A 57,671-nucleotide genomic window follows, 5' to 3' on the forward strand; every position below is an offset into this window, starting at 1 on the left:
ATTTGGCCCTTTGTGAAGCCATCATCGTAATGGCACACAAGCTGGGTATCAAAGTGATTGCTGAAGGCATAGAAACCGCCGAACAATACGCTTTGTTGGTCAAAGCCGGCTGTGATTACGGACAGGGTTATTTGTTCTCCAGGCCCGTGTCCGCCGAAGCTTTCAACGTGCTGCTGGAATCGCCAGCATCCTGGCGTATCGTAAGCTAAACTGAATCTCTGCCGGCGGGTGTTCAGGTTGCGGGAGGTTTATCCGCACTGGCCCGTTTTGCCCAATGCCGGGCTGCAATCACTAGAAAGGGAAGGGCCATGACGACTTTGCAACAAACACCTTTATACGACTTGCATAAACAGCTCGGCGCCAAAATGACCGCTTTTGCCGGCTACGCGATGCCATTGCAATACGACAAAGGCATCATCCATGAGCATTTGCATTGCCGCGCTCAGGCCGGCTTGTTTGATATTTCCCACATGGGCCAGGGCCGTATTCTGGGCGAGCAAGCGGCGGCCGCATTGGAAAGACTCACGCCCGGCGGCATCGTCGATTTGCCGGTCGGCGCGCAAAAATACACGGTGTTGACCAATGCCGAGGGCGGGGTGATCGACGACATCATCGTGACCCGCAGCGAAGCTGGCTTGAGCCTGATCGTCAATGCAGCCTGCAAGGACAAGGATTTTGCCCATTTGCGCCGGCATTTGCCGCCTGACTGCGAATTCGAAACTTGTAATGACTTGGCTTTGCTGGCTTTGCAGGGACCGTTGGCGGTGAAGGTCATGGCCAAATTTTCCGCCGAGGCGATCGATTTGCGTTTCATGCAAGCCTGCGCAAGCGATATAGCCGGCGTTGCTTGTCTGATCAGCCGGAGCGGTTATACCGGCGAGGATGGTTTTGAAATCTCATTGCCGCAAGCCGAAGCCGAGCGCATCGCCCGTTTGCTGCTGGCGGAAGAGGGTGTCGAACCGATGGGGCTGGGCGCGCGCGATACCTTGCGCCTGGAGGCCGGGCTTTGTCTGTATGGCCATGAACTCAGCGAAACCATCACTCCTATCGAGGCCGGCTTGCGCTGGCTGTTCAAGAAAGGCCATAGCGACTTTCCCGGCGCGGCAACACTGGCGGCGCAATTGATACAGGGGGCCGAGCGGGTGCGGGTGGGCCTGGCGGTGGAGGGTAAAATCCCGGTGCGCGAAGGCGCCGTGATTTGCGCCGCCGACGGCTCCGAGCTGGGCCGGGTCAGTAGCGGTGGTTTTTCTCCCAGTCTGGGCCGACCGGTGGCGATGGCTTTTGTCGCCCGCGATTCGGCACGGCCCGGCACCCGGTTATATGCCAATGTGCGCGATCAGCGTATTGCCGTCCAGGTTTGCGCGCTGCCTTTCGTCCCTCACCATTATCGGAGGTAAACCTCATGTCAGCACAGCGTCCCCGTCTGGAACAACTGGAAATGCGCGGCAGTTTCATTCCGCGCCATATCGGACCCGATGCCCGGCAAACCCAGGAGATGCTGGCCGAACTGGGCTTGGGTCAATTGGAGGATCTGGTCGAGCAAGTGATTCCAGCCAATATCCTGAATCACGAACCCTTGAAATTGACCGAAACCATCAGCGAGCGGGCGGTGATCAAATACCTGCGCGCCATGCGCGAGCGCAACCAGGTGCTGACCTCGATGATAGGCATGGGTTATTACGACACCATCATGCCGTCGGTCATCAAGCGCAACGTGCTGGAAAATCCGGGCTGGTACACGGCTTATACCCCGTATCAGGCCGAAGTCAGCCAGGGTCGCCTGGAAGCCTTGTTGAATTTTCAACAGATGGTCATCGATTTGACCGGCATGGAATTGGCCAATGCCTCGCTGTTGGACGAAGCCACCGCCGTCGCCGAGGCGATGACGATGTCGCGGCGGCTGGCCCAAAGTGCGTCCAACGTGGTGCTGATCGATCAGGATTGTCACCCGCAAACCCTCGCCGTGGTGCAAACCCGCGCCGCCTCGTTGGGATATGAGGTCGTGGTCGCCGACCCCTATGCCGATTTGCAGCAACAGGATTTTTTTGCGCTGATCGTGCAATATCCGGGTTCGAAGGGCGAAGTGCGGGATTTGACGGCTTGCGTCGCCGCGGCGCACGCCAAGCAGGCTTTGGTGACGGTGGCGGCCGATTTGTTGAGTCTGGTTCTGCTGAAACCGCCGGCGGCGTTTGACGTCGATATCGTGGTTGGCAGTGCACAGCGTTTTGGCGTGCCGATGGGCTACGGCGGCCCGCATGCGGCGTTTTTTGCCACCCGCGACGCATTCAAGCGTTCGGTGCCGGGCCGCATCATCGGCGTTTCCAAGGACAGCCATGGCCAAATCGCGCTACGCATGGCCCTGCAAACCCGCGAGCAGCACATCCGCCGCGACAAGGCTACCAGCAATATTTGCACCTCGCAGGTGTTGCTCGCGGTCATCGCCGGCTTTTACGCGGTCTATCACGGCCCGGAAGGTTTGCGCCTGATCGCCGGTCGGGTGCATCGCTACGCCCAGATCGCCGCGGCCGGTATCGCGCATTATGGCCACGAGGTGGTCAGTCGCTGTTATTTCGATACGCTGCAGGTGCGCATCCCCAATCGCGCCAGACGGATAGCCGCCAGGGCGGAAGAGAGGGGGATGAATTTACGCATCATCGATGCTGATACGCTCGGCATTTCGCTGGACGAAACCACGACCCGTAACGACATCCGGAATTTGTGGCAGGCGTTTTCGTCGCCGGGCTATGAGATGCCGGACATCGCCGTGTTGGATAAGCACCTGACGGAATGCATTCCAGATGCCTTAATGAGGGATGACGCGATCCTGCAAAACCCGGTGTTCACCCGCTACCACTCCGAGACCGAAATGATGCGCTACATGCGCAAGCTGGCGCGGCGCGACATTGCATTGGACAGGGCGATGATCCCGCTCGGCTCCTGCACGATGAAATTGAACGCAGCGACAGAGATGCAGGCCATCTCGGTTTACGAATTCAATGCCATGCATCCTTTCGCGCCGCTGCATCAAGCCCAGGGGTATCAGCAGCTGTTCGCCGAACTGGAAGACATGCTGTGCGACCTGACGGGATTCGACGCCTTTTCCCTGCAGCCCAATGCCGGTTCGCAGGGCGAATACACGGGCCTGCTGGTGATACGGAAATACCATGCAGTCAACGGCCAGGGCCAACGCGATGTTTGCCTGATTCCGGCCTCCGCGCATGGCACCAATCCGGCCAGTGCGGTGCTGGTGGGCCTGAAAGTCGTCGTCGTGGCTTGCGACGAAAACGGCAATGTCAGCGTCGACGACTTGCGCGCCAAGGTTGACGAACATCGAGACACCCTGGCGGCCTTGATGATTACCTATCCGTCCACCCACGGCGTGTACGAGCAGGCCTTTGTCGAGATCTGCGACATCGTGCATCGCGCCGGCGGTCAGGTGTATCTGGATGGGGCTAATTTCAACGCTCTGGTCGGATTGAGCCGGCCGGGACGCATCGGCGCGGATGTGGCGCATTTGAATTTGCACAAAACCTTCGCGATACCGCATGGCGGCGGCGGGCCGGGTGTCGGGCCGATAGGCGTTTGTTCCCATCTGGCGCCGTTCTTGCCGGAGCATCCTGTCGTCGAGGGTGTCAATCCGGCCAAGGGCATGCATGGCACGGTCGGCACCGTGGCGGCGGCGCCGTGGGGCTCGGCCAGCATCCTGACGATTTCCTGGGCCTATATCGCGATGATGGGCGCGGCCGGCTTGAAGCGGGCCACGCTGACCGCGATTTTGAACGCCAATTACATCGCCAGGAAGCTGGCACCGCATTATCCGATTCTTTACACGGATCAAAACGGCTGGATCGCGCACGAATGCATCATCGATTGCCGCGCTTTCAGGAAAAGCGCCAATGTCACGGTGGAAGACATCGCCAAGCGCTTGATCGACTACGGTTTTCATGCGCCGACCGTGTCGTTTCCGGTCGCCGACACCTTGATGATAGAGCCCACCGAAAGCGAGAGTAAAACCGAAATAGACCGCTTCTGCGCGGCGATGATCTCGATTCGGGAGGAAATCCGCGAGATCGAGGACGGCGTGGCCGACCGGGATAACAACGTGCTGCACCATGCCCCGCATACGCATCGTTTGTTGCTGGAGGAATGGATGCTGCCGTATTCCAGGCAAAAGGCCTTTTTCCCCGACAGGCATCAGCACGACGACAAATACTGGCCGCCGGTCGGGCGCATCGACAATGCCTACGGCGATCGTCATGTCATGTGCAGTTGTCCACTGGATTGGGCAGAGACCCAAGGATGAGGGTAGCGCAAGCGATTTATCTCGCTCCCAAGCTCCGTCTTGGAGTGTCTGACAGCGGAGCTTGACGGTATGCGTTCCCAAGCTGGAGCTTGGGAACGAGACAAAGGTTGGCCTATTCTGTCCAACCGGCTTGGTTCATGCCTGCAAGGCTTTGAGCAAGGCTTGCAACTTGTCATTGGCATCGCCGAACAGCATCCGGGTATTTTCCAGCACGAACAGCGGGTTGCCGACGCCGGCGTAACCCGAGGCCATGCTGCGTTTCATCACGATGGTGGTGCCACCTTTCCAGCATTCCAGAACCGGCATGCCGGCGATAGGACTGTTGGGATCGTTCAATGCCGACGGATTGACGATGTCGTTGGCGCCGATGACGATGGTGACATCGACCTCGGGGAAATCCTCGTTGATCTCGTCCATCTCGAGTACGATGTCGTAAGGCACTTTCGCTTCCGCCAGCAACACGTTCATGTGGCCCGGCATGCGTCCTGCGACGGGATGAATCGCGAAGCGTACTTTTTTGCCCTGGGCGGTCAGCACCTTGGTGATTTCGTTGACGGTATGCTGGGCTTGCGCGACCGCCATGCCGTAACCGGGGATGATGACGATGTTTTTGGATTCGCGCAGCAGCTGAGCGGTTTCCTCGGCTTCTATCGGCTGCACTTCGCCTTCGATTTCCGCCGCTTCACCGCCGCCTGCGCTGCCGAAGCCGCCCGCGATCACGCTCAGGAAATGACGGTTCATGGCCCGGCACATGATGTAACTCAGAATTGCACCGCTGGAGCCAACCAGGGCGCCGGTAACGATCAGAAGATCGTTGCTGAGCATGAAGCCGGTAGCGGCCGCGGCCCATCCGGAATAGCTGTTCAGCATCGAAACCACGACCGGCATGTCCGCGCCGCCGATGGCCATGACCATGTGGATGCCGAATACCACCGCGATGGCGGTCATGATCAGCAAGGGTTGCAGAGCCGCGTCGGATTCGGCGACGGCCAGGAACTGGTAACCCAGGAATACAGTGGCTATGAACATCGCCAGGTTCAACCAATGGCGGGCGGGCAGCAATACAGGCTTGCCGGTGACCTTGCCGCACAATTTGCCGAACGCGATCACCGAACCGGAAAAGGTCACGGCGCCGATGAAGATGCCGATGTAAATTTCCAGCTCGTGTATGGTTTTTTCGATGCCGCTCAATGTCGAGCCATGATCCATGAAGCTGGCGTAGCCGACCAGGACCGCAGCCATACCGACCAGGCTGTGCATCAACGCGACCAGTTCCGGCATTTGCGTCATTTCCACGCGGATGGCGGCGATCGTGCCGATCAGGCCGCCGATCAGCAACGCGCCGGCCAGTATCGGATAAGCCGTGACATGGCCGCCGAGTATGGTGGCGACGATCGCGATGCCCATACCCAGCATGCCGTAGTAATTGCCGCGGCGGGCCGTTTCTTGCTGGCTGAGTCCGCTCAGGCTCAAAATGAACAGAATGGATGCCGCGATGTACGACATGGTAACCAAACCTTGTGACATGAGACTTTCTCCTTATTTTCTGAACATTTCGAGCATGCGCCGGGTGACCAGAAAGCCGCCGACGATGTTGATGGAGGCGATCAGGATCGCTACGCCGGACAACACGGTAATCACCAGGTTATCGGGGGTCGAGACCTGCAGCAGCGCGCCGATGACGATGATGCCGCTGATGGCGTTGGTGACGCTCATCAACGGTGTGTGCAGCGAGGCAGTGACGTTCCAGATGACTTGGTAACCGACGAAGCAGGCCAGTACGAACACCGTGAAATGTTCCAGAAACGAATGCGGCGCTACCGCGCCAACCCCGAACAAGGCCGCGCCGGCCACCAATATGGGCAAGACTTGCGAGAGCACGGATTTGGGTTTTTCCGGTTTTGCCGCCACAGCCGGGGCTTCGGTCAGCGGTTTGTGGCTGCCGGTCAGTTTGGGCGGGGGAGGCGGCCAGGTGATGGCGCCTTCCTTGATCACGGTCGCGCCGCGAATCACCTCGTCGTCCATGTTGACGTTCAGGATGCCGTCCTTGCTTGGGGTTAAATCCGTCAACAAATGGCGCAGGTTGGTGGCGTAAAGCTGGCTGGATTGCGCGGCCATCCGGCTGGGCAGATTGGTGTAGCCGATGATGGTGACTTCGTGTTTGACCACGATCTTGTCCTTTTCGGTCAGCGCGCAGTTGCCGCCTTGCTCGGCCGCCAGGTCGACGATGACGCTGCCGGGCTTCATCGATTTCACCATGCCGGCGGTGATCAGTTCCGGCGCGGGTTTGCCGGGGATCAAGGCCGTCGTGATGATGATGTCGACTTCCATCGCCTGGCGGGCGAACAAGGCCATTTCGGCTTCGATGAATTCCTTGGACATCACTTTGGCATAACCGCCTTCGCCGGAGCCATCTTCCTTGAAGTCCAGCATCAGGAACTCGGCGTCCATGCTTTCGATCTGTTCTTTCACTTCAGGACGCGTGTCGAAGGCGCGGACGATGGCGCCCATGCTTTTCGCGGCGCCGATCGCGGCCAAGCCGGCTACGCCGGCGCCGATCACCAGCACCTTGGCCGGTGGCACTTTGCCGGCCGCGGTGATTTGTCCGGTAAAGAAGCGGCCGAAATGCTGCGCTGCTTCCACCACGGCGCGGTAACCGGCGATGTTGGCCATCGAACTCAAGGCGTCCATTTTTTGCGCCCGTGACATGCGCGGCACGCTGTCCATCGCCAGGACGGTGACTTTCTTGTCCGCCAGTTTTTGCATCAATTCCGCGTTTTGCGCCGGCCAGATGAAGCTGATCAGGGTTTGCCCTTCGCGCAGCAGCTCGATTTCGTCGAGCGCCAGTTCGGGGTGCCGCTCCGGGGCCCTGATTTTCATGATGATGTCGCACTGCTCCCAGATGGCTTTGGCATTGGGAAGCACCGTGACCCCGAATTCCCGATAGAAGTCGTCGCTGAAATTTGCCGCCAGTCCCGCGCCCGATTCCACGCAAACCTCGAAGCCGAGTTTGATGATTTTTTCGGCTGCCTCTGGCGTGGTGGCGACGCGTTTTTCACCCTCATGAATCTCTTTGGGAACGCCAATTCTCATAATAGCTCCTTGTATTTTAAGGAATTGATGGAATACTGCCGCGCCATGCGCGACGCAAATACGCAATCGAGGATAGGGGATAGTCCGGCTTTAAGCAATGGTTTTGTCGGAGCAAAGGGTTTTTTGGATTAGAATCAAGCCATGGTTTTTGGTGCAATGACATGAAAACAAGAAGACTGAAATGAAAATCTTGATAGTCGATGATAGTCGGCTGATTCGGCAAATCGTGACGGAGTGTTTGAAACATTTCGGTCACGATTTGGCCTATGCCGAAAACGGTTCCGAGTGCCTGAAATACGTTGCCGAACACAATGTCGATTTGATTCTGATGGACGTCGAGATGCCCAATCTGAATGGCGTCGAGGCGACCAAGGCGATTCGCGAATTGAAGCAAGCCGATTGGTTTCCGATTATTTTCTTGACCACCCGGGATGACGACGTCACGTTTACCAACGGCATCATGGCGGGCGGCGATGCCTACTTGCTAAAACCCATCAATCCACTCCGGCTGCAGCATACGATAGTCGCAATGGAGCGAATTTACTTGATGCGGCAAAGGCTCAAACAAGCCCAGCAAGAAATGGAAAAACTGAACCAGGAATTGGAGCATTTATCGCTATACGACCAGTTGACCGGGCTCGCCAATCGGCGCCACTTCGATAATACCCTGGAGGCGCAGTTCGCCTGGGCCAGGCGGCACAAGTCTCCGCTATCGCTGATCATCTGCGATGTGGATTTTTTCAAAATTTACAATGACAGCTACGGTCATCAGCAAGGCGATGACTGTCTCGCGCAAGTGGGCAGGATCTTGCAAGCGCAAACCAAGCGGCCAACGGATTTGGCTTGTCGATACGGCGGCGAGGAATTTACCGTGATCCTGCCCGAAACCCATGCGCAAGGCGCGCGAACATTCGCCGAAAATCTGCGGCTGGCCGTGTTGGATCAAGCCATTCCGCATGCGGGTTCGAAGGTGTCGGATCGTGTCAGCTTGAGTCTGGGCGCGGCGACGTATATTGGGCAATATCAGCGCGCCATGGAACTGACCAAGGCCGCCGATGGGGCATTGTATAAGGCCAAGGAAAATGGCCGGAATCGGGTGGAATCAGCTTAGTGACCTATCGAGCCAAAGATTTTATTGAAACTGAACGCAATCTGCTTTTTGCGATCGTCGCCGACGGCACCGAGTTCAACAAGGTGCTGTGTTATCTGCGTTACGCTCGTGTCGACGGCCAGTGGCGAAAATTGGCGACCGACAGCGCCAATGGATTGCTGCAGGCCCAGCATCCCGAATTTTTACATTATTCCGAGGTTTTGGGCGCCCATCTGCATGCGGTAGCCGAAGAAAAAATCGTGCGCCACTTTCAGCCAAAAACCGTTTTGCGCCGGTTGCTGGCGGAAGAGTCGACCGATCCCGTGATTCGCGATTTGCAAGGGCTCTGTGCAATGCTGCGAGCCAATCGCCTCGATCTCGAACATTTTGGCGTGACGGGGTCGATTTTGGTGGGCATGCAGAATCATGCTTCCGACATCGATCTGGTTTGTTACGAGCGTGACGCCTTTCATCGAGCCAGACACATCGTGCAAGCCTTGATTGCCCAGGATCATTGTCAAACGCTCAATGAAGACGACTGGTTGAGCGCCTATCAGCGCCGTGCTTGCGATTTTGCGTTGGATGAGTACATTTGGCACGAGCAGCGCAAGTACAACAAGGCGATTTTCAATCAGCGCAAGTTTGATTTATCGCTGTTGGCGGCCACTCCGGCTCAGAGTCCGCGCCGTTACCGAAAATTGGGCTTTGTGCAGGTAGAGGCCGACGTACTCGATGATGCGCTGGGCTTTGATTATCCCGCCGAATTTACCCTGAAACATCCACAGATCGATAGCGTCGTTTGCTTTACCGCGACCTACACCGGTCAAGCCAGGGCCGGTGAACGCATAGCGGTGGCCGGGCAGTTGGAAGTCGACGATTCGGGCAGACAGCGCATCGTGGTGGGTTCCAATCGAGAGGCAATAGGCGAATACATCAGGGTACTGCGGTGAAGCCAACGCCGCGATTTCGCGCCGTGATCCTCGATATGGACGGCTTGGTGCTGGATAGCGAAGCCGGTTATTTCACGGCCTGGCAACTGGCGGCCGAGGCCATGGGTTATCGCTTGAGCCGGGATTTTTGCGAATCTTTGTCCGGTACTCACGGTTCCGTGATTAGCCAGCGATTGATCGAATATTTGGGTGCGGATTTCGATATCGACGATTTTTACCGCTTGAGTGGTCAATTCTGGCGAGAACGGGTCGAACTGCATGGCATTCCGGTCAAGAATGGTTTCGATGAATTGCTGCGATGTCTGCGTGCTTACGGCCTGCCGTATGCCTTGGCCACCAACAGCCGGCGCGTCGATGCGGAGTATTGCCTGGCACGGGCCGGATTGAGCGAAGTTTTTTCCGTCATCGTTTCACGCGATGAAGTCGCCAATCCCAAGCCGGCGGCGGATGTGTTCGTCAAGACCGCCGAAGCGTTGCAGGTTAAACAACAGCATTGTCTCGTGCTGGAGGATTCGCCGATCGGCGTCGCCGCGGCCAATGCCGCTTGTTGTCCCTGTATTTTCGTGCCATCGTGTTTGCCGGCGGATATGCACGCATCCCGACTCGCCGATTTCGTGATGCGGGATTTGGCCGAAGTGGCCGATTTTATCTCGGCGGCGTTTTGTCATCCGTTATAATGCCGATTGATATTTGTTACGGAACCTGAGGTCGTGAAGCCGCATTACGAAAAAGTCACTGTCATAGCGCCGGCGCGTTTGCATATGGGGTTTATCGATTTGAGCGGCGAGCTCGGTCGGCATTTTGGCAGCATCGGCGTGGCGTTGAACGACATCAATACCGAATTGACCGTGAGCTGCGGTGCTCGATTCCGCGTCCAGGGTCCTGGGGCGGAGCGGGCGGCCAAGTCCGCCAGACGCTTGTGTCAGACTCTGCGGATCCCCGAAGAATTTGAAATTTCGCTTGCCGCCGCGATTCCGGAACATATCGGTCTCGGTTCCGGCACGCAAATGTCGCTGGCGCTCGGCGTGGCCTTGAGCGCGTTTTATGGCCTGGGCTTGAGCGTAAGGGATATTGCCAAGCTCACGGATCGCGGGGCGCGCTCCGGAATCGGCATTGGCGTGTTCGAAAACGGTGGCCTGGTGGTCGATGGCGGGCGCGGGCCGGATACTGAAACCCCGCCCTTGCTGTCTCGCATGCCGGTGCCGGAGTCCTGGCGATTCATCCTGGCATTCGATAAGCGCGGCCAGGGCCTGCATGGCGAGCAGGAGGTCAACGCCTTCAGGCAATTGCCGCCTTTTCCGCGTTCGGAAGCAGAACGCCTTTGCTACTTGTTGTTGATGCAGGCCTTGCCCGCGTTGGCCGAGCAAAAGTTGACATTGTTCGGTGAGGTGATCACCGAATTGCAAGCGTCCGTCGGCCGGCATTTCGCGCCGGTGCAGGGCGGAATTTTCACCAGCCCCGAAGTGGCGGCGGCGATGACATGGCTGCAGCAGCAGGGGGCGGTGGCCATAGGCCAAACCTCATGGGGGCCGACCGGTTTCTGCGCGGTGGCCAGCCCGGAGCGGGCCGACGAATTGCTCGCACAATTACGGCAAAGGTTTACTTCCGAGCATTTGCTGTTCAGCGTGGTCGGCGCGCGCAATCATGGCGCCGACATCATCGCGCTTTAAACTTCTTCTTCGATGGCATGTTCGACGTGGTCGTCGAACCCCTGGTTGTCACGCCAGCTGACAACCAAACGATCTCCTGCGCGGACGTTCTTCAAACGAAAGCTGAAAAACGGGTCCTTGGACATGCTGCCGCCTAGCTCGGCGCTGATGACGGCCTTGCCGTTCAGTTCCAGGGTCAGTTCTTGAATGAAATGCGCGGGTATCAACTCGCCGGTCAACGGGTCGCGGTTGCGGCCATTTTCCATCGGGTGCTTGATCAATACCTTGATTTCGGTAACTTGCGCCAGACGCTGGCTTCTGATTTTGATGCTGCTTGCCATTAGCCCGTCCCGCAGCCGCCTTGCACGACTTTGACCCATTGCCGCCTACGCAACAAACGGCCGTCCTGCTGGGCAATCACGACCACATGACAGCTTTCGGCCATTTTGATGCGCGCGGTCAGATAAAGCGCAACTGATTGATCGAATGCAAACTCGGCCGCCAGTGGCGTGGGGTTTTTCTCCACCCAAATATAAATCCTGTCGATTCGTTCGAGCGTGCTGCTGAGGGTAAGCGGCACCACGGCGCCGTTTTCGGCGACTTCCGGCAACTGGAGGACGAGTTCGTCGCTATCGACGATTTCCTGGTTTCCGAATACTCGCGCAAAAAGCCTGTCGAATTCAGCCGTGGCGAAGTGTTCCCGCGGCCAAGCGGCGACAGCCCGGTTTGGCGGCAGGGACATCGCGAATGTTCCGATTGCCAGCTGAATCAGCCTTTGCATGAATGTTCGGCGTTGCACGAAATTTAATAACCTTTATTTTATTGATGTATATCAAAAAGCCGTTTTTGCCTTTTGCTATTGTAGCCGCCGTTGCATATGCAACGCCATTTTAAAAACATCAACAGGAAGGTACAAAATGAGTGAAGTCCAACAAAAAGATAACTTTTTGCTTTACGTTATTCTGGCTGGCGCGGTCGCAGCGGGTGCCGTATTTATGGTGAAAAATGCAGAGCATGACAAGTATGCGGCGGCGGCTCAAGCAATCTCCGAAGATAGCAGTAATTCGGCTTACCGCAACGACGTGCTTCACAGCGGCGGCGCAAAAAAATAGTCTTTCCTTATGAGCACTGGCGAACGTCGGTTTGTTGGCTAGTGCAAAACATTGATGGCTTTTGATCCACTAAAGCCGGCATCAATATGTCTGCTTCCCTTGCCACCTCAAGCAAGGGAAGCCGCCCCATTATAACGGCAGCCAGCTATGATAATAGTACCGTCGCCTTCAGCAAGGCAATTGCTTTATTCATGCCGATTTCCAGATTTCTCTCTATTTCCGCCATCGTGATTTCGCCAGCCACGATGCCAGCGCCCCAATTGGCGACTACCGAAATATTGGCATAAGCCATTTCGAGTTCTCTTGCCAGGGAAGCTTCCGGCATGCCGGTCATGCCGACTAAGTCGCAACCGTCCTGCGCCAGGCGTTTGATCTCGGCCACGGTTTCTAGGCGGGGGCCTTGCGTGCAACCATAGGTGCCGTTAGCCGTGATAGCGATGCCGGCATCATTCGCGGCCTGGATGATGCGTTGACGCAAGTCGGGCGAATAGGGCTCTGTGAAATCGATATGGGTTACGTGTTCCAGATCGTCGGCAAAAAACGTATGTTCTCGGCCATAACTGTAATCGATCAGTTGATCGGGAATGGCAATATGCGCTGGCGCCATGGCCGAGCTGATGCCGCCGACGGCCGCAACCGCGATAATCTCGGTCACGCCTAATTGTTTAAGTCCCCAAATATTAGCCCGATAATTGATTTTGTGCGGCGGGATTCGATGGGGATTGCCGTGTCTGGCCAGAAAAACCAATTGCCTGCCATTTATTTTGCCAAACACATAGTCCGCCGACGGTGCGCCGAAAGGCGTGTCCAGGGTTTTCTGGCCGATGATGGTCAAATCGCTGATTTGAGTCAGGCCGGTGCCGCCGATGATTGCCAATGTCATTAAGACTCCTTGCAAGCATAAATGCCTGCCGCGTTTCTGAGGTAACCTTTGTAATCCATGCCGTAACCGAACAAATAATGGTTGGCTACCCGCAAGCCGACGAAATCGGCCTGGATGGGTTTGTCACAGCCTGTTTTCTTGTCCAGGAGTACAGCGGTATGCACGGCCGTGGCGCCTTGTTCCTGGCACCAGTCGACGATGGCTTTCAGGGTATGGCCTTCATCCAGAATATCGTCGACAACCAACACATGACGTCCCGCTAGCGGCGTGGTCGGTGTAAACAGCCAATGCAGTTCGCTGCCCGAGGTGGCATTGCGGTAACGGCTGGCGTGCAGGCTGTCGAGGGTCAACGGAAAATCCAGCCTCGGCAACAGTTTTCCGGTAGCGATGATGCCGCCGTTGATCACGCACAATACCAGCGGATTTTTATCCGCCAATCGGGCTGAAATGGCGGCTGCCATGTTGTCCAGTGCCATTTCCACTTCCTGCTGATCATGCAGCAAGACGGCTTGTTGTTTGACGCGATCGATTTCGTTAAGCATGGGCTTCCACTAACTGCAGGATTTGTTGGGAGACTTGCTGCCATTTTTCATTTTGCAACAAGGCATTGCCATCGAATTGCGGCCGGCCTCGCATGGCCTGCAATCGCCGTTCCCTGTCGCTGCTTTGCTTGATGGGGAGTTTGTCCAATACGTGCTCGGCGGCTTCCGGGTTGTTGCAGACCAATAACATGTCGCAGCCGGCCTGTTGCGCCAGTTGCGCGCGCTCGAGAAAACCACCGACGCCGGCCGCGCCTTCCATGCTGAGGTCGTCGCTGAAAATGGCGCCGTCGAATTGCAATTCCTCGCGCAAGATTTGTTGCAGCCAGATTGTGGAAAAACCGGCCGGCAATTCATCGACCGCCGGATACACCACATGAGCTGGCATGATGGCTTCCAGTCCTTGTTCGATCAGGCGGGCAAACGGCAGCAAGTCTCTTGCACGGATTTCTTCCAGTGGCCTGGGATCGACCGGCAGGGTCAGATGCGAATCCAAAGCGACGGCACCGTGTCCCGGAAAATGTTTGCCGGTTGCGGCCATGCCGGCGGCCCGCATGCCACGCTGGAAGGCGCCCGCGAGCTCTGCGGCCTGTTCGCTGTCGCTGGAAAAGGAACGGTTGCCGATGATTTCGCTGACGCCGCAATCGACATCGAGTACCGGGGCAAAACTGAAGTCCAATCCCACCGCCAACACTTCCGCCGCCATCAACCAACCGGCGGCCTCGGCCAATTCAGGATGTTGCGCATACGCGGCGGCAGGCGGCAGTCGGGTAAAGCCGTTTTGCAAGCGTTGCACCCGGCCGCCTTCCTGGTCGACTGCGACCAAAATGTCGCCCTGGCGCGCGGCGCGAATCGCCTTGACCAGGGCCTGGACTTGTTTGGGATTGTCGTAATTTCTGGCAAACAAAATCAACGCGCCGGTATTGGGATGGTTGATTTTTTCCTTGTCCAGCGAGGTTAATTCGTGGCCTTCCAGGTCTATCATGACCGGGCCTATGGGTTGTGCTCTCATGATGCAATCGTTAAAAATGAAATATACTGCTAGCGGTTTATTGCCACCATTATATGAGGAAACACCATGCGAAAATTGATTTTATTGGCCCTGATGCTGCTGTTACCGACTTGGGGATTTGCCAAGTCCGAGGAACATGGAAGCGATGGAAGTTCAGGACCCGTGATCGAGTATGTCGAAATGGGGCCTAAATTCACCGTCAATCTGGCCGAGCCGAAAAAATATTTGCTGGTGAACGTTCAGTTGCTGGTGGAAGGCGCGGAGAACGTGGACGTCGTCAAGAAACACATACCGATGTTGCGCCATGAAACGATCATGAGCCTGAGCGGCATGAACAGCGCCGATGTGCAGACCATGGAACAGCGGGAGGCCTTACGGATAAAAACCAAGGAATTACTCAACCAGTCGCTGGAAAAGGTCCATGGTGCCGCGGGATTCAAGGACGTTTTCTTCTCCGAGTTCCTGGTCAATTAACCGATGTTCAGTACCGCGCGCAAGCGGGCTATTTCCCGCTGCGCGTCCTGTTCCTGATAGGGCGCGGGGGCGAATTTCCCCCAGATCGGCGCCGGCCAGGCCTTGTCGGTTCGGTAGCGCGCGACATGGTGGACATGCAGTTGCGGTACCAAGTTGCCGATGGCGGCAATGTTGAGTTTGTCCGGCTGATAGAGCTCGAACAGCTTTTCCGCCAGCAAACAGGACTCGCTCAGCAATTGCTGGCGGTCGGCTTCGGCCAGTTGATGGATTTCCATGATGTCGCTCCGACGGGGGACCAGAATGAACCAGGGATATTGACTGTCGTTCATCAGTAGAAGCCTCGACAAGGCAAAATCTCCGACGACCCGGCAATCCTGCTGCAAACGGGGATGTAATTCAAATTCGCTCATGGCTTGAAATAGGTTGGATGAAGTTCCGGGATTGTAGCGAATCCGGGCAAGCACGAAATGGATTTCGGCAAGCAGTTGAATCGCAAGGTGGAATGGCGATAATAACCAACGACAACAATAACAATAAAGGTGGCAAAATGTCGGCTCAGGGTATCACTCTTTCTTATTCATCCAGCAACCTGAAGCTGTCGGTATCGTTTCGCTTCTTACTGGCTCTGTACGCGATCGTGCCGCTGTGCGTGCTGGCACTCTGGCTGGATCGATTCGGCTTTGACCATGCCTTGCGCGACATGCTGCCCAGCAGCCCCAGTCATTTTTTATTGTTCAATGTCTTGTTCGGTACGCCGCATATCATCGCCAGCAACCTGTTGCTGTTCGGGCATGCCGATTACGTTGGCGCCTATAAGAACAAACTGATAGGCATGACGCTGTTCATCATCGCTTTTTTTGGGGTTGGCAGTTTGTTCATCCCCTACCGTGTGTTGTATGTCATCAGCGCCTGCTGGACGGTTTATCACGTATTGAAGCAGCAACACGGCATCGCCAAGGCGGTCTGCCGGTTACCGAACTGGGCGTTTTATAGCCAGTTGTGGTTGAGCGTCGGTGCCGGGATTTTTATTTACCTGGGTGTTTTCCTGAAAAACAGCCTGACACCGGCGCAGGCCGGGCAGATACTACAAGTCGCCGCTATCCTGACCCTGCTATTGCTGATCAATACCTGCCTGTGTCAGAAGCGTGTTCCCGGTGGTTTGGGCGTGCCTTTTCTGTGGGCCAATACCTTGCTGGTGGCTTGCAGTTGGTATGTCTATAGCCAGCATTATTATTTTCTGGCGATCCTGATGCCCAGACTGGTGCATGACATCACCGCCTATAGCTTTTATGTGACGCACGACGTCAATCGCCATGGCGAAAAGCCCACGCATAAACTCTACCAGCTGGCATCAAACTGGCATGTGCCTGTGGCGCTGGTGTTGCCGATGTTGTCGTTTTTGTTGACGTTTCTATTGCAGACTTATGGCGACGAACTGGTCAACCTGATTACTCGCACCTTGTTTGCGACCGAGATATACAAGGCCGTGACCTTAGGTTTAGTCGGATATCTGGCGTTGATGCATTATTACACCGAGGCCTTCGTTTGGTCGGCCGGCTCACCACTACGGCGCTTCATCCGCTTCAGCGGATTTTAATCCGTGGCCGGGAAGTGGTGGTCGTGCAGCAGGCTGTCGAAATCGTTGACCGGTAGCGGCCGGCAAAACAGATAGCCCTGAAAGGCCGGACAACCAAACTCGAGCAGATGTTTGACTTGTGTTTCGCTTTCTATGCCTTCGGCGATGACTTGCAGCCCCAGGTTGCGGCTCATGCCGATGATGGTTTGAATCAGCGCGGTGGAGTTTTCGTCCACGCCCAAATCGTTGATGAACGATCGATCGATTTTCAATTGATCCAGCGGCAATTGCTTCAAATAGGACAGCGACGAATAACCGGTGCCAAAGTCATCGATCGAAAAGGCCAGCCCAAACGATTTGAGTTTGCGCATCTTTTCGGCGGTATCGGACGAATTTTGAGCGAACACGCTTTCGCTCAATTCCAGTTTCAGACGGCGCGGTTCGATGCCGATCCGCGCCAATATGTCGGAAATTTGCTCGACGAAATGCGAATGACGAAATTGGCTGACGCTGATATTCACCGACAGTTGGAAGCTCCGGCCGAGGAGGCCTTTATTTTCCCAATCCTTAATCTGCCGGGCGGCGGTTTCCAGCGCCCAGAGCCCAATCGGAATCATCAACCCGGTTTCCTCGGCTAAAGGGATGAATTGTTCCGGCAGGATCAACCCCTTTACCGGATGTTGCCAGCGTAATAACGCTTCGGCGCCGAGGATGCGGCGTTCGCTATCGACCTGGGTCTGATAGTAAAGCTGTAATTGACGCTGCTGCAAGGCTTGCTGCAAATCGGCTTCCAATGCCGTGCGCGCTTCAAGCACGGTGCGCATTTGCGGATCGAAAAAACGCCAGGCATCGCGGCCGGCGCTCTTGGCTTCGTACATCGCGGTGTCCGCTTGCTTGAACAATGTTTCGACGCTGATATCGCTGTTGTAAAACAGGCTGATGCCGATGCTGGCGCTGGTGCGATGTTCGTATTGCTTTAGCAGATAGGGCTCGCGCAGCGCATTCAGTACTTTCTCGCCTATCATTTGCGCGTGAGTGACCGCCAGATCGGGTGTGCTTCCCAGCTCTTCCAGCAACAGCACGAATTCGTCGCCGCCCAGGCGGGCCACGGTGTCGATTTCGCGCACGCAGGACGAGAGACGCTTGGCGACTTCGATCAACAACAAATCGCCGACATCATGTCCCTGCGTATCGTTCAAGCCCTTGAACTGGTCCAGGTCCATGAATAGAATCGCGCCATATTGATGGGTCCGGCTGCTATTGAGCCTGGCCTGATGGGTTCTATCCATCAACAAGCGCCGGTTGGGCAAATGCGTCAACGGATCGTAAAAGGCTAATTGCAGGATTTGTTCCTCGGCCATTTTGCGCTGGGTGATGTCGTTGAACACGGCCACGAAATGGCTGATTTGCTGATCGGTATCCAGCACGGCGGTAATGGTCAGCCATTCGGGATAAATTTCACCGCTTTTGCGGCGGTTCCAGATTTCGCCTTGCCAGTAGTGTTCCGTAACCAAAGCCTGCCACAGGCGGCGATAGAATTCGGCATCGTGATGACCCGATTTCAGTAGGGCGGGTGTCTGGCCTATCGCCTCTTCCGCAGTATAGCCGGTGATTTCGGTAAACGCGCGATTGACCCGCAGGATCACCGAGTTGGCGTCCGTGACCACGATGCCTTCTTGCGAATTGAAAGCGATCGCGGCGATGCGCAATTCCTCGTTGGCCTTGTGTAGCGCGCGTTGCTGGTTGAACAAGCGTAGAAATACCTGAACCTTGGCTTTCAGCACATGATCGTCGATCGGCTTGGCCAGATAATCGGTCGCGCCGGCCACATAGCCACGGATATTGTCCTCCACGCCTTTAAAGGCCGCGGTCAGGAAAATGACCGGCGTTTGCGCGGTTTTCGGATTGGCGCGCAATTGTTCGCAGACCTCGAAGCCGTCCATGTCCGGCATCAAGGCGTCCAATAGAATCAAGGCATAATTTTCGTTCAGGGTCATGGATAGCGCGTCGAAGCCGTTGTCGACCTCGTGCAATTCGGCCTCGACGCCTTTCAGGATGGTGCGGATGCTCAGGCGATTGTTGGCGTTGTCGTCGACAATCAGAATTTTGGGAAGGCTATTCATGGGTGGTCTTGCACGGCGAGAAGGAGGGAAATGATTTCATCCAGGCTAGCGACATAGTCGACGTCGGTGGCTTCGATCACGGCGTCGGGCATGATACGAAACTCGGCCTGCAGTGGATCGAGTACGATGGTCACGCCGCCCGTGGCCCTGACGCGAGCCATGCCATCGGCCCCATCGCTATTGGCGCCGCTCAAAATCACCGCGATCAAATGTTTTTCATAGACTTCGGCGGCGCTTTGCAAAAATACATCGACGCTGGGACGCACTGATTTTACCGGCGGATCGACCGACAGCGCAAAATGGCCGTTGCGTTCCACCAACAGATGATAATCGGGTGGGGCGATATAGACGTTACCTGCCGCAATCGCTTGTTTGTCGAAGGCCAGCTTGACCGGCAAGCGCGAGACACTTTGAAACAGCGGCAGCAGGCCGCTGCCGGCGGTCGGCGGTAGATGCGTCACCAGTACCACGGGTAAGGGGTAAGCAGTTGGCAAGGCCGCCAGTAATTGCTGTGCCAGCGGGATGCCGCCGGCGGAAAAACCGATGACGGCCAACTTAGCCACGGCTACCCCAGATCGGTTTCTGATACAGGTGCAGGTTTTCCTGAAATATGCTCAGATCCTGCCGTTGTTCCGGCAGGCTTTCCGCCAGCCCTAGTAGCAAGTAGCCGCCACGCTGCAGACTGCGGGCAAATACCTCGACGACTCTGTCTTGCAACGCGGCGCCGAAATAAATCAGGACGTTGCGGCAGACGATGAATTGGGTTTCCAGAAAGGCATCGTCGCTGACCAGGTTGTGCGGCATGAATTCTATAGCTGATTTCAACGAATCCCGGATCGCGATTTCGCCGCCTTGTCGTGCAAAATAATCGTCGAAACAGCCCGTGCCGCCGGCTTGTTGATAGTTTTGCCGCCATTGGTCCAGGTCGCGGGCGGACCAGCGGCCGTTGCTGGCCTCGTTCAAGAAATCGTTATTGATGTCGGTCGCGATCAGGCGGGTTTTTTTCAATAGGCCGGTTTCATGCAGCAATATCGCCAAGGTGTAAGTTTCCTGGCCACGGCCGCAACCGACTTGCCAGATGTTCAACAACGGAAAGCTGGCCAGGCGCGGCAATAATTCTTCGCGGACATAGCGCCAAATCTCCGGGTCGCGGAAAAATTCCGAGGTGGGGACCGAAATCGCGTTGATCACGGTCTGGGCCACTCGTTCGTCATGGATAACGTCATGCAGTATGCGCGTCAGGCTGTCCACCGCGAAGTAACTGACCAGCTGATCCAGGCGCCGCTTCAGCGAGGCGCGCGCGTAACCGCTGAAATCGTAACCCCAGCGTTCCTTGAGCGCCAACAGCAGCAATTCGATTTCGATGTCCTTGATCCTATGATCGGGCATATGAACTAGAGCCATCGACTGAGTACCTCCAGCAGTTTATTGATGTCGACTGGCTTGGGAATGTAATCGTTGGCGCCGGCCTGCATGCACAATTCAACATCGCCCGGCATCGCCTTGGCCGTGACCGCAATCAGCGGCAAATCGCCGTAGCCCAGGGCGCGGATATGGCCCATCAGGGCATAGCCATCCATTTCCGGCATCATGATGTCGCACAGCACGGCGTCGAAGGACTGTTGCTGCAAGAGTTCCAAGGCTTTGGCGCCACTGGGGACGACATCGACCTTGAAACCTTTTTGTCGTAATACCTTGGCGAGTGCGAACAAGTTGCGCACATCGTCATCCACCAATAACAGACGGCGGCTGTCTCCCGAAATCGGCGGAATGGGAGAGGGCGCCGCATGGGGTTGGACTAGGAGCGAAGGCGGGCTCAGTAAGCGCAGCACTTCCTGACGCAGCCTTTCGTTATTGTTGCCTTTAGTGACGACGGCATCGGCGTGCTTGCGCAGTTGAAACAATTCTTCGCTACTGAGTTCGCGCGCCGAATAAACCACGATAGGCGGATGAGCAATGCCGCCCAGTTGTTGCAGCCAATCGAAACCACTGATATCGGGTAATTGTAAATCGAGAATGATGGCGTCGGCTTGGTTATGAGTCAGCCATTCCAGGGCTTCCTTGCCGGTTTGTATGGCTTCTATTTCGACGCCGTCATGTCTGAACAAGGTTTGCAATGCAAGAATGTCGGCGGCATTGTCTTCCACCATCAATACGGTACGCCGCGGGGTATTCGCGGCGGCTTGTTCCAGCATGGTGCGAATGGCGGCCGCTATGCTGTCTTTCGTGACGGGTTTTTTCAAGAAACCCAAGGCGCCCAGTGTTTTGGCTTCCCCAGTATCTTGAGCGCCGGACATGATGAATACCGGAATATCGGCCGTGCTGGGTTCCGCCTTGAGCCGGCGCAGCACTTCCATGCCATGCATGCCGGGAAGTCCCAGATCAAGCAACAAGCCAGCGGGCCGGGTGTGTTGGATGAATTCCAGCGCTTTCTCGCCCGATTCCACCGTCGCCACGGGAAAGCCCAGCGTGTCGATCAAGCGCTGTAAAATCGAAACCAAGCGGCTGTCGTCCTCGACCACCAAAACCGGAGCGCCGGTTCTGCGAGGCATGCCGATGATCGGTTTGGGTTTTTCCGTGGCTTTGACGGGCTTGACGCCCTGTTCGGTGGTGTGCATAAGCGGAATTTTGACGCTAAAGGTGCTGCCGCGCCCCGGTGCGCTGACGACGCCGATGCTGCCGCCCATGAGTTCGGTCAAGCGTTTGCTGATTGCCAATCCCAATCCCGAGCCGCCGTATTTTCGGCTGGTGCCGCCATCGACTTGTTGAAACACGCCAAAGATGCTTTCCAGCTTGTCGTCCGGGATACCAATGCCGGTATCGGTGATGTCGAATCGCAGATGATCGGCTTCGCCGCGCGCGGCAATTTTTACCTGACCGCTGTCGGTGAATTTGATCGCATTGGACAACAGATTGGTGAGTACCTGCGTGATGCGTTGTCTATCGCCATGAATGGCTTCCGGCGCGGTGGTATCGACTTCGATGTCAAAGCCGATGTTTTTCCTTTCCGCCAACGGCATGAAGGTGCGGCGCAAATAGGCCATGACTTCATCGAGCGGAAAATCCTCGCTGAAGAGCTCAAAACGGCCGGCTTCGATCTTGGACAGGTCGAGAATGTCGTTGATCAATGTCAACAGATGGGTGCCGCTTTCGCTGATGACGGCGGCCGATTCGACCTGGTCGTCCGTCAGATTGCCTTCATCGTTTTCAGACAGGTTCTTCGCCAGAATCAGGATGCTGTTCAAAGGCGTGCGCAGTTCATGCGACATGTTGGCCAGAAAATCGGATTTATATTGATTGGCCAGACCCAGTTCCCGCGCCTTGGCTTCGGCTTCCTGACGCGCCTGTTCCAGTTCACGCCGCTGCGCTTCCAGCAATTGATTCTTGTGCTGCATTTCTTCTTGCTGTGCGCGTAACTCCTCCTGATTGGCGCGAAATTCCTCGTTTTGGGCTTTCAGTTCCTCGGTCATCGCCTTCATTTCTTCGTTGTTTTGGCGCAGCGCTTCCTGTTGCTGTTTTACTTCGGTGACGTCGCGGGCCGCCGCGAAGACGCCGGCCACCTTGCCATTGGCATCGTAATAGACGCTGGCGTTGTACAACACGTCGGTAACCTTGCCGGACATATGGCGAATCGCCAAGGGGTAATCGGTGACCAGGCCTTGCGAAAACACCTGTTGATACCCGATACGTGCTTGCTCCGGTTCGGTAAAGTAATTGCAAAAATCACTGCCGATTAAATGTTCGCGCGTGACGCCGGTAACTTTTTCGGTGGCGCTGTTCACATCCATGATGCGGCCTTCCGCGCTGATCGTCACCAATGGATCGAGACAGGCTTCCAGCAGGCTGCGGGCATAGCGCGACGCTTCCTCGATGCGTTGGCGCTGGGCCTTCATTTCTTCATTGTTTTTTCGTAAGGCTTCTTGTTGTTGCTTGACTTCGGTGACGTCGCGAGCCGCCGCGAATACGCCGGCGACCTTGCCATCGGCATCGTAATAGACGCTGGCGTTGTAGAGTACATCGGTGATCTTGCCGGATGCGTGCCGCAGCGCCAGTGGGTAATCGAGGACAGAACCTTCGGAAAAGGCCTGCTGATAGCCTTTGCGGGCTTGATCCGGTTCGGTGAAATAATTGCAAAAGTCGCTGCCGATCAATTGTTCGCGGCTGACCCCGGTGACTTTTTCGGTGGCGCTGTTGACATCCATGATGCGGCCTTCGGTGCTGATCGTCACCAGGGGATCGAGCGCTGCTTCGATCAGGCTGCGGGCGTAACGGGAGGCTTTCTCGATACGTTGTCGTTGTTCGGCCATGACCTCGGCTTGTTGCCGGGTTTCATTCAACAGCGCCAAATTGTGTTCGGCGGCCTGCAGATTGGCCAGATGCAGGCCCAAGCCATTGGCGGCGGCGGTCAAAAATTCGTGCTGGTAGGGCGTCAAGCTGTGCAGGGTTGCTAATTCCAGCACCCCCAGCACCTCCTCTTTATGCGGGATGGGATACAGCACCAGTTCGTGGGGACTGAATTCGCCGAGGCCTGCGCTGATCACCGCAAGCCCTTCCGGGACCGGCGACAGAATCACCGGTTGGCGATCGCGCGCGCATTGCCCGACCAGTCCCGTGCCCAGCGCAAAATGATCTTCCACCTGGCTGCGGCGGGCCAGTCCATGGATGCCGACCCGGCTATAGACTTTCTCGGCGTTGCGAAAATACAAGGCCGCGACCGGGATTTCCAGGCTGTCGCACAAATATTTCAGGATCGCCTCCGGGACGTCCTTCATCGAAAACTGGCTGGATACCAGATTGGTCAATCCGGCCAGATGTTCGTTCAGCCAATGGCTGCGCTCGATTTGCAGCGACATCTGCCGAAAACCCTCGGCGGCCTGAGCCATGCTGCCGATTTCGTCACGCCTGTCCAGGCCGGGTACTTGCGCTTCCTCGCCATGAGCCAATTTGGACAGGGCGCCTTGAATCGCGACGATGGGACGGGCGACGGCGCGCGCGCCCCACGCGCTGAACAAGGCCGCCAAAATAGCCAGCAGGCCACCCACGAACATCAATACCCGGCTTTGTATCGTCAATCCGTGCAAGGCTTCCGCCTGATCGGTTTTGACCATGACCCCCCACAGGGCTTTTTCACCCAACGCGTTGGGAAAGGGGGATACGGCTTTATAAAGTACGTACGATGGTACGCCGCGATAGTCCGGGGTCAATATCGTGCCTTCTTCGCCCAGCACGACATGGCGAACGGCCTGGCTATCGATTTGTTTGCGCAAGGCCGTGCTCTCGGTTTCGAAGCGGGAGTCCGTCAACATCCAGCGGTCGCGATTGATGATGTAGGTTTCGCCGCTTTCGCCGAGGCCACTCCTGTCAGACATCAGCTCGTTCAGCGCGCTTGAAGAGATTTTCGTCGCGATGATGCCGATGAAGTGTTGATTGTCGGTATCGAATACCGGCATCGCCAAAAAAGCCATCGGCAAACCGTCACTGGCCGGATAACGGGTAAAATCGGCAAAGCCGGCCACGCCCGGCACGGGTTTATTCAATAAAGGTGTTATCGCATGGGCCAGTCCGCTGTCTTTCCAGGGGCCTGTGACAAGATTGGTGGCGAAATCCTTTTCTTTCAGCATCGAGTACACCACGTTGCCTTCGGGGTCTATCAGCGCTATGTCGTCCATGTTCTGAAAACGGTGACGATTACGATAGCGCTCGTGGTGTTTTTGATGGAGCCTATCGTAGGCGTCGGGTTTGTCGTTAATTGCAAAACGGTCCCGTTCCTGGCGGGGTAATTCATTACCGGTCACATACCGTTGCTGTAACACAAATTGGGCGTTATCACCCCACTGCCGGAAAGCTTCCGCGAATTCGACCAAAGATTCGCGCGTGCTAGGTGCGCTAGCCATGATGGACAACTGGGCTTCGGTGGAATCCAGATAACGTTGCAGCGCGGTCAATCGAGCCGCTTGCGCCGTGAGCATTTTTTCTTGTGTCGCTGCTTCCAAGGCTTTTTTGGAAACGAATGACGATACGACAAGAACGACGAGGAGCGCCAGAATCGCGGTGGACGCAGTGGTAAGGGACAGCCGGGCTTGAAGTTTCATGATGGACTGAGCACAAGGGGGGATGCGGTCTATGGTAATCAAACTCGCCAGAGCTGGCTAGACATTGTCGGTAATGCTCATTCGACGTCTTGTTGGACCGATTGGCCTTCGAACGTGGTTGCCCGGCTTTCCTTAAATTTTCAAAAGGCTTATAGTGGATTTTTCTTCACGCTGACCCGGGAGGCTGTCATGGCTAACAGTGAAATCGATCAAGTTGCCGTCATCGAGGTTTTGAATAAAATTTTGGAGGCCGAACTGGCGGGCGTCGTGCGTTATACGCATTATGCGTTGATGGTGTTCGGTTATCACCGGATTCCGATAGTGGGGTGGATGCGCGCCCAAGCCAACGAATCCTTGCTGCACGCCAACGAAGCCGGCGAAATGATCACGCAATTGGGTGGCCATCCTTCGCTGGGCATCGGGCCTTTGCTGGAAACCCATCGTCACGACATCGGCGATATCTTGCGTGAATCGCTGGAGCATGAAACTCAGGCCCTGGCCGAATATTATCGTTTGCTGGAACTGGTGAACGGCCGTAATGTGTTGCTGGAGGAATATGCCCGCCGCATGTGCGCATTGGAGGAAACCCATGTCGGCGATGTGCGGAAGATGTTGCTAAAACCAGGGTCGTGAGCCGAAGATTAGGCATTCAGTAAATTTTCTTACCATATCGCGGGAGAACACTATGCACGTCAGTTTGGAACAAGCAGAAAAGGCTATTGCGGCCGCGGTTGCGGAATCGGAAAGGTTGGGTACGCAAATGTGTATCGCGGTGGTCGATTCCGGCGCCGATTTGAAGGCGTTTACCCGAATGAATGGGGCCTGGGTAGGCAGTATCGATATTGCGATCAAAAAAGCCAAGACCGCTTGTTTTTTCGGCATGAACACCGGCCAGATCGGCCAGCTTTCGCAGCCGGGCGGGCCACTTTACGGCATCGAGCATTCCAACCAGGGGCTGATTACCTTTCCGGGCGGCGTGCCGATAGTCGATCAGGACGGCGTACTGATTGGTGCGGTCGGCGTCAGCGGCAGTTCGGTGGAAAACGACCATCAGGTGGCCAAGGCCGCCGCCGAATCCATCGGCCTGTCCGATTTGCCTTCCCATCCCTGGCGCACCTGAACGCCAGCGTCCTGACGCGGAGAGGGGGCGACAGCCTCACCGAGTCGGGCCATGGCTTCCCTGTTGACAAGCTGTCGAGTTCAATGCTTGCCAGTTACTTTGGTTTTCAAATGATCGGTCAACCGTTTCATGGCTGAAGAAGCATCATCGGGGGATAGGTGCACGTTGATCAGGCTGGGCATGGTTTGGTTGTTCAAGGCACATGTCAATGCGCCCTCGAAGGCTTGTTCCGTGTTGGCGTCGTACCCCATCAACGGCCCGAACACTTCACCCAGGCGCTCGAAGCGCCAGGGCGCGATGTCGTTGAAGGGGCCTTCGAGCAAGCAGCGTTCGGTGCTGTAGCCGCTATTGTTGAACACCACTACGATGGGATTCAAGCCCAGGCGGGCTTGGGTCGAAAGCTCCGTGCCGGTCATTTGAAAGGCGCCGTCGCCAACGAGGATCAAGGCGCGACGGTCCGGCCGGGCAACCTGGGCGCCCAGCGCGGCCGGGACGGCGAAACCCATCGTGGTATAAAATCCGGAAGCCAGAAATTCGGTGGGCTGGTGCACGCGCAAATCGATCGCCGCGAACAGGCAGTCGCCGACGTCGCAAACCACGATCATGTCCGGACTCAGCGCCTGATTCAACCGCGCGCTCAACCGCTCCGTCGTGATCGGCCGGCCCGTTTCTGGAAAGTCGACGACTTCAGGCTGGCATGAGGTCAATAAACCCATTTCGTCTGCGCGAGGTTTGACCTCGCGGGTCAAGGCGGCCACAAAATCGGCGAGTGCCACGCGGGGATAGCGGTGGGCACTGATCACCACTTCATTTCCCGCCGCGCGCACCATGGCATGAGGGTCAAGCTTCGCGGTATAGATTCCTGTATCGATTTCATTCAGGGTCATGCCCAGCATCAGCAGCAAATCGGATTGCTCGACCGTGTAGCGCACATTTTCGGAACTCATGGCGCCCTCATAAATGCCGAGATAGGCCGGGTGCCTTTCCGCCATGACCGATTTGCCGGTCAAGGTCGCGGCTATCGGCAAGCCGGAGCGTTCTATCAATTCGGTCAAGGCGCCTTGCAGTCCGCGTCGATGCAATTCCACGCCCGCAATCACGATGGGCGAAACGGCTTTTTCCAGCATTTCCAGCGTTTCGGCAACCGATTCCGACAAAGCCGTATCATCGCTGGTAAAAGGCTCGATCGCTGACGTCGGCATCGGGTAGCCTTCCCGCGTGACGATGTCCCTGGGGATTTCTATATAAACGGGTTTGCAATAACGGCGTGCCGCGGCGATGGCATGATCTATCTGCCGAAAGGCAATCACGGGGTCGTTTAGCACGACCGAGGCGCAACAAATGCGTTCGAAAATTTCGCGTTGGGCGGTAAACGGGCCGAAGCGATGATGAATCAAGGGATCGTTACGCTGCTCACTCACGCCCGGCGCGCCGCTGATGACGATGACTGGCGACGATTCCGCATAGGCTCCGGCAATCGCATTGACGGTATTCAATGCGCCCACCCCATAGGTCACGGCCACCGCGCCGAGGCCGCGACAGCGCGCGTAACCGTCCGCCGCGAAGGCTGCGGTGTCTTCCCGCGTGGTACCGATATGCCGGATGGGGCTTTTGATCAGCAAATCATAAAAACCCAGCACATAATCGCCTGGAATGCCGAATATATGTCCTACGCCCGCCTCATGAAGGCGCTTCAGCAGATACTGCCCGATAGTCTCGTATTTAGCGGTACTCATGGCATGCTTCCCTCCAAACGAAAACCAGATGTCAAGCAAATCAGCGCGATCGCCACGGAAAGACTGGGGCGGCCGCCCAGCTTATTCAAACTAGACAGGAACGATACTGCGCAGCTATCGGTAAAAAGTCAACCGTTTGCATTCAGGACATGTTTCCTGGGTAGCCCGCCCCCCTCCCGCAAGGAAAGGACGGGGCGTTCAAGTTTCGCTGCTGGCCGGCAACGTTTCTTTTTGATCCCATTCGGCTTTGATTGCTTTCAACGGTGTCTTGATTTGCAAAAAACGCTCGGCCATCCGTGGATCGAAATGGTGTCCGGCATTTTTCTCGATATAGGCAAAGGCTTCTTCGGCGGACCAGGCGGCTTTGTAAGGACGTGGCAGGGTGAGGGCGTCGAAGACGTCGGCGATGGCGACGATGCGGGCCGCTTCGGGGATGTCGGTGCCGGACAAGCCGCGAGGATAGCCGCTGCCGTCCCATTTCTCGTGATGATACAAAGCCACTTGCGCCGCCAGTTTGAACACCGGCGCTTCGCTTTTGGAAAGAATGTCGTAACCGATCTGGCAATGCGTGAACATGATTTTCCATTCCTCGGCAGTAAGTTTGTCAGACTTGCACAGGATCGCATTGGGAATGCCGATTTTACCGGTGTCGTGCATCGCCGCGGCCAGTTCCAGCAATTCGACTTCTTGCCGCGGCCAACCCAGGGCTTGGGCCAGCAGCTTGGAATAGGCCGCCATGCGCCAGATATGCACGCCGGTATCGGTGTCGTTGAAATGGCCGGCTTCGCCCAGCATGAAAATCGCTTCCCGGTAGCTTTTTTCCAATTGTTTAGCCTGCACCAAGGATAAATGCGTGCGCACCCTGGCCCTGACGATTTCGGGCACGACCGGTTTGCTCAGATAATCGACGCAACCGGCGCTAAACCCGGCGCTCTCGTTGCCGGTGTCGGACAATACGGAAACGAATATCACCGGAATGTTTTCGGTAAGCGGACTGGCTTTTAGGGTACGGCAGACCTCGTAACCATCGATGTCGGGAAGCTGAATGTCCAACAACACCAGGCTGGGATGATGGCGGTGCGCGGCCGATAAGGCATCTTGACCATTGCGGGCAAAGACCAGGCGGTATTCCGGTTCCAGAATCTGCTGCAGAAGGGCCAAATTGGTTGGCTCGTCATCGACTATCAAAATGGGGTGATTGGGCATGGATTTATCGGGAGCTGGGAGCATTGAAGTGTTCGATCAGGGCTTGGGTCGATGATTCGGCTGCACGAAAATCGTATTCCTGTACCTGGGCAATAATCGAGTCGATTAGATCGCGGCCGGTCAGGGGTTCCAGATACTGTAACTGCTTCCTGACCTCGGTCGGATCATCCTGCTCCAACGCTGTTAGCAATCGCTGCAAGCCTGCCAGAATCACGGCGCGATCGGCGGATGCCGGTTCGCTGCGGTCGGTATGGGCGTCGGTTGCCAGCCAATTTGCCAAACTGCCGGCTACTTCGTCAAGCGCGGATTGCAATTCGCTGGTGGCTTGAACCAGGTCCGCGTCGTCGGCGACGGCTTTTTCCACGACACCGCAGTGGGCGGCGATCGAATTCAGGCACAGATTGCCGGCGGCGCCCTTGATCTTGTGCGCCAATGCGGCAGCGGCGCGACGATGGCCTTGCAGTCCGGCTTCGGCTATTTCATCGCCGGCTTTCCGATATAAACCGACAAAGCGGCAAAGATAGTCTTTATAGGTATTCGGGGCGCCCCACTTGCTCAAGGCCGCGCTGATATCGATGCCGGGCAGGTCGAAATCGCTTGCACGGGGCGACGGGTCGGGAGCGGTGCCGGCAGGCTGATCAAGGGCTGCGAATCTGCTTTGGCAGCCTGTCCAGCGCTGTAACATCGTCATCATTTGCTCGACGTTGAAGGGCTTGGCGATGAAGTCGTTCATGCCGGCCGCCAGCGCCGAATCTTTCAGGGTTTTGAATGCCCCGGCCGTCAAGGCGATGATAGGCAGATGTTGCCATTCGGGGTTGAGGCGGATATGCCGGGTGGCTTCATAACCGTCCATACGCGGCATTTGAACATCCATCAGGATCACGTCCACGGTATCGGCATGTTGCGCCAGCCAATCCAGGGCGGCTTGACCATCGTTGGCCAGGTTGACCAGGGCGCCGTCGGCTTCCAGAATGCGCATGGCGACCTCGCGGTTGAATTCGCTGTCGTCCACTACCAACACCCGCAACCCTGGAATGCGAAGTTGTTTGCCGTGTTCCGGCTTGCTGGCCGGTAGCGATGCCGGATGTTGCCGCTTATTCCACGCCGACGCTACCGCGTTATACAAAGCCGATGGCGTCACGGGTTTGTTCAAGATGCCGTCAGGCATAAGGTTGTCTGTCCGCGTCTTCTCCAGCTCTGCTTTTGGGCGCTTGGTTACCAGCAGCACGATAGGAGGATCGTCGCATTGTGCGTCTTGTGCCACAACGGTTTGCTTGATGCTTGCGACGCTTTCCAGGTCGGCGGTTTCGCTCATGTCGCCATCCAGTAGCAGCAGATCGTAAGAGCGGATTTTATGTTTGCGTTCGGAGGCTTGGGCCAACCCGCTTGCCCCGTCCGCGTGCCAACTCAAGCTCTTGGCCGTCAATATCAGGGCTTCACGGCGATGCTCGTTGTCATCGATCACCAATACCTGCAAATCGCGCGGCTGGAGCGGCACCACGCCGCTCGTCTGTTGACGTTGCAGCGGCAATACAAACCAGAATTCGCTGCCTTCGCCGGCCACACTGTCAACTTCCAATTCGCCGCCCATCAATTGCACCAAGCGCCGAGAGATAGCCAAGCCCAAGCCGGAACCGCCAAAACGCCGGCTGATCGTGGCGTCGGCTTGGCTGAACGCTTGGAAAATTGCGGTTTTTTGCGTTGCGGAAATACCGATGCCGCTGTCCTTTACCGCAAAACGTAGCCGTATTCGATCTTGTTGTTGCTCTATCAGGCGCAGGCGTAATTCGACGTAGCCGGTTTCGGTAAATTTGATCGCATTGTTCAGCAAATTCAGCAAAACCTGTTGCAAGCGCAGGCTGTCGCCGATCACGGCATCCACTTCGGGTTCGGGTACGATGAGCAGTTCCAGCTGCTTTTTGGCGGCGGCATCCGCCATCAATGCCGCGAGACTGTCGAGCAGATCGGATAGGCGAAAAGGCGCGTTTTCCAGTTCCAAGCGACCGGCTTCGATTTTGGAAAAATCCAGAATGTCGTTGATGATGGCCATCAAGGATTGGCCGGCGAGGTGAATTTTGTTTACCAGTTGTTTGCTTTCCTTATCCAGCGGTTTTTGTTCCAACAAATAGCAAAAACCCAGCACGGCGTTCATCGGCGTGCGTATCTCGTGGCTCATGTTGGCCAGGAATTCGCTTTTGACTTTTGCCAGTTGCTCGGCCCGGTCTCGGGCTTGGTTGAACTCCTGGGTACGTTCCGCCACCAGTTTTTCCAGATGCTCCCGATACAGCATGAGCTCCTGCTCCTGTTGTTTACGCTCGGTGACATCCCTATCCAGGCCGCGATAGCCGGCCAAGTTGCCTTGCATATCGAAGATGGGCATGCCGCTGGTCTGTATGATGCGCAGGCTGCCGTCCTTGTGCATGTTCACATTGTCCAAATCGCGAAACGAGGCGCGCCGGGCTGCGATGGCGGCAAATTCGGCGGATTTTGTCAGGGCTTCTTCCGCGGGCATGAGTTCGAAGGGGGTGCGGCCCAGCAATTCCTCTGGTGTATATCCGAGCACCTCGTTCACCGAATCGGATACGAAACTGTAGCGTCCCTCAATATCGACCTCCCAAATCCAGTCGGCGGAAATCTTGGCAACATCCTGAAAGCGTCGTTCGCTCTGCGCCAAGGCTTGCAGCACGTTGATGCTTTGCGTGATGTCCTCGGTAAAGATGGCGATGCCGCCTATGCCATTATCAGGGATACGCCACGGCCTAACCTCCCAACGCTGCCACTGAACTTCGCCATTGGCGAGGACGAAACGATCCTGTTCGGTTTTGATGACTTCGCCGGCCAAGGCGCGGCGATGCACCGATTTCCAAGCATCGCCGATTTCAGGAAAAATCTCATAGTGACAACGGCCCATGATGTTTTGTCCCTGCAGTCCATAATCATCCAGCCAGCGGTTGCTGACGGCCAGATAGCGCATGTTGCGGTCGAGCATGGCCAGCGCGGCGGGCGCATGCTGAATGAATAGGCTCAACTGGGTCTGACTTTCCAGTAAATCATGTTCGATTTTTTTGCGCGCACTGATGTTTTGCTGCGTGCCTATCATGCGCTTGGGCTGGCCGTCTGGATCGCGCTCGATGACTTTGCCGGCGGCCAATACCCACAGGTATTCGTTACTGCGGTGACGCATGCGGTATTCGGCCTGGTAATTTTGAGTTTCACCTTGAAAATAGCGCTGTATCGTCTGCATCACCATGGGCAGGTCATCCGGATGCACCCGGCTTGGCCATTCCTGCTTGTCCGGGGAAAGCTCGTCCGCGGCATAGCCGAGCAGCGCTTTCCAGCCTGGAGAGTAGTAAACATCATCGTTGCTTATATCCCAATCCCAGACGCCTTAGTTGCTGCCTTCGAGCGCGAATTGCCAGCGCGCCTCGCTTTGTTTCAACTCCTGTTCGGCTTGAAGTTGTTCGGTGATGTCGCGCGCCAGGATGATTTCGGCGGGTTTGCCATTCAAATTCAAGGTATGGCCGGTAATTGCGGCCCAAAACTCGCTACCATCCTTGCGCCGGTGCAGCCAGGCGCCGGCTTCGTTGTAATAGGCTTGCCGCTCTGCCGTTGCGGCGACATTGGTCAATAGGTCGCCGATCTGTTCCGGCGGGCGTATATCCTTGATGGTCATGGCTAAAAACTCGTCGCGGCTGTAACCATAGTTTGCAATGGCCGCATTATTGACATCGAGGAAGGCCAGGGTTTCCAGGTCGTAAATCCACAGCGGCAAGGGATTGGCTTCGAACAAGAGCCGATAACGTTGCTCGGACTGCTGTAGCGTTTGTTCGGTTTGCTGTTGCTCGGTGATGTCGCGGACGAAGGCGATGTACAGGCGCATGCCTTCGTTCAGCAACAAACAGATCCGCACTTCCGCCGGATATTGGCTGCCATCCTTGCGTCGATGCAAACCTATGAAGCTTTTGACCGTTCCCGGTTCTATGCCGGCCCAGAGGGTTTGTGCCTGGGCCAAATCGAAATTCTCGAGTTTTTCGATGTCCATGACGTTTTTGCCCAATAATTCACTTCTGCGATAACCGGCTTTGGCGCAGGCTACCTGATTGACGTCCAGGATCACGCCGTCATGGTCGTGGAGGTACACGCCGTCCGGTATGGCCTGATCGACCAGGGTTTGATAACGGGTCTCGGCATAGTGCTTTTCCGCTTCAGTTTGCTTGCGCTCGGTGATGTCCAGCACGATCCCGCGATAAAAGCCGAGCTGGCCATTGGCGGTGAAAACGGGTTGGCCCCGTGACATCAGCCAGCGCTGAGGCGTGACGCCGGGTTGGTTGACCCTCCATTCCAGATTGAATGCTTGCTGCTGTTGCACGAATTGCTGCAATTGAGCCGTAACCGCTTCCCGGTCGTCAGGGTGCACGCTGCTCAGCCAATGCTCGTAACTCGGCGGTGTCCGTGGATCGAGGCCGTAAAGGCTGGCGAGATCATCCGACCAATAGACTTGGTTGGTATTGCTGTCCCATTCCCACCAGCCCGCGTGCGCCGCCGCCATCGCCAAACAGAGGCGTTCGTGCTGGGCCCGAAGCATTTGGGCGTCTTGTTCTTGTATTTGTAGTTGCTTGAGCACCAGTTTTCCATAACTGAACGACAACAGCCCGCCCATGGCCGCAAACAGCAGTACGGAAAAGCCATGCCGGTCTTCCACCAACCACGAACCTGCCGGTGGAATGAAGTAATACACGCCGAGCAGCGTCGCAGTGAGGGTGCCGATGATGCCACCCCAAAGCCCGCCCGCCCAAACACTGAAAAATACGGCCGGATACATCAGCATCCAGGTCGAAACCGGGATAGTCCGCCAGAGCCAGTTTTGCACGATTGCGGCCAGCAGTGGAATTAACGCGGCGATGACGATGCGAACGCTCTTGGATAGGGTTATCGATGGCTGCATCTCAATCACTCGTTTTTGGAGGGTAAAGACAGGATTTCAATTGTGGCAGGGCTTTGCCGTTTTGCAAAAGAAATGCTGACTGCATCAACCTAAAAACATCAGTAGTCCACGAAAAGCACGAAAGACACGAAATAAAACAGATGGTTACGTCACTTGATTTAGTTGCCCGCAAGGTGTCGGCTTTTTGAGCAATAACTTTTTGAAACTGTTCGTAATTTTTGTGTGTTTCGTGGACCAAATGATTTTTATAGGATCAATGGAGATAGGGCAAGGCATGGCGCTTTGCGGGAACATGGCTGGTTTGGCAGAGGGTAACCCTTAGACAGGGCTCTGGCCGAAGCGCTGCGCCGTTTATCGGCCGGGTTTTTCGTGATGCCCGGCCGATCGCGGATATGCAAGAGGATTGGTGTTTTGGCGGCTCAATTGGACAGGGTGTAGCCCACCTTGATCGTCACCTGCCAATGCGCGACCTTGCCATTTTCGATATGGCCGCGGGTTTCGACGACTTCGAGCCAGCGCATGTTCTGTATGGTTTGTCCGGCCTTGGCGACCGCGTTTTCGATGGCTTGTTGAATGCCGAGGCTGGATGAACCGGTGAGTTCGATTTTTTGATACACATGTTCGGGCATGACTAATTCTCCTGCTGAGGGCTGAAAAGGGTTTGGTAAGCGCGCGCGGCGGTTTCGGGTTCCTGGTCGAAAATGCCGCCTATCACCGCCAGCAAGTCCGCGCCCGCGTCCAATAACTGACGACCGTTGTTCGGCAGGATGCCGCCGATGGCAACGATGGGCACGTTCAAAAGCCGTTTGGCCTGCTGCAGGGTGGCAATCTCGGCCGGGGCCGCCAGGGGTTTTGAACCCGAAGGAAAAAAACGCCCGAAGGCTACATAGTCGGCGCCGGCTGCCGCGGCCAGCTGCGCTCTGCCAATGTCGTTATAGCAGGAAACGCCGATGATGGCATCTTTCCCAAGCAGTTGCCGCGCAGCGGCGATATCGCCATCGTCCCGCCCCAAATGCACGCCATCGGCGCCGGTTTGCAAGGCCAGTTCGATGCTGTCATTGATCAACAACGGCACCTGGTACGCGTGACAGATTCGCAGCAGCCGGCTCGCCAGCGTGACGGCATCGAGTGGTTCTTTGTCGCGATATTGAACGACGACCGCGCCGCCTTTCAACGCATCTTCGACGTCGCGAACGATTTGCTCCAGGGATTTGTGTTCGGTTTGAGTGATGGCATACAAGCCACGCCGTGGAAATTTCATGGTGCTATCCAAAAAAATCGATCGGGATTCAGTTGGCCCTTGCCGGCAGGGTAGGCGGCGGCCAGTGCCTGCCAGGTGTAGTCTTGGGCTTCATTGACCGCGCTGAATACATCCAGGCCTCGAGCCAGCAGGGCGGCAATCGCGCTGGCCAGCGTACAGCCCGAGCCGTGATATTCATGGGGCAAGCGCTCCCAGCTGAACGTTTCGTGCAGATCGTCAGGCATGAACAGACGGTTTCGCACCAGCTCGGAGTCTTCGTGCGTGCCGGTGATCAAGACATATTCAGCCCCCGCGTCTTGCAAGACCGCGGCGCATTCGCTCAGATCATCGCGTCGCGCTAGGCGGCGGGCCTCCAGACTGTTGGGTGTCAACACGGTGGTTAACGGTAGCAGTCGCTCGATGATGCTGTCGATCAAGGCCTGACTCGCCAGTTCCGTGCCGCCGCCCGCGGCCAGCACCGGGTCCAGTACGACCGGAATAGTGGGATGTTGCTGCAAAACAATGGCGACTGCCTCGGCGACGCGGGCATCGCCGAGTAAACCGATTTTGAACGCCGCAACGTCGATGTCGGCCAGCAGGGTTGCGGCCTGCTGCCTGATGTCGTCCGGATGCTGCGGGAGCAGCTTTTTGACGTTGTTGCTGTCTTGTTCCGTGAGTGCCGTGATGACGCTGACGGCATGGCATTGATGGCTGACGATGGCCTCGATGTCGGCTTGCACGCCGGCACCGCCGCTCGGGTCGTGCCCGGAAAAGCACAGCACGACGGGGCGTCTTGCTGTCATAGTGTTTCTCCGGCCAGCAGGCGTAGAAACGCCTGTTCGCCAATGACCGTCACGCCTTTTTCGCGAGCCGCGTTGATTTTGTTGGCCCCGACATTGTCACCCGCTATCAGATAATCGGTTTTGGCCGACACCGACGAACCGACTTTCGCGCCCACGGCTTTGGCTTGCTTGCCGAGTTCGTCACGCGTGCCGCTATGCAGCGTGCCGGTAAAAACCAGGGACTTGCCGGCCAGGGGATGGCCCGTGTTGGCGGCGAGGTTCTGGCTGGGCTGCAAATTGAAGCCGAGTGCCATCAATGTGTCGAACAAGGGTTTGATGTTGGCAAAACCTTCGATAATGACGGCGGCGGTTTTTTCCGCAAATCCCTCGATCGCCACGATATCCGCTTCGGACAAGGCGAAAACATCCGTCAAGGCATGATGCCGCATCAGGCGCTCGCAATTGCCCAGCCCCATCCGGAACACGCCGAAAGCCGCCAGAAAGCGCCAATCATCGATCGTTTCGCTGCGACTGCGCGCCAGTTGATCGACCAGGTTTTGCGATTGTTTGGGGCCGAAACCCATGCTTTCGAATTGCTCGGTGCCGAGCCGGTATATTTCATCGACGCGGCGGATGCCGTGAGCGTAAAGTTTTTTGATCGTCGCGGCGCCGAAGCCATCGTTGTTTTTCAAGACCCGAAAAAAATGCTCCATGCTGTTGCTGATCTGCGCCGGACAGGCCAGATTGTTGGGACACAATAAATAGTCGTTGTCCCAGATCAATTCATGTCCGCAGCTGGGGCAGTGCGTCGGCACCCTCGGTTCGGCGGGACTGAGGACTTCCTCGATCTTGGGGATCACCTCGCCGGAGCGGGCCAGGCGAATCAACGCGCCTGGGCCTATGCCCTTGTCGAGCACCATTTTGTAATGATGTGCCGTGGCGCGGGAGAGCAGGGCGCCGCTGAGCCGGGTCGGTTCCAGTTCCGCAACCGGCGTGATGCGGCCGGAGCGCGAAGTTTGCGGCACCACGTTTAGAATTCTGACTTCGGCGGTGGCGAGATTTTCCTTGTAGGCGAGCTGCCAGCGGTGATGGTGGCGGGTCGCGCCCATGTATTGCTTTAATTCGTCGTCGACGATTTCCAGAATCACGCCGTCGACGTCGTAATCGACCTTGTTCCAGATGTCTTTGACTATGCTGGCAAAATCCAGGATCAACGCAGACCAGGAACCCGTCCAGCTCGGCAGCAGCGCGAACGGATAAAACACCGCGGCATGATCCAGAATGGCTTGCTCGGCGTGAGTGTCCAGTTCTTTTTCCTTGATTACGCTGGCTTGAAAATTGCGCGGGTTATCAAAGAATTCGGCCAGTTTTTCATCGAAGTAGCTGCGACTGACGACGATTTCGCCGGCGCCCAGCCCGCGTCGGCCTTGGTGGGCGACTTGCAGTCCGCGCTCGAAAACCCGGCTGATGTCCTGGCCCTTGCGGCCGTCGCCGCGGGTATAGAACAGGTTGCCGTCGTCGTAGGCCGCATAGCCATCCAGTTTTGGCGTGACCTTGAAGGTGAGTCGCGTAAAGTCCTTGCCCAGCTCGGCGGCGGCCTTTTCGATGCGGGCGCCCCAGCGTTCCACGTCATCCAGACTGTAGGCTTTGTCGGTCGACAGCATGATGACCGGCAAATCGACGGTTTTACCGGCAAAGACCGGTTCAGGTTCCACGCTTTCCAGCAAGGGATGGTCGGGATGACGGGCTTTGAGTTCGGCCAAATAAATAAAATCATAATCGGCGTCGCTGATGACGGGCTCGCCGCCGCGATACAAGGCATTGGCGATTTGCAAGAACCCCGTCAATTCCTCGTCGCTGGCGTTGCTAATCCGCTCGGGATGCCGGCAAAGTTCGCAAAAGCGTTCTTCGCTTAGATTGTCGAAATTGAGTGCGGCTCCAAACACGAGGTCTTTTTGCTTCTTGCTTAGCATCGGGTCTTGGTACTGAATGAGTGCGGTTTGAAAAAATCGTTGAATGTAAAACGCCCAAATAGTCTGAAACCATTTGGGCGTCTCGTTGCCTTCGTCGCGACGAGGGTGTCGCGCCTAAGAAAAACTTGCGTTAGGTTCTGAAGCTACCGACCGTGGCACGCAACTGGTTGGCCAGTTCAAGTAGCTCATGGCAAGCTTCGGCGGTATTTTTCGCCCCTACTGAAGTTTCTTCCGATACATGGCTGATGTTGCTGATGTTGCGGTTGATTTCTTCGGCCACGGCGGTTTGTTCCTCGGCCGCATTCGCGATTTGGTTGTTCATGTCGTTGATGGTGTCGATTCGTTCGCTGATCGAAGTGATCGAACCGCCCGCCGAAGCCGCTTGATCCACGCTGGAGGCGGCTCGCTTGCGGCCATTATCCATGACGGAAACGGCTTGTTTGGCGCGGTCTTGCAAGCGTTCGATGGTTTGTTGAATTTCCAGGGTCGAGTTCTGCGTGCGGCTGGCCAAGGTGCGCACTTCGTCGGCCACCACGGCAAAGCCGCGACCTTGCTCGCCGGCACGCGCCGCTTCGATCGCGGCATTCAAGGCCAGCAGATTGGTTTGTTCGGCGATGCCTTGAATGACGCCCAATACCTCGCCGATGCTGTTGCTGTCGTTTTCCAGCTCGTGAATGACATTGGCGGCGTTTTCCACTTCGCTTGCCAAGCTATTGATGCCGCTGACCGCGTCATTGACGATGTTTTTGCCGCTGGTAGCTTCCTGTTCGGCAATCTCGGCGGCTTCGGAGGCTCTGACGGCGTTGCGGGCCACTTCCTGCACGGTCGAGGTCATCTGCTTCATCGCATTGGCGACCAGGGTGGTTTCCTGCAATTGACGTTCCACGCCTTTTTGCGTGGTTTGGGTTATGGTCGCCAGTTTATGCGAGGCATTGGCCAGCTTTTCGCTGGTGATGCTGATTTCATCGACGGTTTTGGCAATCTTCTTCACGAATGAGTTAAAGCTGGACGCCACCCAGGCAAATTCGGAACGGCCTGTTGCATTCAGGCGGGCGCGCAGATCGCCTTCGCCACTGCAAATTTGTTGCAGGCTGAGCGCCAGGTCGGTCAGCGGGCTGATGATGATGGAATTCATCACGAAGTAGCCGGTAAAGCCGATGATGAACAAGCCCAGCAGCAGGAAACCGACGGCGTAATAAATTTCTTTCTTGAAGTCAGCCAGGGCGACGTCGAAGGGTGTGATGATTTCAAAGGCGCCATGCAAATCGCCGGCGCGGCGGTTTTCCATCGGATAGCCGAGCAAATCCTTGCCTTGATCGTTATGCCATAAGGTTTGCGAGGTGGCCGGATCGCCGTGGCAGAGTTCGCACTGCTTGACCATTTTGACGGGTCTGAAATAACGAATTTCTTGCTTTTCGTCGTCGACGATGCTGTATTCTTTCAGCGACGGGTCATTGGCAAAGATATCCAGTACTTTGCGCTCGACGTCGTCTGGCAGGTTTCGAGGTGGATTGCGCGGATTGAGCGCCGGCGCCTTGAAGCGGAAACCGCCTTCTTTGGCCTTGGCTTCTATGACGTCCCAGGCATTGGCGGTCGGCACGGTGGCGATGATCAGTTCGCGGGCCGCGGCTGGGCCTTTGCCTTCGGTGACCTGGACGAGTTGTTCAGGGCTGTAAAGACCGGATTCCCATTTTTTGACCACGTTATCGCGGATGGATTCGGATACCAATAACAACTGGCGTGATGAGTCAATTTTTTGCTCGATTAGGCTTTGTTTTTCGGCATTGGCGAAAACGACCAAAATTCCTATGCCCACGATGGTGAGCACGGCCATGGTTATCGCAACCACTTTTACTCCCACAGAATGCCAGTTCATCATCAACATGCGAAACTCCTGATAACGCTCTTGAAATTGTTTTTATTATGGTAGTGCCGTGAGCTCTACGGAGCACAGGCAGCGAAAGTATAACCTACACTCTATCGACTCTACCTCACAAAACTTTAAGGTTTATGCGGGCAATCAAAGTTTTATGCAAATGCGCCGTCACCGGTAGATTGTGCGCCGAGCCAAATGCGGCGCTGACGGAATTTGACGCGGCGCTGAGTATTCGGTCCCATGCCTTGCAAAAGAGGGAAGCCCAAGGTGCCGGCTGGTCTTTGATGCAAGGGACCGAATCATTACCCTAATAACATCGGTTGTCCACGAAATACACGAAAAAATCATTGTGTTATGAACGCTTGTCGATTCAGCTGTTCGATGCAGATATTACTCTGAAAGTAGCAAAATCTGAGGGTGCGGTTGCTTGTTGGACAGGCGTCGGCGGCAAGGATGCCGCCGTCGAGCCAACATGGATGTATTCACGGCGGCCTGTCCGGCAAGCAACCTTACCCTGAAGACTATTTTCATTTGCCGGGGGGATTACTTGGTCTTCATGAACGTTAGGATGATAACTGTTTGCAACTTTTCGTGATTTTCGTGTGTTTCGTCGACCCAATGACTTTTCTAGGATTACACGTCAGTAAAGCATAAAACCCTTACCCTCAGAGGATTCGCTTTCCGCAACAATAAGCCTCGCTCATGGCTTGCCTCAAGGGTGCCGGCGACGCAAAGGCCTGTTGTCTTGGGCCATGCGCCGGTGTTTTTCATTATCCATGTTTGTCTTTACGCGTTAAGATTACATTTCATAGGGATTATGTCCGCTTGTGCCGCCGCGAACTAGAGTACGGTCATGCGGGCCGCCATGCGAATAAATTCCCCCGACAGATTGCGCGATTGCCCTGAAGGCAGTTTTGATGGGTGTGATCGTTTCTAAAAAAACAAAAAGGTAGCGTTAAATGCCAAAAATCGCGTTAATCGGAGGGTCGGCGGGTGCGTTGTCAGCCATCGAAGCTTTTTTCGAAAACCTGCCCCAGTCATGCGAGCAAGAATTTGCCTTTATCGTTATTCAGCATTTGAACAAGGACTACAAGAGCCGCTTGGATTCCCTGATCGGCAAGTGGACGTCCATGGAGGTCGTTTTTGCGACGGACGGAATGGACGTTTGTGCCGGCCGAGTCTACGTGGGGCAACCGGGATGTTTCATGGAACTGATGGACGATCATTTTCGCTTGATTCAGCCCGATTCTGTTATGAAAAAACATAACCCCATCGATTTTCTCTGCCGTTCGCTGGTATCCGGCTATGCCGGCGATAGCGTCTTGATCATTTTGTCGGGTTTGGGCGACGATGGAACGGAAGGCGCCCGCCTGCTGAAACAGGCCGGCGGCAGAATATTGGTGCAGGACCCTTTGACCGCGGATTTCGACGGCATGCCGAGCAGCGCGATTGCGTCGGGTTTCGTGGACAGGATTTTGCCCATGGTGGATCTGCCGTCGGCGTTGACCGATAGCGATAGGAATGACGTTCGAAAGCAGGGCGGCGCAATGCCTGTCCATAACAGTAATCAGGTTGCTTTTACCGGTATTCTCGAACTGATCAGGAAGCACGCCCACAACGATATGGCGAATTACAAGCAGACCACGCTTCGCCGCCGCATAGAACGCAGAATGAGCATGTGCCATGCCGATGACTACGATGCTTATCTTGAAATCTTGATGGATTCGCTCAACGAACTGAATCAACTGTCCGAGGATATATTGATCGGCGTGACGGCTTTTTTTCGCGATGCGGAGGCTTTCAAAATCGTCGAACAGAACATCATCCCCGAAATTTGCGCGCGAAAGGACGTCAATCAACCGGTAAGGGTTTGGGTGGCGGGATGTTCCACCGGCGAGGAAGCCTATTCGATTGCCATTCTGTTGCTGGAGTGGTTTGCGGGCCAGCAGCAAAAGCCGCGCATCCAGTTGTTTGCCACCGATGTCGATGACAATGCCTTGGGTATTGCCCGCGCCGGTTTCTACCCCAGCGAGCTGTTGGCCGACGTGCCGGTCTATTTGCGCGAGCGATACTTTACCGAAGAGAAAAGCGGTTACCGTATTGCCAAGGTTGTGCGGGAGACGATCGTTTTCGCTTCTCATAACCTGATCAGCGATCCGCCATTTTCCAAGCTGGATCTGGTCGTATGCCGGAATTTGCTGATTTATCTGAACGGTACGACGCAGAAAAAACTGCTCAATCTGTTTCATTACGTGTTGTTGCCCGGCGGATTTCTATTTTTGGGCAGTTCCGAAAGCATCGGCAACGTCGCCAGGCACTTTTCGCCGATTTCCAAGCAGTGGCGCGTTTTTCGCCACGAAAACATCCCTCACCCCAGAACGCCGCAACTGCCGATTGCGATAGACCTGAACGTCCGCCGCTTGTTTGCGTCTTCTGAGCCCATTGCGGAGCTGGATAGCATCGCCTGCCACGAGTCGGTGTACCGGCGCCTGATCGAAACCCACGGTCCGGCGATGGTGCTGATCAATGCCCGCCATGAACTGCTTTATACGTCGGGAGACATTGCTCCGTACTTGACCTTGCCGACAGGTCAGATTTCTCTCGATCTGTTCAAAATGATCAACCCGGCCCTGGCGATGGCGTTACGCACCGCGCTCAAGGAAGTCGAGCACACGCAGGCCGCGACGACCGTGGCGGTCGGCGTGGACGATTCGGCCGAAGTTTCCGAAACGGTGGTGATTCAGATCACACCGGTTTCGACCGTCAGTCACCAAGCAATCAGTTTGATTTGTTTTTCGCAGGACATCATCAATAAACCGACCTTCAGGCCAATCAGTTCGGCTGGCGACGACTGGATTCTGCAGCAATTGCATCAGGAGCTGAATTCGACCAGGGAAGATTTAAAACGAACCATCGAGCAGTCCTGCATTTCGGTGCAGGAAATGAAGGCCGCCAACGAAGAAATCATGGCGATGAACGAGGAACTGCAATCCGCGAACGAAGAATTGGAGAGTTCCAAGGAAGAACTGCAATCGCTGAATGAGGAATTGATCAATACCAACGCCCATCTTGACGTCAAGGTCAGCGAAACGGAATCGTTGAACGCGGATTTGAATAATTTGCTCAACAGCATCGTGTCGCCCATTTTGTTGCTGGATAAAAATCTCAAGATTCGCCGTTTCACGCCGGCCGCGACCCAGTTGATGCGTTTATTTCCCAATGACATCGGACGGGCTATCGATGACATCGTGCATTTGTTTGACGACAACAATCTCAGTGGCGATTGTTTAAGGATCATACGCGGCGAAACCGTCGAGGACAGGGAAATTCAAGGCAATAACGGGCATTTTTATTTGCGGCGTATTCGCCCCTATCAAGACTCCAGCGGCGGCATTTCCGGGGTGGTGCTGACGTTTCCGGACGTTACCACGATCAAGCAAGCGCACCAGCAACTGTTTGAACATGCCAAGACGTTGCAATGGCAGTCCAACCTGCTGAAAGCCGCGCCCGTCATCGCGCGCGATTTGGACGATCGCATTGTTTTCTGGAATGACGGCGCGGAGGAATTGTTTGGCTGGACGCCCGAGGAAGCTGTCGGCATGATCGCCCATGAATTGCTGAAAACGCGATTTTCCAGGCCGTTGGAGAAAATCAAGGCGGAATTGCGGCAATTCAATCAGTGGAAAGGCGAGTTGACGCATATCACGCGTGACGGCGCTCATATCACCGTGTCCAGTAGTTGGACTTGCTATTACGATAGCGCGGGCCATCTGGAGGCGATTGTCGAAGTGAATAACGATATTTCGGCAAGAAAGCAGGCCGAGATAGCGCTGGCAAAAAGCGAGGCCATGTTTCATACCATGGTGGACTGGACCTATAACTGGGAGTATTGGCTGGAGCCGGACGGCAAGGTGATCTACATGACGCCTTCGGCGGAAAGGATAACGGGCTACCGGCCGGACGAATTCAAGCAAACGCCCGATTTGATTGGCGCGCTAGTGTTTCATCAGGATGTGCATCTTTGGGGGCGGCATATCCAGAAGGTTAAGTTTGATGACAGCGATTCGGTTGACGAGCTTGAATTCAGATTGGTCAAAAAGAACGGGGATATCATCTGGATTCATCATACCTGTCGCCCGGTAAGCGCGCCGGAGGGCAGCTATCTGGGGCGGCGGGTCACCGTGAGGGACATCACCGAGCAAAAGGAATCAGAAGAGCAGATTCGCAATTTGGCTTATTTCGATCCGCTGACCAATCTGCCCAACAGACGCTTGTTGATGGACCGTTTGCGGCAAGCGCAAATTGCCAGCAGGCGGAACATGCACTTTGCCGCGCTGTTGATGCTGGATTTGGATCACTTCAAAAGCCTGAATGAAAGCCATGGGCATCCGGTTGGCGATTGCCTGTTGATCGAGGTGGGGCGCAGAATCATCGAAAACGTGCGGGAAGAGGATACCGTTTCCCGCTTGGGCGGTGACGAGTTTGTCGTGCTGCTGGAAGGACTGGGGACAACCGAGCCCATTGCCGCCGCTCAAACCGAATCCATCGCGGAAAAATTACGCGTGGCGCTCAACGACCCCTATGAGCTGAGCGATTCCAGAATGGTGTATTACAGTACGCCCAGCATCGGATTGACGCTGTTTTTAGGCACTGAGAACTCGCCCGAGGTTTTGATGAAACAAGCCGATGTGGCGCTTTATCAGGCCAAGGATGCCGGGCGCAACACGGTGCGGTATTTTAATCCGGCGATGCAAGCCGCGGTTGACGAGCGCACGGCGATTCAGGCCGCAATTCGTCAGGGTTTGTCGAATGACGAATTCCAGCTTTATTATCAACCCCAGGTAGACCAAAACGGAACCCTCGTCGGCGCCGAGGCGCTGATTCGCTGGCGGCATCCAAGCAAAGGCTTGGTGACGCCGGATTTTTTCATCGAATTGGCCGAAGAGACGGGGCAAATCGTGCAGATTGGAACCTGGGCCTTGGATGTGGCCTGCAAGCAATTGAAAGCCTGGGAAAGCGACTCGAATCATTCCAGACTGTACGTGTCGGTAAACGTAAGTGCGCGCCAATTCCATCAACCCAATTTTGTCGATGAGGTCTTGCGGATTGTCGAGATCAATGGCGCCAACCCTCATCGCTTGAAGCTCGAATTAACGGAAACCGTCGTGCTGGATAATGTCGACACGGTGATCAGTCGCATGAAGCATCTGAATGGGGTGGGCATAGAGTTCGCGCTGGATGATTTCGGCACCGGCTACTCGTCCCTGTCTTACCTGAAACGCCTGCCGCTCACCGAGGTAAAAATCGACAGGTCTTTCGTCAACGATGTTATCGCCGATGCCAGCGATGCGGCGATCGTTCAAGCGATTTTGGCCATGAGCCAGACGCTGGGTCTGGGTGTCATTGCCGAAGGCGTCGAAACACGAGAGCAATATGATTTTCTCGTGAAACATGGATGCCAGAAATTTCAAGGTTATCTGTTTGGCAAGCCCATGGAAATCGATGGTTTGAGCCGGATCGCCATCCCCTTCGGCATAAAATTATAAGGGGCTGATTTTTGGCGTTGATATAATGAACCCACTGTGTTTTTGAGCCTGGATTTAGGTATTGATGAATTGATTGGTATGGAAAAAATTAAGGTTTTGTTTGTTTGCATGGGTAATATCTGCCGCTCGCCCACGGCGGAAGGTGTGTTCAATGCGTTGCTGGCATCGCGGGAATTGACGGATGCATTTCAGGTGGATTCGGCGGGTACGCACGCCTATCATGTCGGCGATGCTCCCGATTTGCGCGCGCAAAAGGCCGCGCGGGAGAGGGGGGTGGAACTGAAGCATCTGCGGGCCAGAAAGGTTAGGGGCGAGGATTTCGAAACCTTCGATCACATCCTGGTGATGGATGATGAAAATCATGCGATCCTGCATGAAATTTGTCCCGATGAACATAAATACAAGATTCGGCATTTCCTGGAGTATGCGCCGCATTTGCAGCGACGCGAAGTGCCCGACCCTTATTACGGCGGTGCCTATGGCTTCGAGCGCGTGCTCGACTTGGTGGAAGCGGCGTCGGAAGGCTTCATCGAAACCTTGCGGCGCGAAGGCGTGTTGACTTGAACAACGGGGGATTCTAAATGGCTATCGTATCCAATACCGTCGATTATCTGGATGATGGGGTTTTGCTGGAAGGTTTTTTTGCCTACGACGATTCGGTCGCGGGCCGGCGGCCTGTCGTATTGATTCATCACGCCTGGGCGGGGCGCGATGAGTTTGTGGCTGCCAAGGCGAAGCGTCTGGCGGAACTGGGCTATCTGGCGTTTGCCGCCGATATGTATGGCAAGGGTATCAGAGGCGCTTCGCCGGAAGAAAACGGCCAGTTGATGCAGCCCTTCATGCAGGATAGGGCCAGGCTGCAAAAACGCCTGCATGCCGCCCTGGCCGCCGTCAAATTGATGCCATGGGCGGATGACAAGCGTATCGCCGCGCTGGGCTTTTGTTTTGGCGGCCTGTGTGCACTGGATTTTGCCAGGACGGGCGCCGATTTGCGCGGCGTGATCTCGTTTCACGGCTTGTTGACGCCGCCCGATAACATTCCCGAGCCGCAAATCAAGGCCAGGGTGTTGGTGTTGCACGGTCATGACGACCCGATGGTGCCGCCCGAGCAGGTGCTGGCATTGCAAACCGAATTAAGCAAAGCCGGCGCCGACTGGCAGGTGCATGTTTATGGCGGCACCATGCACGCCTTTACCAACCCGGTTGCCAACGATCCAGTCTTTGGCACGGTCTATCAGGCGGCGGCAGACCGGCGTTCCTGGCAAGCGATGCAAAACTTTCTCGAAGAGATTTTTGCCTGACTAGACTTCCTGGCCTTTGCTATAATCACGGGCTTTTATCAGCCTTGTTGGCGCAAAAAGGATTTGTTGCGACAGGCTAACCCGTCGAGCCCAAAATGCTTGGCTGAATTGGAACCACGGACCCATGTCAGACTTTGCGAAAGAAATCATTCCCGTTAATCTCGAAGACGAGATGAAACAATCCTATCTCGATTACGCGATGAGCGTGATCGTGGGTAGGGCGCTTCCCGATGTCCGGGATGGCTTGAAACCGGTGCACCGTCGCGTGTTGTACGCGATGAGCGAGCTCGGTAACGACTGGAACAAACCCTATAAAAAATCGGCGCGCGTGGTCGGTGACGTGATCGGTAAATACCATCCACACGGCGACACGGCGGTTTACGACACCATTGTCCGCATGGCGCAGCCATTCTCGTTGCGCTACATGCTGATCGACGGCCAAGGCAACTTCGGCTCGGTGGACGGCGATTCACCGGCGGCGATGCGTTACACCGAAGTGCGCATGGCCAAGATCGCCCACGAATTGCTAGCCGACTTGGACAAGGAAACCGTCGATTTCGCGCCCAACTACGACGAATCCGAATCCGAACCCACCGTATTGCCGACCCGAGTGCCGACCTTGCTGGTCAACGGCTCGTCCGGTATTGCCGTGGGCATGGCAACCAATATTCCGCCGCACAATTTGGCTGAAATCGTTTCGGCCTGTCTGGCCTTGATCGAAAATGACGCGTTGACCATTCCGGAATTGATGCAGATCGTGCCCGGGCCGGATTTTCCGACCGCAGGCATCATCAACGGCGCCGACGGCATTTACGAAGCCTATTCAACGGGCCGTGGCCGCATTTATTTACGCGCTCGCAGCCATTTCGAAGACATCGGCGATAGCGGTCGCCAAGCCATCATCACGACGGAATTACCGTATCAAGTCAACAAGGCCCGCTTACTGGAGAAAATCGCCGAGCTGGTCAAGGAAGGCAAGATCGAGGGCATTTCCGGCTTGCGCGACGAGTCGGACAAGGACGGCATGCGCATGGTCATCGAGTTGCGCCGCGGCGAAGTGGCCGACGTAGTGCTGAACAATCTGTACAAGCAAACCCAGATGCAGACCGTATTCGGCATCAACATGGTCGCCTTGTACGATGGCCGTCCACACTGCATGAATTTGAAAGAGATTTTGCTGGCCTTCATCGATCATCGCCGTGAAATCGTCACTCGTCGTACCATTTACAACCTGCGCAAGGCGAGGGAGCGGGCGCACATCTTGGAAGGTCTGGCGGTCGCATTGGCCAATATCGACGAGATGATAGAGTTGATCAAGACCTCGCCGAATCCGCAGGAAGCCAGACAGGGTTTGCTGGCCAGACATTGGAATGCCGGCCTGGTCGCCGCATTGCTCGACAGAGCTGATGCCGATCGCTCCCGCCCCGAAGATTTGACCCCGGAATTCGGTTTGGTCAACGGCCAATACCGGTTATCGGAGGCTCAGGCGCAGGCGATTCTGGATTTGCGCCTGCATCGTCTGACCGGGCTGGAGCAGGAAAAAATCGTCAACGAATACAAGCAATTGCTGGAATTGATCGACGAATATCTGCATATCCTGGGTAGCGATACGCGCCTGATGGAAGTCATCCGGGAAGAATTGGAAGAAATCAAAAACGAATATGCCGATGCGCGCCGCACCGAGATCGTGCAGGATTATTCCAATCTGTCGGCCGAAGATCTGATCACCGAGGAAGACATGGTCGTGACCATGTCGCACGAAGGCTACGTCAAAACCCAGCCCTTGACCGATTACAAGGCACAGCGCCGCGGCGGTCGCGGCAAGTCGGCCACGGCGACCAAGGAAAACGATTTCATCGACAAACTGATCATCGCCAACACGCATGACACCATTTTGTGCTTCTCGTCGCGCGGCAAGGTCTATTGGCTGAAAGTCTATGAATTGCCGGTGGCCAGCCGGGCTTCGCGCGGCAAGCCGTTTGTGAATCTGTTGCCGCTGGAAGAGGGCGAAAAGATCAATGCGATGCTGCCGGTCCGCGAATACAGCGAAGACAAATTCGTATTCATGGCTACCGCATCCGGTACCGTTAAAAAAACCCCATTGCCCGAGTTTGCGTATCAACTGGCCAAGGGTAAAATCGCCATCGATTTGCGCGACAACGATACCTTGGTCGGCGTGTCGCTGACCGACGGCCAGCAAAACGTGTTGCTGTTCAGTACCGACGGCAAGGCAGTCTGCTTCAACGAAACCGACGTCAGGCCGATGGGGCGAACCGCGGCGGGCGTGCGCGGCATTCGTTTGCAGGAAGGCGCGCGGGTGATTTCGTTGATCGTCGCCAGCGAAGGCACGGTGCTGAACGTGACCGAAAACGGTTATGGCAAACGTACCCGGTTGGAAGAGTTTACCCAGCACAAACGCGGCGGTCAGGGCTTGATCGCGATTCAAACTTCCGAGCGCAATGGTGCCGTGGTCGGCGCGGTGCTGGTCAACGACAATGACGAAATCATGTTGATCACCGATGCCGGTACCCTGGTCAGAACCCGGGTCAACGAAATCTCCGTGGTCGGCAGGAACACCCAGGGCGTCACGGTGATTCGTCTGGACAAGGGTGAAAAAGTCGTCGGCGTCGATCGCATCGAAGGTTTGGGCGATGAAGACGAACTGGGCGACGATGACAGTAATTTATCAACCGATGAAGCCGATTTCGGCGGGGAAGAAGAGTAATGGCACGGATTTACAACTTTAGCGCCGGTCCTTCGATGTTGCCGGAAGCGGTGTTGCGGCAAGCGCAGCAGGAAATGCTGGATTGGCAAGGCTCCAGCATGTCGGTGATGGAAATGAGTCATCGTGGCAAGGAATTCATGGCGATTGCCGAAACCATGAAAAACGATCTGGTTGAACTGATGGCCATCCCGGACAACTACAAAGTGTTGTTTCTGCAAGGCGGCGCCACCGCGCAATTTGCGATGATTCCGCAAAACATCCTGAACGGCAAAAGCAAGGCCTGTTATGTCAATACCGGGGCCTGGTCGACCAGCGCGATCAAGGAAGCCGGCAAGTATTGCGAAGTCGGCATCGCCGCCAGTTCGGAAGACAGCAAATTCACGACGATTCCGGATTTTGCCAGTTGGTCGATCGATCCTGATGCGGCCTATTTGCATTACACCTCGAATGAAACCATACACGGTGTCGAATTCAACGAAATTCCGGATGCCAAAGGCTTGCCACTGGTGTGCGACATGTCCTCCAATATTTTGTCGCGTCCGGTCGATGTCAGTCGTTACGGCATCATATACGCCGGTACACAAAAGAACATGGGGCCTTCCGGTGTGACCGTCGTGATCGTACGCGAAGATTTGGTCGGCTTGGCGCCGAAAACGGTGCCGTCGGTATTCAACTACGAACAGCAAGCCAAAAGCGATTCCATGCTGAATACCCCGGCGACTTACAACTGGTACTTATTGGGCCTAGTATTGCAATGGCTGAAAGCCGAAGGCGGCGTTGCCGCAATCGAACAGCGCAACCTGCAAAAAGCCGACAAGCTGTATCGAGCCATCGATGCCTCCAGTTTGTACAGTAACCCGGTGGCCAAGGCCTGCCGTTCCCGCATGAACGTGCCTTTCGTATTGGCCGATGAGAGCCTGGACAAGGAATTCCTGGCTTTGGCGGAGAAAAATGGTTTGGGTTCGCTGAAAGGTCATCGTTCGGTGGGCGGTATGCGGGCCAGCATTTATAACGCGATGCCGGAAACTGGCGTGGATGCGTTAATCGAGTTCATGGCCGAGTTCGAACGGACGCACTAGATCGACATGACCGCTATCATCCCATTGTCAGAATTGCGCGCTCAAATCGATGCGATCGATCAGCAAATCCTGCACCTGATCAATCAGCGCGCCAACTGTGCGATCGAAGTCGCTAGAACCAAACAGGCGGAAGGGGAGACCGGCAGTTTTTATCGCCCTGATCGGGAGGCGCAGGTGCTGCGCCGCATCAAGGAACTGAATCCTGGGCCGCTCGGCGACGATGCAGCCGCGCACTTGTTCCGGGAAATAATGTCCGCCTGCCTGGCGTTGGAAAAACCCTTGGAAGTGGCTTATCTGGGGCCGCAAGGCACATTTACCCAACAAGCGACGTTCAAGCATTTTGGGCATGCGGTCAAGGACATTCCGGTGCCGACCATACACGAGATTTTTCAGGCGGTGGAAACCAGACACTGCCAGTTCGGCGTGGTGCCGGTGGAAAATTCCACCGAGGGCGTCATCGCGCATACGCTGGATCGTTTCATCGACAGTCCGCTGAAAATCTGCGGCGAAGTCGAGATACGCGTGCATCAAAATTTGCTCGGCAAGATGGATAGCCTACTAGGTATCAACGAGGTGTTTTCGCACCAACAGTCCCTAGCTCAATGCCGGCAATGGTTGAACACCTATCTGCCCGGCGTGCACTGCACCGCGGTTAGCAGTAATGCCGAAGCCGCGCGCTTGGCCTCGCTGGATCACGGCAAGGCGGCAATCGCTGGTTTAATGGCGGCCGAGTTGTATGACCTCAACATCATCGAGAAAAACATCGAGGACGAGGCCAATAATACGACCCGTTTCATCATCATCGGCGAGCAACAGCCGCTATCGACCGGCGCCGATAAAACCTCGATCCTGGTTTCTACCGGCAATCAAGCCGGCGCCTTGCATAGAATCTTGGGGCCTTTCGCCGAATACGGTATCAGCATGGTGCACATTGAATCCCGTCCTTCCCGGCAGGGTTTATGGGATTACGTGTTTTTCATCGATATCGAGGGACACAAAGACGATCCCGATGTCGCCAAGGCGTTCCAGGTGCTGCAAAACAATGTCAAGCTTTTGAAAATCCTGGGCTCTTATCCCAAAGCAGTCATATAAATTTTCCATCATGAACAGATTTTTAGAACTGGCGCTTGCCGGCGTGCAACAGCTAGTACCTTACGTGCCCGGTAAACCGGTCGATGAATTACAGCGGGAGCTGGGTTTGACTGAAATCGTCAAACTGGCGTCCAATGAAAATCCGCTCGGTACCGGTGCCAAGGTGGCCGCAGCGATTCAAGCGACCTTGCCGGAATTGACGCGCTACCCCGATGGCAGCGGTTTCGCATTGAAAGCTGCTTTGTCAGGCAAATTGGGCGTTGCGCCCGAGCAGATTACGCTGGGTAACGGTTCCAGTGAAATCCTGGAATTGGTGATGCGGACTTTCGTGTCGCCCGAGCATGAAGTGGTATTTTCCCAGCATGCGTTTGCCTTGTATCCCATTTTGACACAGGCGGTTGGGGCGCGGGCACGCAAAGTGCCTGCCAAAAACTTTGGCCATGATCTGGCGGCGATGCGAGCGGCCGTGAATGAAAATACCCGCGTGGTGTTCATTGCCAATCCAAATAATCCGACCGGCACCCTGTTGGCGCGCGAGGATGTGGAGCAATTCGTCGCGTCCTTGCCAACACACGTACTGTGCGTGCTGGACGAAGCTTACTACGAATTCGTCGATCCGGCGGTTCGCACCGAGTCCTTGCAATGGCCGGAGCGTTATCCCAATTTGATCATCGCCCGGACCTTCTCCAAAGCCTACGGCCTGGCGGGACTGCGTATCGGTTACGGGATTTCATCGATTGAAGTTGCGGATTTGCTGAATCGCGTGCGCCAGCCCTTTAATAGCAATATGCTGGCCTTGGCCGCGGCGGAAGCGGCCTTGGGTGATGTCGACTATCTGGCGCAAACCATCGCCGTCAATAACGTCGGTATGCAGCAACTCACCACTGCCTTCAAAGAATTGGGCCTGGAATGGATACCGTCATCGGGCAACTTCGTTTCGGTCGATGTCGGGCAAAATGCATTGCCTCTCTACGAAGCCTTGCTGCAAAAAGGTGTCATCGTCCGGCCAGTGGCAAACTATGAAATGCCGAATCATTTGCGTGTCAGCATCGGCACCGAACGGGAAAACCAGATTTTCATCCAGGCCCTGATCGAGGTGTTGCGCGGTGTTTAAACGCCTCTGCGTGATCGGTACAGGCTTGATCGGCGGCTCCATCGCCCGGGCGGCGCGCGCGCAGGGTTTGTGTCAAAGCGTCGTTGCCTATGGTCGGGAAAAAAATCTACCGAATTTGCAGCATGCCAAGGCATTGGGCGTCATTGACGCGTTTTATACCGACATCACCGCTGCCTTGGATGGCGTCGATCTGGTGATGATCGCGACGCCGGTTGGCACGATGCAAAACATTTTCGAACTGTTGAAGCCGCATTGGAATCCGCACACGATTTATAGCGATGCCGGCAGCACCAAGGGTAGTGTCGTGGCGGCCGCGCAAGCCGTTTTTGGTCAGGTCCCAGGTAATTTCGTGCCGGCGCATCCGATAGCCGGCGCCGAGCGTAGCGGCGTCGAGGCATCGGTGCCCGATCTGTTTCAAAACCGACGCCTGATCATCACGCCGCTGGCTGACACGGATGCCGATGCGGTCGCTAAGTTGACGACGTTTTGGCAGCGGATAGGTTCCAGTGTGTCGGTGATGAGCGTCGAACATCACGATACCGTGCTGGCGGCCACCAGTCATTTGCCGCATATCCTGGCCTTTGCGTTGGTCGGCTTGCTTGGACGGAAAGACGAGCAGCGCGAGATTTTCAAATATGCCGCCGGCGGCTTCAAGGATTTCAGCCGCATCGCTTCCAGCGATCCGACCATGTGGCTGGATATCTGCCTTGCCAATAAAAACGAAATTATTCCGTTGATTCAACAATTGAAAGACGAACTGAGCAACATCGAACAACTGCTGGTCAACGATCAGGCCGAAAAATTGTTCGATACCTTTACCTATGCCAGAAATGCCCGGCAACGATTTCTCGATACTTTAGACGATTAAAAGAAGACCACTATGTCACAAGCCATTACTTTTCAAGTCCAACCTGGCGGCTCTTTGCGCGGTGAAATCCGCGTGCCGGGTGATAAATCCATGTCACACCGCTCCATCATGCTGGGCTCCATCGCCGAAGGCGTCACTCATGTGCGCGGCTTTTTGAATGCCGAAGACGCCATGTCCACGCTGGAAGCCTTTCGGGCGATGGGCGTCAAGATCGAAGGCCCGGTCAACGGCGAAGTCACGATACACGGCGTTGGGAAGCACGGGTTGAAAGCCCCGGAAAAACCGCTTTATCTGGGCAATTCAGGTACCTCGATGCGCTTGTTGAGCGGTTTGCTGGCGGGTCAGTCCTTCGATTGCACCTTGACCGGCGACAAGTCGCTGGAATCGCGTCCGATGAAACGCGTGACCGTGCCGTTGGCGCAAATGGGTGCCGTGATCGAAACTCAACCCGACGGCACCGCGCCGTTGCATATCAAGGGTCAGGCCGGCAAATTGAAAGGCATGCATTACGACATGCCGATCGCTAGCGCCCAGGTCAAATCCTGTCTGTTGCTGGCCGGTATGTACGCGGAAGGTGAAACCAGCGTGACCGAACCCGCGCCGACCCGCGACCATACCGAGCGTATGCTGAACGGTTTCGGCTATCCAGTGGTCCGCGAAGGTAGCACGGCGAAAATTAACAGTAACGGCAAACTGACCGCTACCGAAATCGACGTGCCCAGCGACATTTCGTCGGCGGCGTTTTTCCTGGTTGGCGCCAGCATCGCGCCGAATTCCGATGTAACCTTGAAACATGTCGGCATCAACCCGACCCGTACCGGCGTGATCGATATTTTGCGCCTGATGGGAGCAAGCATCGAGGTCCTGAACGAACGTGAGGTCGGCGGCGAGCCGGTGGCCGATCTGCGAGTGCGTTCGGCGCAACTCAAGGGCATTGCCATTCCGGAAGCACTGGTGCCACTGGCGATCGACGAATTTCCGGTGCTGTTCGTCGCGGCGGCTTGCGCCGAAGGTCAAACGGTATTGACCGGCGCCAGGGAATTGCGCGTGAAAGAATCAGACCGCATTCAGGTGATGGCCGACGGTTTGCAAATCCTGGGCGTCGATGCCCAGCCGACCGAAGACGGCATGATCATCAACGGCGGTGGCAATATCGGTGGCGGCGTAGTCGATTCGCACGGCGACCATCGCATCGCGATGTCGTTCTCGATTGCCGGCCTCAGAGCCAGCGCGCCCATTACGATCAATGATTGCGCGAACGTCAATACCTCGTTCAAGGAGTTTCCGCAATTGGCGATCCAATTGGGCCTGAATCTGAGTACCTTGTAAATATGATTATTCCTGTATTGACCATAGACGGCCCGAGCGGTGCCGGCAAGGGTACCGTCAGTCGCGCGGTTGCGAAGCTGTTGGACTGGAATTATCTCGACAGCGGCTCGATTTACCGTTCGCTGGCGATCGCCGTGTTGCAGGTCGGTATCGCATTGGATGACTTGCCGGCAATAACGCAGCTCGCCAAGGAGATGCAACTGGGTTTCGAGTGTGGCGAGAGTCTGCTGGTTAGATTGAATGGCGTCGATATCACCGCGCAACTGGGTACCGAAACCACCGGCAATGCGGCGTCTATCGTCGCCGCTTATCCGGAGGTCAGGGCGGTTTTATTGCAAAAACAGAAGGATTTCCGTAAGGCGCCTGGATTGGTGGCCGATGGTCGCGACATGGGCAGCGTGGTGTTCCCTGATGCTCCATTCAAGGTGTATTTGACCGCTAGTGCCGAAGAAAGAGCGAGCAGGCGATATAAGCAGTTGATTGAAAAAGGAATCGATGCTAACCTTGCGCAGATTACCAGGGAGATAGAAGAACGTGATCGTCGCGATAGCGGGCGGGCGGCGGCTCCATTGACGGTGCCGGAAGGCGCAATCACTATCGATTCCTCCAGTTTAAGCATCCAGCAGGTGATAGACGCGGTAATGGATTTAGTCCGTTAGGGCTTTATTGGCGGCTGCCGTTTGGCAGTTATTTTTTAATTTTATTGATAAGAGAAAGCTTGTTTGAGTTTTAACAAGTTTGGGAAAGTAAAAAGATGAGCGAAAGCTTTGCACAGTTATTAGAAGAGAGTTTTGCCAAGACAGAAATGCGTCCTGGCGCCATGTTAATGGGTACCGTGATCGATATCGAAAATGAATTCGTGATCGTTAGCACCCAGGCTAAATCGGAAGGCGTGATTCCGAAATGGCAATTCTTGAATGCAGATGGCGATCTGGAAGTCAATGTCGGCGATGAAATCGAAGTGGCTCTCGACATGTTCGAGGACGGTTTGGGTTCGACTCTGCTTTCCCGCGATAAAGCCAAGAAAAGTAAAGCCTGGGCAGAGCTTGAAAAAGCCTTCGAAACCCAAGAAACCGTCATCGGTCGCATCACCGGCAAGGTTCGCGGTGGTTTCACCGTGGCGGTCGGCGCACTGCGCGCGTTCCTGCCAGGTTCTTTGGTTGACGTACGTCCCATCCGCGATACCGCGTTCCTGGAAAATCGCGACCTGGAATTCAAAGTCATCAAAATCGACCAAAAACGCAACAACGTCGTCTTGTCTCGCCGCGCAGTCGTCGAAAGCGAATACAGCGCAGAGCGTGAAGAATTGGTTAAAACCCTGCAGGAAGGCGCGATCGTTACCGGTATCGTCAAAAACCTCACCGACTACGGTGCGTTCATCGATCTGGGCGGCGTGGACGGCCTGCTGCACATCACCGACATGGCATGGCGCCGCGTACGTCATCCATCCGAGTGCGTAGAAATCGGTCAGGAAGTCAATGTCAAAGTCCTGAAATTCGACAAAGACAAAACCCGCGTGTCACTGGGCATGAAGCAAATGGAAGAAGATCCATGGCAAAACATTGCCCGTCGTTACCCTGCCGGCACACGTGTGTTCGGTAAGGTCAACAACCTCACCGACTACGGCTGCTTCGTGGAAATCGAAGAAGGCGTCGAAGGTTTGGTTCACGTTTCAGAAATGGATTGGACCAACAAAAACGTCAACCCATCCAAAGTGGTTCAGTTGGGCGACGAAGTCGAAGTCATGGTGCTGGAAATCGACGAAGAACGTCGTCGTATTTCACTGGGCATGAAACAATGCCGTTCTAACCCATGGGATGAATTTGCCGCCACTCACAACAAAGGCGACAAAATCTCCGGCAAGATCAAATCCATCACCGATTTCGGTATCTTCATCGGTCTGGATGGTGGTATCGACGGTCTGGTTCACATGTCCGACATTTCCTGGAACGAAAACGACGAAGAAGCCATTCGCAACTACAAGAAAGGCGATGAAGTCGAAACCGTTATTTTGGCGGTCGACCCAGAGCGCGAGCGTATCTCGTTGGGCATCAAACAACTGGAACAAGATCCCTTCCAAAACTATATTGCCCTGAACGAAAAAGGCAGCATCGTTAAAGGTAGCGTGAAAGAAGTCGATGCCAAAGGCGCCGTGATTACCTTGGCCGACAATGTCGAGGGTTATCTGAAAGCCTCCGAAATTCAACGCGACCGCGTCGAAGACGCCAGCAAACTGTTGAAAGTCGGTGATGAAATCGAAGCCAAATTTGTCGGCGTCGACAAGAAAACCAAATCGATTTCCTTGTCCATCAAGGCCAAGGATGTCGAGGAAGAGTCGAATGCCATTAAAGATTACTCGCAACAAACCGCTGGCACAGCGACATTGGGCGATATCTTTAAACAAATGGATAAATAAATCCGTCTAGGGGTGATGCCATCGAGGCATCACCCTTCTTCGATTACTCAGGGTTTGATGTGACAAAATCAGAATTGATAGAGGTGTTGGCACGCAAACAGCCGCATCTTCCGCTTAAGGATGTTGAGTTAGCAGTCAGATGTGTCGTCGATCATTTGAGTGACACACTAGCAAGCGGTGAGCGTATCGAAATCCGGGGATTTGGCAGTTTTTCCCTGCATCATCGTTCCGCGCGATTGGGCAGAAACCCTAAAACCGGTGAATCGGTCGCCTTGACCGAAAAGCACGTACCGCATTTTAAACCTGGAAAAGAGCTACGCGACATGGTCGATGCGTCCAGGGAGAAATACAAAATCGTCGATTGAGTTTATCGACAATTCATCCGTGATTTTATTGGGATAAGACGGCCAACGCGACGCGATGGCAG

At 55.6% G+C, this 57,671-nt stretch carries 45 protein-coding genes (1 of these 45 running past the window's edge); 24 read left to right on the top strand and 21 right to left on the bottom strand.

All coding sequences use genetic code 11. From position 1 onward, the window contains the following. The 3 genes from NM686_RS09720 to gcvP form a co-directional block, all read left to right on the top strand. A protein-coding gene (locus NM686_RS09720) for a bifunctional diguanylate cyclase/phosphodiesterase (RefSeq protein ID WP_255187680.1) crosses the window boundary here: on the top strand, positions 1–209 show its 3' portion. 2,341 nt of this gene lie to the left of the window's left edge; only the last 209 of its 2,550 coding nucleotides appear in the window; the start codon falls outside the window, past its left edge; it ends in the stop codon at positions 207–209. Between the two features lie 99 nt (positions 210–308). Then, positions 309–1,397, top strand: a complete 1,089-nt coding sequence (gene gcvT, locus NM686_RS09725; protein ID WP_255187681.1) for a glycine cleavage system aminomethyltransferase GcvT — start codon at positions 309–311, stop codon at positions 1,395–1,397. Between the two features lie 5 nt (positions 1,398–1,402). Beyond that, on the top strand, positions 1,403–4,303 hold the full coding sequence (gcvP, locus tag NM686_RS09730) for an aminomethyl-transferring glycine dehydrogenase (RefSeq protein ID WP_269022807.1): 2,901 nt from the start codon (positions 1,403–1,405) through the stop codon (positions 4,301–4,303). Positions 4,304–4,438: 135 nt separating this feature from the next. On the opposite strand, the gene pntB is transcribed toward gcvP, so the two are convergent. Both pntB and NM686_RS09740 read right to left on the bottom strand, forming a co-directional pair. Further along, a complete protein-coding gene (gene pntB / locus NM686_RS09735) occupies positions 4,439–5,830 on the bottom strand; it encodes a Re/Si-specific NAD(P)(+) transhydrogenase subunit beta (protein WP_255187682.1) in 1,392 nt (463 codons plus the stop codon). A gap of 12 nt (positions 5,831–5,842) precedes the next feature. After that, positions 5,843–7,396: a Re/Si-specific NAD(P)(+) transhydrogenase subunit alpha gene (locus NM686_RS09740; RefSeq protein WP_255187683.1), complete on the bottom strand. Its 1,554-nt coding sequence runs from the start codon at positions 7,394–7,396 to the stop codon at positions 5,843–5,845. Between the two features lie 181 nt (positions 7,397–7,577). On the opposite strand from NM686_RS09740, the gene NM686_RS09745 reads away from it, so the two are divergent. The 4 genes from NM686_RS09745 to NM686_RS09760 are packed head-to-tail and all read left to right on the top strand — an operon-like array spanning position 7,578 to position 11,106. Further along, complete coding sequence (locus NM686_RS09745; RefSeq protein ID WP_255187684.1) at positions 7,578–8,507, top strand: GGDEF domain-containing response regulator; 930 nt, start codon at positions 7,578–7,580, stop codon at positions 8,505–8,507. After that, positions 8,507–9,436 carry a hypothetical protein gene (locus NM686_RS09750; protein ID WP_255187685.1) on the top strand — a complete coding sequence of 310 codons (930 nt, stop codon included), beginning with the start codon at positions 8,507–8,509 and terminating at the stop codon, positions 9,434–9,436. Before NM686_RS09745 ends, NM686_RS09750 begins: the two co-directional genes overlap by 1 nt. Beyond that, the gene (locus tag NM686_RS09755; RefSeq protein ID WP_255187686.1) at positions 9,433–10,113 is read left to right on the top strand and encodes an HAD family hydrolase; all 681 of its coding nucleotides are present in this window, start codon (positions 9,433–9,435) and stop codon (positions 10,111–10,113) included. The genes NM686_RS09750 and NM686_RS09755 overlap by 4 nt, the downstream gene beginning before the upstream one ends. 33 nt (positions 10,114–10,146) lie before the next feature. Next, entirely contained in the window at positions 10,147–11,106 is a 960-nt protein-coding gene (locus tag NM686_RS09760; protein ID WP_255187687.1) for a beta-ribofuranosylaminobenzene 5'-phosphate synthase family protein, read from the top strand. On the opposite strand, the gene soxZ is transcribed toward NM686_RS09760, so the two are convergent. Next, a complete protein-coding gene (gene soxZ, locus NM686_RS09765; protein WP_255187688.1) occupies positions 11,103–11,426 on the bottom strand; it encodes a thiosulfate oxidation carrier complex protein SoxZ in 324 nt (107 codons plus the stop codon). The genes NM686_RS09760 and soxZ overlap by 4 nt on opposite strands. Beyond that, on the bottom strand, positions 11,426–11,884 hold the full coding sequence (soxY, locus tag NM686_RS09770; RefSeq protein ID WP_255187689.1) for a thiosulfate oxidation carrier protein SoxY: 459 nt from the start codon (positions 11,882–11,884) through the stop codon (positions 11,426–11,428). Before soxY ends, soxZ begins: the two co-directional genes overlap by 1 nt. A gap of 118 nt (positions 11,885–12,002) precedes the next feature. On the opposite strand from soxY, the gene NM686_RS09775 reads away from it, so the two are divergent. Further along, positions 12,003–12,197, top strand: coding sequence for a hypothetical protein (locus NM686_RS09775; protein WP_255187690.1), 195 nt, complete (start codon positions 12,003–12,005; stop codon positions 12,195–12,197). 145 nt (positions 12,198–12,342) lie between these two features. Here NM686_RS09775 and NM686_RS09780 read toward each other — a convergent pair whose 3' ends face one another. The 3 genes from NM686_RS09780 to nagZ are packed head-to-tail and all read right to left on the bottom strand — an operon-like array spanning position 12,343 to position 14,631. Beyond that, positions 12,343–13,080 (bottom strand): S-methyl-5'-thioinosine phosphorylase, encoded by a 738-nt coding sequence (locus NM686_RS09780; RefSeq protein WP_255187691.1) that lies wholly within the window; start codon positions 13,078–13,080, stop codon positions 12,343–12,345. Then, entirely contained in the window at positions 13,080–13,622 is a 543-nt protein-coding gene (locus NM686_RS09785) for a hypoxanthine-guanine phosphoribosyltransferase (protein ID WP_255187692.1), read from the bottom strand. Before NM686_RS09785 ends, NM686_RS09780 begins: the two co-directional genes overlap by 1 nt. Next, positions 13,615–14,631, bottom strand: a complete 1,017-nt coding sequence (nagZ, locus tag NM686_RS09790; RefSeq protein WP_255187693.1) for a beta-N-acetylhexosaminidase — start codon at positions 14,629–14,631, stop codon at positions 13,615–13,617. The genes NM686_RS09785 and nagZ overlap by 8 nt, the downstream gene beginning before the upstream one ends. Before the next feature lie 66 nt (positions 14,632–14,697). Here nagZ and NM686_RS09795 point away from each other — a divergent pair, with 66 nt between their 5' ends. After that, positions 14,698–15,105: a flagellar basal body-associated FliL family protein gene (locus NM686_RS09795; RefSeq protein ID WP_255187694.1), complete on the top strand. Its 408-nt coding sequence runs from the start codon at positions 14,698–14,700 to the stop codon at positions 15,103–15,105. Here the strand turns inward: NM686_RS09795 and NM686_RS09800 are convergent. After that, on the bottom strand, positions 15,102–15,515 hold the full coding sequence (locus NM686_RS09800; protein ID WP_255187695.1) for an HIT domain-containing protein: 414 nt from the start codon (positions 15,513–15,515) through the stop codon (positions 15,102–15,104). The two genes, NM686_RS09795 and NM686_RS09800, sit on opposite strands and share 4 nt — an antisense overlap. A gap of 92 nt (positions 15,516–15,607) precedes the next feature. On the opposite strand from NM686_RS09800, the gene NM686_RS09805 reads away from it, so the two are divergent. Further along, positions 15,608–16,702, top strand: coding sequence for a hypothetical protein (locus NM686_RS09805; RefSeq protein WP_255187696.1), 1,095 nt, complete (start codon positions 15,608–15,610; stop codon positions 16,700–16,702). Here NM686_RS09805 and NM686_RS09810 read toward each other — a convergent pair. The 4 genes from NM686_RS09810 to NM686_RS09825 are packed head-to-tail and all read right to left on the bottom strand — an operon-like array spanning position 16,699 to position 24,896. Then, entirely contained in the window at positions 16,699–18,804 is a 2,106-nt protein-coding gene (locus NM686_RS09810) for an EAL domain-containing response regulator (protein WP_255187697.1), read from the bottom strand. The two genes, NM686_RS09805 and NM686_RS09810, sit on opposite strands and share 4 nt — an antisense overlap. Then, the gene (locus NM686_RS09815; RefSeq protein WP_255187698.1) at positions 18,801–19,367 is read right to left on the bottom strand and encodes a chemotaxis protein CheB; all 567 of its coding nucleotides are present in this window, start codon (positions 19,365–19,367) and stop codon (positions 18,801–18,803) included. The genes NM686_RS09810 and NM686_RS09815 overlap by 4 nt, the downstream gene beginning before the upstream one ends. Then, positions 19,360–20,208, bottom strand: coding sequence for a CheR family methyltransferase (locus tag NM686_RS09820; RefSeq protein WP_255187699.1), 849 nt, complete (start codon positions 20,206–20,208; stop codon positions 19,360–19,362). Before NM686_RS09820 ends, NM686_RS09815 begins: the two co-directional genes overlap by 8 nt. Beyond that, positions 20,199–24,896: a response regulator gene (locus NM686_RS09825; RefSeq protein WP_255187700.1), complete on the bottom strand. Its 4,698-nt coding sequence runs from the start codon at positions 24,894–24,896 to the stop codon at positions 20,199–20,201. Before NM686_RS09825 ends, NM686_RS09820 begins: the two co-directional genes overlap by 10 nt. Before the next feature lie 189 nt (positions 24,897–25,085). On the opposite strand from NM686_RS09825, the gene NM686_RS09830 reads away from it, so the two are divergent. Both NM686_RS09830 and NM686_RS09835 read left to right on the top strand, forming a co-directional pair. Beyond that, positions 25,086–25,529 carry a ferritin-like domain-containing protein gene (locus NM686_RS09830; RefSeq protein WP_255187701.1) on the top strand — a complete coding sequence of 148 codons (444 nt, stop codon included), beginning with the start codon at positions 25,086–25,088 and terminating at the stop codon, positions 25,527–25,529. 52 nt (positions 25,530–25,581) lie between these two features. Next, complete coding sequence (locus tag NM686_RS09835; protein WP_255187702.1) at positions 25,582–26,016, top strand: GlcG/HbpS family heme-binding protein; 435 nt, start codon at positions 25,582–25,584, stop codon at positions 26,014–26,016. Between the two features lie 80 nt (positions 26,017–26,096). Here NM686_RS09835 and NM686_RS09840 read toward each other — a convergent pair whose 3' ends face one another. The 9 genes from NM686_RS09840 to NM686_RS09880 form a co-directional block, all read right to left on the bottom strand. After that, complete coding sequence (locus NM686_RS09840; protein ID WP_255187703.1) at positions 26,097–27,752, bottom strand: alpha-keto acid decarboxylase family protein; 1,656 nt, start codon at positions 27,750–27,752, stop codon at positions 26,097–26,099. Positions 27,753–27,950: 198 nt separating this feature from the next. Beyond that, the gene (locus tag NM686_RS09845) at positions 27,951–28,958 is read right to left on the bottom strand and encodes an HD domain-containing phosphohydrolase (protein WP_255187704.1); all 1,008 of its coding nucleotides are present in this window, start codon (positions 28,956–28,958) and stop codon (positions 27,951–27,953) included. 4 nt (positions 28,959–28,962) lie between these two features. Continuing rightward, positions 28,963–32,328, bottom strand: a complete 3,366-nt coding sequence (locus NM686_RS09850; protein WP_255188592.1) for a PAS domain S-box protein — start codon at positions 32,326–32,328, stop codon at positions 28,963–28,965. An 18-nt stretch (positions 32,329–32,346) separates the two neighbouring features. Continuing rightward, positions 32,347–33,903, bottom strand: a complete 1,557-nt coding sequence (locus tag NM686_RS09855; RefSeq protein WP_255187705.1) for a PAS domain S-box protein — start codon at positions 33,901–33,903, stop codon at positions 32,347–32,349. Between the two features lie 419 nt (positions 33,904–34,322). Beyond that, positions 34,323–34,532, bottom strand: a complete 210-nt coding sequence (locus NM686_RS09860; RefSeq protein WP_255187706.1) for a dodecin — start codon at positions 34,530–34,532, stop codon at positions 34,323–34,325. Between the two features lie 2 nt (positions 34,533–34,534). Then, entirely contained in the window at positions 34,535–35,164 is a 630-nt protein-coding gene (gene thiE / locus NM686_RS09865; RefSeq protein WP_255187707.1) for a thiamine phosphate synthase, read from the bottom strand. After that, on the bottom strand, positions 35,161–35,946 hold the full coding sequence (gene thiD / locus NM686_RS09870) for a bifunctional hydroxymethylpyrimidine kinase/phosphomethylpyrimidine kinase (RefSeq protein ID WP_255187708.1): 786 nt from the start codon (positions 35,944–35,946) through the stop codon (positions 35,161–35,163). The genes thiE and thiD overlap by 4 nt, the downstream gene beginning before the upstream one ends. Continuing rightward, positions 35,943–37,898 (bottom strand): helix-hairpin-helix domain-containing protein, encoded by a 1,956-nt coding sequence (locus tag NM686_RS09875; protein ID WP_255187709.1) that lies wholly within the window; start codon positions 37,896–37,898, stop codon positions 35,943–35,945. The genes thiD and NM686_RS09875 overlap by 4 nt, the downstream gene beginning before the upstream one ends. 130 nt (positions 37,899–38,028) lie before the next feature. Then, positions 38,029–39,783, bottom strand: coding sequence for a methyl-accepting chemotaxis protein (locus tag NM686_RS09880; RefSeq protein WP_255187710.1), 1,755 nt, complete (start codon positions 39,781–39,783; stop codon positions 38,029–38,031). Between the two features lie 950 nt (positions 39,784–40,733). Here NM686_RS09880 and NM686_RS09885 point away from each other — a divergent pair. The 12 genes from NM686_RS09885 to NM686_RS09950 all read left to right on the top strand — a co-directional run bounded on the left by NM686_RS09885 (position 40,734) and on the right by NM686_RS09950 (position 57,609). After that, positions 40,734–45,320 (top strand): EAL domain-containing protein, encoded by a 4,587-nt coding sequence (locus NM686_RS09885; RefSeq protein WP_329959181.1) that lies wholly within the window; start codon positions 40,734–40,736, stop codon positions 45,318–45,320. Positions 45,321–45,398: 78 nt separating this feature from the next. Continuing rightward, positions 45,399–45,884 (top strand): low molecular weight protein-tyrosine-phosphatase, encoded by a 486-nt coding sequence (locus NM686_RS09900; protein WP_255188594.1) that lies wholly within the window; start codon positions 45,399–45,401, stop codon positions 45,882–45,884. Between the two features lie 17 nt (positions 45,885–45,901). Then, the gene (locus tag NM686_RS09905; protein WP_255187711.1) at positions 45,902–46,621 is read left to right on the top strand and encodes a dienelactone hydrolase family protein; all 720 of its coding nucleotides are present in this window, start codon (positions 45,902–45,904) and stop codon (positions 46,619–46,621) included. 124 nt (positions 46,622–46,745) lie between these two features. Beyond that, positions 46,746–49,346, top strand: a complete 2,601-nt coding sequence (gyrA, locus tag NM686_RS09910; RefSeq protein ID WP_255187712.1) for a DNA gyrase subunit A — start codon at positions 46,746–46,748, stop codon at positions 49,344–49,346. Then, complete coding sequence (gene serC, locus NM686_RS09915; RefSeq protein WP_255187713.1) at positions 49,346–50,425, top strand: 3-phosphoserine/phosphohydroxythreonine transaminase; 1,080 nt, start codon at positions 49,346–49,348, stop codon at positions 50,423–50,425. Before gyrA ends, serC begins: the two co-directional genes overlap by 1 nt. Positions 50,426–50,431: 6 nt before the next feature. After that, the gene (pheA, locus tag NM686_RS09920; RefSeq protein WP_255187714.1) at positions 50,432–51,517 is read left to right on the top strand and encodes a prephenate dehydratase; all 1,086 of its coding nucleotides are present in this window, start codon (positions 50,432–50,434) and stop codon (positions 51,515–51,517) included. A 10-nt stretch (positions 51,518–51,527) separates the two neighbouring features. Next, positions 51,528–52,631 carry a histidinol-phosphate transaminase gene (gene hisC, locus NM686_RS09925; protein ID WP_255187715.1) on the top strand — a complete coding sequence of 368 codons (1,104 nt, stop codon included), beginning with the start codon at positions 51,528–51,530 and terminating at the stop codon, positions 52,629–52,631. Further along, complete coding sequence (locus NM686_RS09930) at positions 52,624–53,499, top strand: prephenate dehydrogenase (RefSeq protein WP_255187716.1); 876 nt, start codon at positions 52,624–52,626, stop codon at positions 53,497–53,499. The genes hisC and NM686_RS09930 overlap by 8 nt, the downstream gene beginning before the upstream one ends. 12 nt (positions 53,500–53,511) lie before the next feature. Continuing rightward, on the top strand, positions 53,512–54,828 hold the full coding sequence (aroA, locus tag NM686_RS09935; protein ID WP_255187717.1) for a 3-phosphoshikimate 1-carboxyvinyltransferase: 1,317 nt from the start codon (positions 53,512–53,514) through the stop codon (positions 54,826–54,828). A 2-nt stretch (positions 54,829–54,830) separates the two neighbouring features. After that, entirely contained in the window at positions 54,831–55,487 is a 657-nt protein-coding gene (cmk, locus tag NM686_RS09940; protein ID WP_255187718.1) for a (d)CMP kinase, read from the top strand. Between the two features lie 95 nt (positions 55,488–55,582). Next, entirely contained in the window at positions 55,583–57,244 is a 1,662-nt protein-coding gene (gene rpsA / locus NM686_RS09945) for a 30S ribosomal protein S1 (RefSeq protein ID WP_255187719.1), read from the top strand. 59 nt (positions 57,245–57,303) lie between these two features. Next, positions 57,304–57,609 (top strand): integration host factor subunit beta, encoded by a 306-nt coding sequence (locus NM686_RS09950; RefSeq protein WP_255187720.1) that lies wholly within the window; start codon positions 57,304–57,306, stop codon positions 57,607–57,609. Positions 57,610–57,671: the final 62 nt, after the last annotated feature.

Origin of the sequence: Methylomonas rapida, from assembly GCF_024360925.2 — a bacterium.
In the GTDB taxonomy this organism is placed as follows: domain Bacteria; phylum Pseudomonadota; class Gammaproteobacteria; order Methylococcales; family Methylomonadaceae; genus Methylomonas; species Methylomonas rapida.

What these genes read in the sequence shown, in the direction of transcription:
- gcvT (WP_255187681.1), top strand. Translation starts at nt 309, where the DNA reads ATGACGACTTTGCAACAAACACCTTTATACGACTTGCATAAACAGCTC.
- gcvP (WP_269022807.1), top strand. Translation starts at nt 1,403, where the DNA reads ATGTCAGCACAGCGTCCCCGTCTGGAACAACTGGAAATGCGCGGCAGT.
- pntB (WP_255187682.1), bottom strand. Translation starts at nt 5,830, where the DNA reads ATGTCACAAGGTTTGGTTACCATGTCGTACATCGCGGCATCCATTCTG.
- NM686_RS09740 (WP_255187683.1), bottom strand. Translation starts at nt 7,396, where the DNA reads ATGAGAATTGGCGTTCCCAAAGAGATTCATGAGGGTGAAAAACGCGTC.
- NM686_RS09745 (WP_255187684.1), top strand. Translation starts at nt 7,578, where the DNA reads ATGAAAATCTTGATAGTCGATGATAGTCGGCTGATTCGGCAAATCGTG.
- soxZ (WP_255187688.1), bottom strand. Translation starts at nt 11,426, where the DNA reads ATGGCAAGCAGCATCAAAATCAGAAGCCAGCGTCTGGCGCAAGTTACC.
- NM686_RS09775 (WP_255187690.1), top strand. Translation starts at nt 12,003, where the DNA reads ATGAGTGAAGTCCAACAAAAAGATAACTTTTTGCTTTACGTTATTCTG.
- NM686_RS09780 (WP_255187691.1), bottom strand. Translation starts at nt 13,080, where the DNA reads ATGACATTGGCAATCATCGGCGGCACCGGCCTGACTCAAATCAGCGAT.
- NM686_RS09785 (WP_255187692.1), bottom strand. Translation starts at nt 13,622, where the DNA reads ATGCTTAACGAAATCGATCGCGTCAAACAACAAGCCGTCTTGCTGCAT.
- nagZ (WP_255187693.1), bottom strand. Translation starts at nt 14,631, where the DNA reads ATGAGAGCACAACCCATAGGCCCGGTCATGATAGACCTGGAAGGCCAC.
- NM686_RS09795 (WP_255187694.1), top strand. Translation starts at nt 14,698, where the DNA reads ATGCGAAAATTGATTTTATTGGCCCTGATGCTGCTGTTACCGACTTGG.
- NM686_RS09800 (WP_255187695.1), bottom strand. Translation starts at nt 15,515, where the DNA reads ATGAGCGAATTTGAATTACATCCCCGTTTGCAGCAGGATTGCCGGGTC.
- NM686_RS09805 (WP_255187696.1), top strand. Translation starts at nt 15,608, where the DNA reads ATGGCGATAATAACCAACGACAACAATAACAATAAAGGTGGCAAAATG.
- NM686_RS09810 (WP_255187697.1), bottom strand. Translation starts at nt 18,804, where the DNA reads ATGAATAGCCTTCCCAAAATTCTGATTGTCGACGACAACGCCAACAAT.
- NM686_RS09820 (WP_255187699.1), bottom strand. Translation starts at nt 20,208, where the DNA reads ATGGCTCTAGTTCATATGCCCGATCATAGGATCAAGGACATCGAAATC.
- NM686_RS09825 (WP_255187700.1), bottom strand. Translation starts at nt 24,896, where the DNA reads ATGAAACTTCAAGCCCGGCTGTCCCTTACCACTGCGTCCACCGCGATT.
- NM686_RS09830 (WP_255187701.1), top strand. Translation starts at nt 25,086, where the DNA reads ATGGCTAACAGTGAAATCGATCAAGTTGCCGTCATCGAGGTTTTGAAT.
- NM686_RS09835 (WP_255187702.1), top strand. Translation starts at nt 25,582, where the DNA reads ATGCACGTCAGTTTGGAACAAGCAGAAAAGGCTATTGCGGCCGCGGTT.
- NM686_RS09840 (WP_255187703.1), bottom strand. Translation starts at nt 27,752, where the DNA reads ATGAGTACCGCTAAATACGAGACTATCGGGCAGTATCTGCTGAAGCGC.
- NM686_RS09845 (WP_255187704.1), bottom strand. Translation starts at nt 28,958, where the DNA reads ATGCCCAATCACCCCATTTTGATAGTCGATGACGAGCCAACCAATTTG.
- NM686_RS09855 (WP_255187705.1), bottom strand. Translation starts at nt 33,903, where the DNA reads ATGCAGCCATCGATAACCCTATCCAAGAGCGTTCGCATCGTCATCGCC.
- NM686_RS09860 (WP_255187706.1), bottom strand. Translation starts at nt 34,532, where the DNA reads ATGCCCGAACATGTGTATCAAAAAATCGAACTCACCGGTTCATCCAGC.
- thiE (WP_255187707.1), bottom strand. Translation starts at nt 35,164, where the DNA reads ATGAAATTTCCACGGCGTGGCTTGTATGCCATCACTCAAACCGAACAC.
- thiD (WP_255187708.1), bottom strand. Translation starts at nt 35,946, where the DNA reads ATGACAGCAAGACGCCCCGTCGTGCTGTGCTTTTCCGGGCACGACCCG.
- NM686_RS09875 (WP_255187709.1), bottom strand. Translation starts at nt 37,898, where the DNA reads ATGCTAAGCAAGAAGCAAAAAGACCTCGTGTTTGGAGCCGCACTCAAT.
- NM686_RS09880 (WP_255187710.1), bottom strand. Translation starts at nt 39,783, where the DNA reads ATGTTGATGATGAACTGGCATTCTGTGGGAGTAAAAGTGGTTGCGATA.
- NM686_RS09885 (WP_329959181.1), top strand. Translation starts at nt 40,734, where the DNA reads ATGCCAAAAATCGCGTTAATCGGAGGGTCGGCGGGTGCGTTGTCAGCC.
- NM686_RS09900 (WP_255188594.1), top strand. Translation starts at nt 45,399, where the DNA reads ATGGAAAAAATTAAGGTTTTGTTTGTTTGCATGGGTAATATCTGCCGC.
- NM686_RS09905 (WP_255187711.1), top strand. Translation starts at nt 45,902, where the DNA reads ATGGCTATCGTATCCAATACCGTCGATTATCTGGATGATGGGGTTTTG.
- gyrA (WP_255187712.1), top strand. Translation starts at nt 46,746, where the DNA reads ATGTCAGACTTTGCGAAAGAAATCATTCCCGTTAATCTCGAAGACGAG.
- serC (WP_255187713.1), top strand. Translation starts at nt 49,346, where the DNA reads ATGGCACGGATTTACAACTTTAGCGCCGGTCCTTCGATGTTGCCGGAA.
- pheA (WP_255187714.1), top strand. Translation starts at nt 50,432, where the DNA reads ATGACCGCTATCATCCCATTGTCAGAATTGCGCGCTCAAATCGATGCG.
- hisC (WP_255187715.1), top strand. Translation starts at nt 51,528, where the DNA reads ATGAACAGATTTTTAGAACTGGCGCTTGCCGGCGTGCAACAGCTAGTA.
- aroA (WP_255187717.1), top strand. Translation starts at nt 53,512, where the DNA reads ATGTCACAAGCCATTACTTTTCAAGTCCAACCTGGCGGCTCTTTGCGC.
- cmk (WP_255187718.1), top strand. Translation starts at nt 54,831, where the DNA reads ATGATTATTCCTGTATTGACCATAGACGGCCCGAGCGGTGCCGGCAAG.
- rpsA (WP_255187719.1), top strand. Translation starts at nt 55,583, where the DNA reads ATGAGCGAAAGCTTTGCACAGTTATTAGAAGAGAGTTTTGCCAAGACA.